A 57,362-nucleotide genomic window follows, 5' to 3' on the forward strand; every position below is an offset into this window, starting at 1 on the left:
CGATCACCTGGGCGACGTTGCGCAACGCCTCATCGCCGCCGTGATGACCGTGGCGGTCGTTGAATGCCTTGAAGTGGTCGACGTCGATCATCAATAGCGTCAGCGGTTCGGCGGAGCGCTGCGCACGGTCCCATTCCAGACGCAGGCGCTGGTCCAGAATGCGCCGGTTGGCCAGGCCGGTGAGCGCGTCGGTGGCTGCCAGTTCTGACAGCACCTTCTCTGCGCGATAACGGCGCCGCAGTTCCCGGCGCAGCATCCAGGCCAGCCATAGAAGGCCCAGGCACAGGATGCCCGTGGCGCCGCCTGCCAGCATCGCCGCGCGATTCCACGGCGCGAACACATCGTCGCTGGACAGCGCCACTACCACAATCAGGGGCAGCTCGCCGACGTTGGTGAAGGTGTACAGGCGCTCCTTGTCGGTGATGGCCGAGATGGCCCGAAAGCTGCCGCTCCCATCGCGCAGCATGCGCTTGAAGTTGGGGCGATCACTCAGGTCCTTGTCAATCATGTCGCGCTCCAGCAGCGGTTGCTGGGCCAGGAGAATGCCGCGGTTGTTCAACAGGTTGACCGAGCTGCTATGGCCGATGGTCAGGCCTTTGAACAACTGATCGAAGTACGCCAGGCGCATGGTGGCCACGGCGACCCCGGCAAACTCGCCGTTGGCGCCGGTGACGCGGCGGCTGAATGCGATGCGCCAGACCTGCTCGCAATTGCACTCAACCCTGAACGGCCGGCTGATGAACAGGTCGGTCTGGCCAGCGTTCTTATGCGCGAGGAAGTAGTCGCGGTCAGCGAAATTACGCGGGGTTGGCTTGAGCGTCGAAGAGTCGGCGACGACGGCGCCATTGGCGTCCAGCAACAGCACTTCGCCTTTGAACGGCGCCGCCGCTGACCGCTCAAATTGCACCAGGTGTCGGATGTCCGCTGATACCTGGGACAAATCCTTGCGCTGTGTGGCCGCGATCAGCCCTTGCAGTGCGAGGTCATAGAGTTCGACGTTACGCAGCACATCGGCGTTGATCAGCTGCGCGATGTTGGTGGTTGAGCGTTTGGCCGCCTCCAGCGTACTGGCGTGTTCGCGGATCAACAGCACCGAGACCATGATCACGATCAGCGCGACGGTGAGGCCACTGCCCAGCATCAGCAACAGCTCTGGGCGTTCAGGTGGTGTACGGACGGGGCGTTGACTCATCGGGCAGACTTCGACGATAAAGATGCTGGCAGTTTAGTTCTACCCGATGAAAATTGATTGATGGGTTAAAAAGAAAGATCTACGCCTTAGAACACATTGATCGGATAGTCGACGATCACCCGGTATTCATCCACATCCCGATCCACCGCCGAGTAGCCATTGCTGCCCCGGTTGGTCGCCCATTGCAGGCGCAGGGACAGGTCCTTGGCCTTGCCGCCCTGCACCACGTATTTCATATCGATGTCGCGTTCCCAGTGCTTGGCGTCCTGGCCGTCGGCGCTGTACCAGGCGCTGTAGCCCCGGCTGTTGGGGTCGACTTTGCTCAGGTCGGTCTTGCCGCTGCTATAGGACACGGCAGTGGTCAGGCCGGGCAGGCCGAGGCCGACAAAGTCATAGGCGTACTTGAGCTTCCACGAACGCTCGTTGGGGCCGTTGAAGTCCGAGTATTGCTGGGAGTTGTCCAGGTACACGCTGTCGCCCTGGGTGATGTAGTCGAACGGTGTGTTGCCGTTGACCCGCTGGTACGCGGCCGTGACGCTGTGGTTGCCCACGCCTACGGTGAAATGCAGGCTGTAGGTGTTGTTGTCGATGTTACCCAGCAGCGACTGGCCGCTGTCCTGGGTGTGGTAGTAGTGCAGGCCGGGGTTGAGGCTGACCAGATCGTTCAGCGCGTAGGTGTAGTCCAGGTCGTAGTAGTACTGGTGCCACACATCCTTGAGTTCGGAGGCGTACAGGTTGCTGGTCAGGCCCGGGATGCCGCTGAACGACACACCGGCCCAGTCCAGGTGCTGGCTGTCGGCGTGCTCCGGCAGTACGCCGTAGCTGGTGCCGATACGCCCGTGGCCGCTCTGGTTATAGAGTTTGGTGAAACTGGCTTGGCCGCCTTCGATCATCCAGCCGTCAACGCTGTGGTTGGTCAGGCTCACGCCGCGAAAGGTCTGGGGCAGCATACGGGTCATGCCGCCGGCGATCACCGGGTTGTTGAGGAACAGGTCACCGGCTTTCAGTTCCGTGTCGAACGCGCGCATCTTCAGCGTGCCGCCAGCGGTAGAAAACGACCCCGGCGCCTTGCCGCTGCCTTCACTGTTGCCATACGGCAGGATGCTGGAACCGTCGGTGCCGCCACCGCCGTCGAGCTTAAGGCCGAGCATGGCGTGGGCATCCAGGCCGAAGCCGACGGTGCCCTGGGTATAGCCGGATTCGAAGATGCCGAGAAAGCCCTGGCCCCATTCTTTGCTGTCATCGGTGTGGATGTCGCGACGGTCGTGGTTCATGTAGTAGTTGCGGGCGTTGAGCTTGAGGCTTGCGCCTTCGACGAAACCGTCGGTGGGGGTTGCGTCTGCCGCGTGGGCGAGGGGGGCGATCGTTGCTGCAATCGCGAGGAATAACGGGGTGAACGTCAGCGAGTTCTTCACCGGTGGAGCTCCTTTGGTCTAACGAAAACGGCCAATGTCGTTGGGGTGTGCCTGGCCTTTTTTACCGCAAAAAAAAAGCCGCTGAAGTCAGCGGCTTTAAGACAGTTTCCCAGTGCAGAGCCCTGGAAAAAAGTCGAGGGAAATTCGGGTAAGCGGGTCAGCTGTCTTGGCCGTCGCGCTCATCGATGCGTCAAATTAACGCAGGCGAGCGCTGCGATACAGAGTGTAACAAGATAATGACTGTTGCCAAAATCGCAACAGTCATAGATTTGGCGCAAGCCAATGTGGGAGGGAGCTTGCTCCCGATAGCGGTGTATCAGTCACTGAAGTACTGACTTCACTGCCGCTATCGGGGGCAAGCCCCCTCCCACATTTGTCTGAAGTGTTCTCAAGCGTTAGACGGGCAGGGTAATACCGAAGGTGTTGCCGCCCGCGTCACTGCGCACGAACACATCGCCGCCATGCATCAGCGCAATCGCCTTGACGATGGCCAGCCCCAGCCCGTGGTTGGCGCCGCTGTTGCTGCGTGATGCATCCACCCGATAGAAGCGCTCGAACAGCCGAGGCAGGTGCTCGCTGGCAATCGCGGCGCCGGGGTTGGTTACGGCGATCGCCACCTGATGCTCCTGCACGTCGATGTTCACCGCGATGATCTGCCCTGGCGCGGTGTGCTGCACGGCGTTGCTCAGCAGGTTGATCAGCGCGCGGCGCAGGTGCGCTCTTTCGATCTGTACCTGGGCGTCGCCGTGGACTTGCACCCGGACCTGGGCGTCTTCGAGGATGAAGTCCAGGTAGTCGAGGGTGGTCGCCACTTCGTCGGCCAGGGAGCTTTCGATCAGCTTGGTGGCCTTGCTGCCTTGGTCGGCGCTGGCGAGGAACAGCATGTCGTTGATGATCGAACGCAGGCGCTCCAATTCTTCCAGGTTGGACTGCAGCACCTCGAAATAATGCTCGGCCGAGCGCCCGCGCGTCAGGGCGACCTGGGTCTGGCCGATCAGGTTGGTCAGGGGCGAGCGCAGTTCGTGGGCGACGTCGGCGTTGAATGACTCCAGGCGCGAGTAGGCCTGTTCGACCCGGTCCAGGGTGGCGTTGAACGAGTTGACGAACTGACGCAACTCCGGCGGCAGTGGCGACAGTTGCAGGCGCCCGGAGAGTTTCGGCGGCGCGAGTTTCTGCGCTTCGTCCGAGAGTTTGCCCAGCGGCTTGAGGCCGATGCGCGAGACCCAGAACCCCAGCAGCGCCGCCAGGACCACGCCGATAAACGCCAGGCTGATCAGCGCCACCAGCAAGTGGTGCTGGGTGGCGCGAAAGTTTTCGGTGTCGATGGCGATCATGAAGCGCAATGGCGGGCGCTGGTCCTGGGCGGGGAACTGGCTCACCAGCACTTTGAACGGGTCGTTATGGCCGGCCAGGCGCAAGTCGCGTTTGCCGGTCGGGCCGGCGGCGAAGGCGCGGATCTGCGCGTCCGGGCTGCCGTATTCGTAGTTCGGGTCGCTGCTCACCACCCAGAAACGGATGCGCTTGTCTTCCTCAGCCAACAACTTGAGTTTGGCCTTGATCTTGGTCCAATGCTCCGGCGTGCCGAAACGCGTCACCGACGACTCCAACACGCTATAGCGCGCATCCAGTTCGGCCTCCGGTAACAGGCCCAGACCACGGTCCACCTGCTGATAGAGCACGCCGCCGATCAACAGGAAGATCAGCAGCGCCACCAGGGTGAACATGCCGCTCAAGCGCAGCGCGATGGAATTAGCTGACACTGCGGCTCTCCAGCACATAACCCATGCCACGGATGGTGTGCAGCAGCTTCTGTTCGAACGGCCCATCGAGCTTGGCGCGCAGGCGTTTGATCGCGACTTCGACCACGTTGGCGTCGCTGTCGAAATTGATGTCCCAGACCATTTCCGCGATGGCGGTCTTGGACAGGATCTCACCCTGGCGCCGCGCCAATACGCTGAGCAGCGAAAACTCCTTGGCGGTCAGGTCCAGGCGTACGCCGTTGCGGCTGGCCTTGCGGCTGATCAGGTCGATCCACAGGTCGGCGACGGTCACCTGCACCGGTTCGTGCCCGCCACTGCGGCGGGTCAGGGCTTGCAGGCGCGCCACCAGTTCGAGGAAGGAAAACGGCTTGCCCAGGTAGTCGTCGGCGCCTTCACGCAGGCCGCGAATGCGGTCTTCCACGCGTTCGCGGGCGGTGAGCATGATCACCGGCGTTTGCTTGCGCGCACGCAAGGCGCGCAGCACGCCGAAGCCGTCGAGACCGGGCAGCATCACGTCGAGCACGATCACCGCGTAATCGTTTTCCAGCGCCAGGTGCAAACCCTCGACGCCTTCACGCGCCACGTCGACGGTGTAGCCTTGCTCCGTCAGGCCGCGATGCAGGTAGTCTGCGGTTTTTTCTTCATCTTCAACGATCAGGACGCGCATGACCCCGCCTTAACTTAATGTGTGGTCGCCAACGCGGGCGTTGGTGTGGGCCTGTGGAAAAACTTCTCAAGGTACAAGTATATGACCGGCGTGGTGAACAACGTCAGCGCCTGGCTCACCAGCAAGCCGCCGACCACCGCGATCCCCAACGGTTGGCGCAGTTCCGCGCCGGGGCCTGCGCCGAGCATCAGCGGCACGGCGCCGAGCAGGGCGGCGAGGGTGGTCATGATGATCGGCCGGAACCGCGTGACGCAGGCTTCGTAGATCGCTTCCTGCGGCGGCAGGCCTCGGACCCGCTGGGCTTCGAGGGCGAAGTCGATCATCAGGATGCCGTTCTTCTTCACGATGCCGATCAGCAACACCAGGCCGATCAGGGCCATGATCGAAAAGTCCTGGCCCAGCAGCCACAACATGATCAACGCGCCCAAGCCAGCCGAGGGCAGGGTGGAAATGATCGTCAGCGGGTGGACGAAACTTTCGTACAGCACGCCGAGAATGATGTACACCGCCACCAGCGCCGCGAGGATCAGCCACGGCTGGCTGGCCAGTGAACTCTGGAACGCCTGGGCCGCGCCCTGGAAGTTGCCGAGGATGCTGGCCGGCATGCCGATTTCGTTCTTGGCCTGGTCGAGCATGATCACCGCATCCCCCAACGCCACGCCGGGCGCCAGGTTGAACGACAGGTTGGCGGCCGGGAACATGCCGTCATGGCTGATGGACAACGGGCCTACGCTGGGCGGGTCGACCTTGGCCAGGGCCGACAACGGCACCATCTCGTTGGTCAGCGGCGAGCGCAGGTAGAAATAATTCAGGCTTTCGGCTTTACCGCGTTGCTGGCTGTCGAGTTCCAGCACCACTTGGTACTGGTTGATCTCGGTCTGGAACTCGTTGATCTGGCGCTGGCCGAACGCGTCATACAACGCCTGGTCGACATCGGTGGCGGTCAGGCCGAAGCGCGCGGCGGCCTGACGGTCGATGCTGATGTGGGTAATGCTGCCGCCCAGTTGCAGGTCGTTGGACAGGTCGCGAAACGCCGGGTTGGCGCGCAGTTTTTCGGTGAGGCGCTGGGTCCAGGTATTCAGTGTCGGGCCGTCGTTGCTCTTGAGCACGTACTGGTACTGGGCGCGGCTGGGGCCGGAACTGAGGTTGATGTCCTGGCCGGCGCGCAGGTACAGCACGATGCCCGGCACCTTCGCCAGTTTCGGGCGGATGCGGTCGATGAACTGGCTGGCGGACACATCGCGATCACCGCGGTCTTTCAGGGCGATCCAGAAGCGGCCGTTGGCGATGGTCTGGTTGCTGCCGGTGACGCCCACCGAATGGGAAAAATCCGCCACCGCCGGGTCATCCTTGACGATCTCGGCCAGGGCTTTGTGCTTGGCGACCATGTCCGGGTACGACACATCGGCCGCCGCTTCGCTGGTGCCGAGCACGAAGCCGGTGTCCTGCACCGGGAAGAAACCCTTGGGGATGAACACGTAGCCGAGCACCGCCAGCGCCAGCGTGACCACGAAGATCGCCAGCATGCTGCGTTGATGGGCCAGGGCGCGGCGCAGGTTGCGTGCGTAACCGGCCAGCAGACGTTCGCTGAAACCAGGTTTGGCGTTGGCAGGATGGCTCGGGGCGCGCATGAACAGCGCCGCCAGGGTCGGCGCCAGGGTCAGCGAGACCACCACCGAAATCAGGATGGTCGAGGTCGCCGTCAGCGCGAACTCCTTGAACAAGCGCCCGACCACGCCGCCCATGAACAGCAGCGGAATGAACGCCGCCACCAGCGAAAAGCTGATGGACACCACGGTAAAGCCAATCTCGCCGGCGCCTTTGATCGCCGCTTCGCGCTTGCCCAGTCCGGCTTCGAGATGGCGGTGAATGTTCTCCACCACCACGATCGCATCGTCCACCACAAAACCCACGGAGATGACGATCGCCACCAGGGTCAGGTTGTTCAGGCTGAAGCCCATCAGGTACATCAAGGCGAAACTGGCGATCAGCGACACCCCGAGCACACTCGACACAATCAACGTCGCCGACAACTGCCGCAGGAACAACGCCATCACCGCCACCACCAGCAACACGGCGATCAGCAGGGTCACTTCCACTTCATGCAGGGAGGCGCGGATGGTCTTGGTGCGGTCGCTCAACACACTGACCTGCACCGACGCCGGCAGCATGGCCTGCAGGCGCGGCAGTTGCGCTTGAATGCGGTCGACGGTTTCGACGATGTTCGCGCCGGGCTGGCGCGAGATCACCAGGTTGACCCCCGGCGTATCGCCGGACCACGCCTGTACGTAGGCGTTTTCCGAACCGTTGATGACTTTGGCGATGTCGCGCAGTTGAACTGGCGCGCCATTCTTGTAGGACACGATCAGTTGGGCGTAGTCCTCAGGCTGAAACAACTGGTCGTTGGTCGACAGGGTCGACACGCTGTTCTCCCCGTAGATCGCGCCTTTGGCCAGGTTCAGGCTCGACTGCTGGATCGCCAGGCGGATGTCGGCCAGGGTCAGGCCGATGGCCGCGAGTTTGTCGGGCGAAGCCTGCACGCGAATCGCCGGGCGTTGCTGGCCGGTGATGTTGATCTGGCCGACGCCGTCGATCTGGCTGATTTGCCGTGCCAGCAGGGTTTCCACGTAATCGCTCAGCTCGGTGCTGGGCATGCTGGCGGAACTGACGCTGAGGATCAGCACCGGGCTGTCCGCCGGGTTGACCTTTTTCCAGGTCGGCAGGTTCGGCATATCGCTGGGCAGCTTGCCGGAGGCGGTGTTGATCGCCGCCTGGACTTCCTGGGCGGCGGTGTCGATGCTCTTGTTCAGGGTGAATTGCAGGGTCAAGAGGCTGGAGCCCAAGGCGCTGCTGGAGGTCATCTGGGTCATGCCGGGGATGGCGCTGAATTGCACCTCCAGGGGCGTGGCCACCGACGAAGCCATGGTGTCCGGGCTGGCGCCGGGCAGTTGCGCGCTGACCTGGATCGTCGGAAATTCCGCTTCCGGCAGTGGGGCGATGGCCAGTTGCGGGAAGGCAATCAGCCCGAGCAACACCAGGGCGAAGGTCAGCAGCAGCGTCGCGACCGGGTGGTCGACGCACCAGGCCGACGGCGAGCGGCTGGCGTTCATGGTTGCACCTTGGCGTCGACGGTCTGGATCACTTGCGGTGGCTCTTTGAGCACCTCGACCTGAGCGCCGGCCTTGAGCCGCGACTGGCCGTCGCTGACCAGCACATCACCGGCCTGTACGCCCTTGATGAGCGTCACATCGCTGTTCTGGTAGGTGACCTGCACCGGCACCACCTCCACCTTGTCGCCGTTGACCCGGTACACAAAGTGCGCGTCCAGCCCGCGTTGCACCACGGTCGGCGGCACCACCAGGGCGTTCTTGTCGAGGCCGGTCTGGATCTTGATGCTCACCAGTTGCCCCGGCCACAGGCGCTGCGTGGCGTTGTTGAACTCGGCCTTGGCGCGCAGGGTGCCGGTGGTGGAACTGATCTGGTTGTCGATCAGGCTCAAGTGGCCTTCGCCGAGCAGGTCGCCGGTCTGGCCGTCGGTGTCGGCGCCCAGGTAGGCGTCGACGCTGGCTGGGACGGGGGCCGCGATCAGGCCTTGCAAGGTGGGCAACATCTGTTGCGGCAAGGAAAACTCGACAGCAATCGGGTCGATCTGCGTGACCGAGAACAGGCCCTGGGTATCGCTCGTGCGCAGGAAGTTGCCTTCATCCACCGTGCGAATCCCCACGCGGCCGCTGACCGGTGAGCGAATCTGAGTGTAGGAAAGCTGCACCTTTTCCGCATCAATCGCGGCCTGATTGCCCTGGACGGTGGCCTTGAGCTGGTTGACCAGGGCTTGCTGCTGGTCATAGGTCTGCTTGGACACGCCGTCGTCGACACTCAATGCCTTGTAGCGCTTGAGGTTGATCAGCGCTACTTGCAGTTGCGCCTGGTTTTCTCCCAACTGCGCCTTGGCCTGGTCGAGGCTGGCGCGGATCGAGCGGTCATCGATGGTCGCCAACAGATCCCCGGCCTTGACCCGCTGGCCTTCCTTGACCAGCAATTGGGTGAGGATGCCGTCGACCTGCGGGCGGATCACCACGTTGTGCAACGACAGCACCGTGCCAATGCCGCTGACGAAACGCGGGATGTCCTGTTGCGCCACGCTCACCACCCGTACTGGGATTGCCGTCGGCGCCGCCAGCCTGGTTTTGGCCGGTCGCGTCAGCGCCCAGGCTGCAATCGCCAGCACCAGCAGGACACCCACGATCAGGGCAGTTTTTCGTTTAATTTGCATGGGGGTGAGGCGCCAGGGCAAAGGAACGGAAGAGTGAGGTGTCTTTATAGCCCGTCAACCCGGTCAGCAAGGTGACTGCTAACTGACAGCGCTGTCAGTAAACGCCGACCATTCGTACAGGCAGTGGTTAAAGATCTGAAGGGCGCAGGTATACTGCGCGCCAGTGTGGGCCACAAGCTGGCCCCGCATCATTTTTTGCATGCTCCGGAGCTTCCATGACTTCCCCGACACAACCCCCTGTTGAAGCGGCCGACCTCGTCGATCCGGCCAGCGCCGAAGGCGTTGAAAAAACCGAGATCCCGGCGTTTAAGTTTCCGTTCAAACTGGGTGAACTGGCCGGGGCCAAGAATGCCGCCCAGCCTTGGTACAAGAATGGCGCGAAGAACGGGCACACCAAGTCCCCAGGCATGGCGCCGCCGGGCACTCGTCGTTCGATGGGTAAACGCTGAGAGTAATACGTCGCACGCTGTGTCGGCTATGCCCTACAACGTCCGCTGATATTTCTGATTGTAGAGCCACAACCGTTTCTTGAAAGCTTGCACGGCCTCCGCTGCGCTCCGGCTTTTTCCGCCGGGGCGGGATGGTTGAGGCTGGACTTTCCGGAAAAGGACGTTTCCTGTGGCTCTGATACACATTTGTGCCGTGCTCGCGTTATTGCTGGCGGCCGATAGCGTTGCCGCCGGTGAGCCGCCACGGCGCGAAATCCGTTTTGCCGTCGCTGCGCAATTCTCCCCCTTCCAGAGCCGCGACCCGCAAGGCCAACTGGTCGGCCTGAACATCGACCTGGGTAACGCCCTGTGCGTGCAGTTGAATGTGCGCTGCACCTGGGTCGATCAGGTGCTGGTGGAAAATTTCCCGGCCCTTGATGCCCGGCAATTCGACGCAATCATGGGCATGGCGCCTACATCGCTACGTCGGCGCTCGGTGAGTTTTACCGATGAACTCTATCCGTTCACCACGCGCCTGGTCGCCCGCAGAACATCCGGCCTGCTGCCGACCGTGCGCTCGCTCAAGGGCAAGCGTGTCGGGGTGTTGCTGGGCAGTAATCGCGAAGCTTTCGCCCTTGCGCAGTGGGCGCCCAAGGGCGTTATCGTCAAGAGCTTCTGGCTCAATGACGAACTGGCTCGCAGCCTGGTGGCGGGGGATATCGATGCGACCCTGCAAGGCACCGTGGAAATCCGTGAGGCGCTGCTCGATACCGTCGATGGCCAGGACTTTGACTTCCTCGGCCCCGCCATTTCGGCCGAGCTATTGGGCAGCGGCGTGGCAATCGCGGTGCGCAAGCCCGATACGGCCCTGCGCAATGCCCTCAACTGCGCCCTTGAACAACTGATGCAAAGCGGCGAATACCAGCGGATCATTCAGCCCTACCGCCTGGATGCAATCCCCGTCGCGCCATGATCGCAAAGTAATTGCTCGTTTCGCTGCGCGGGGTGATCGCCGTGTTGCCTGGGCAACTCTCGGCGGTATACGTGCGCTGGGGCACCGTGCCCGTCAGTCCTCGGTAACCGCATCGCGCAGCACAAACACCATGCCAGCACTTTCGTAGAGCTGCCGAGCACGTTGGTTGCTTTCCAGGACCTTGAGGTCCACATAGGGTTCGCCGCGCTGCTTGAACACCTGGAAGGCGTGCAGCAACAAGGCGCGGCCCAGCCCCTGGCCCTGGGCGCAGGGATGGACGGCGAGGTTCTTGATGAAGGCGCTGGTCCAGCACTGGGCCACGCCGAGAATACCTTCGGCATTGCTCGCCACCAGGCACAACGTGGGGTCGAACTCGGCATCGGTCACGAACTGCTGCCGCCAGGTTTGCAGGTTGGCGACGCGGCCGCCGCCTTGTGCCTGGGTCATGCACAACACCGCATGAATCGCCGGGGCGCATTCGTCGCGGTAGTGATCCAGCTGTGTCCCGGCCGGCCACTGCGGCGCGGGCAGGTCACGGGTGAGGTCGCGGCGTAGCAGTTGGAAATACTCGGTCACCGGTTACAGGCCCTTTTGCGCCACGGTCTGGGCGGCCACCACCAGGCATTTGGTCAACTCGGGTGAGGAGAATTTGGTCAGCACGGCGTCGGCCCCGGCCACGCGCGCTTTTTCGCTGTTCATCGCACTGTCCAGGGAGGTGTGCAGCAGCACGTAGAGGTCCTGGAAATCGGGGGTTTCGCGCAGGGTGCGGGTGAGGGCGTAACCGTCCATTTCGGACATTTCGATGTCCGACACCACCACGTTGATTTGCCCGGCCGTGCCCTGCAACTCCAGCAGCACGTCGATGGCTTCCTTGGCGCTGCGCGCGGTGTGGCAGGTCAGGCCCAGGTTGCGCAGGGTGTGTACCGACTGTTGCAAGGCGACCTGGCTGTCATCCACTACCAGGATGCGCGCATTGCCCAGCACTTCGGCCTCTTCCATGGTCAAGTCGGTCGGCGCCATTTCAATCGGCACCGGGGCGATGGCGTGGATGACTTTTTCGATATCCAGCACCTGCACCAGGCCGCCGTCTACCTGGGTGACCCCGGTGATGAACGAGCGGTTACCGCCGGAGCCGAAGGGCGGCGGGCGGATATCGGTGGTCAGGCAATGCACGATCTTGCTCACCGCCTGCACATGCAGGCCCTGTTTGGAGCGGCTGACATCGGTGACGATCAGGCAACCGCCGTCCGGGTCCACCAACGGCATTTCGCCGAGGGCGCGACTCAGGTCGATCACCGACAGCGAGGTGCCGCGCAGCATGGCGATGCCTTTGACGTGGGGATGGGACTCCGGCAGCTTGGTCAGCGGCGGGCAGGGGATAATTTCGCTGACTTTCAGCAGGTTAATGGCCATCAACTTGCCGCTGCGCAAGGTAAAGAGCAGAAGCGAGAGTGAGTCTGCGCGGGCTTTAGAAGTGGACATAAAAACCTTCTGTGGATCAGGGGGGGCCATCTATGGAAGGTTATCGACTTCATCGGCCCAGGCTTTAGGGGCATGCGCCGATGAAGTCGGCTTATCTCAGCCCTTCCACACCTGCGGGTTGACCAAGTCCTGCGGGCGCTGGCCGAGCAGGGCGCTGCGCAGGTTGTCCAGGGCACGGTTGGCCATGGCTGCGCGGGTTTCATGGGTCGCCGAGCCGATGTGCGGCAGGGTCAGCGCATTGCTCAGTTGGAACAGCGGCGACTCGGCCAGCGGTTCCTTTTCATACACGTCCAGCCCCGCCCCGCGAATACGCTGGGTTTGCAGGGCTTCGATCAGCGCCGGTTCGTCGACTACCGGGCCGCGGGAAATATTGATCAGGATCGCGCTGGATTTCATCAGCCCCAGCTCGCGATGGCTGATCAGGTGCCGGGTCTTTTCGCTCAACGGCACCACCAGGCAGACGAAATCCGCTTCAGCCAGTAACTGATCCAGGCTGCGCATCTGCGCGCCCAGTTCCTGTTCCAGTGCAATCTTGCGGCTGTTACCGCTGTACAGAATCGGCATGTTGAAGCCCAGGCGCCCGCGACGGGCGACGGCGGCGCCGATATTGCCCATGCCGACGATGCCCAGTGTCTTGCCATGTACGTCGCAGCCGAACAACGACGCGCCGACGCTGGCTTTCCACTGGCCGGCCTTGGTCCATGCGTCCAGCTCGGCGACCCGGCGTGCGCTGCTCATCAGCAGGGCGAAGGCCAGGTCGGCGGTGCTTTCGGTGAGGACGTCGGGGGTGTTGGTGAGCATGATCCCGCGTTCGTTGAGGTACGCCACGTCATAGTTGTCGTAGCCCACCGACACGCTGGACACCACTTCCAGTTGGCTCGCGCCTTCGAGCTGCGCACGGCCCAGCTTGCGACCCACGCCGATCAGGCCGTGGGCGTGGGGCAGGGCTTCGTTGAACTGTGCGTTGATATCGCCCAGCTTGGGGTTGGGCGCGATCACCTCGAAATCCTGTTGCAGGCGTTCGATCATTTCCGGGGTGACGCGGCTGAAGGCGAGGACAGTCTTTTTCATTGCAGGCGGGCTCATCGACTACGGAAGAATGCCAAGCAAGCTAACATTCCTGCCGGCAATTGTCAGGACACCGTTGAACCCATGTGGGAGGGGGCAAACCCCCTCCCACATTTTTGACCGAGTCCAGCTTCCAGGCTCAGGTTGGTTATAAGGCCGCTCCTAAGAGCAAGAGCCAAATGAGTTCTATCTGATCCATGGAGATCCAAATGTGGGAGGGGGCTTGCTATCGTCTGGCAGACATCAGTTCGCCAACCGCACGCCGCCCAGGCTGCCGCTCAACTCATACGCGACCAACTCAGCCTGATGCGCCGCGAGAATTTCCGGCAGCGAACCGCGCAGGTATTCCACCCAGGTCTTGATCTTCGCATCCAGGTACTGACGCGACGGGTAAATGGCGTACAGGTTCAGTTCCTGGGAGCGGTAGTTGGGCATCACCCGCACCAGCGTGCCGTTGCGCAGGCCTTCGATGGCGGCGTACACCGGCAACAGGCCGACGCCCATGCCGCTGGTGATGGCGGTTTTCATCGCATCGGCCGAGTTCACCAGGAACGGTGATGTGTTGATCGCGACACTTTCCTGGCCGTCGGGGCCGTTGAAGCTCCATTTGTCCAGCAGGACCACCGGGCTGACCAGGCGCAGGCAGGCGTGGTTGAGCAAATCGTGGGGCCGTTGCGCGCAGCCTTTGGTCTTGACGTAGTCCGGCGACGCGCAGGCGATGCTGTAGGTGATGCCCAGGCGCTGGGACACGAATCCCGAGTCCGGCAGTTCACTGGCCAGCACGATGGACACGTCGTAGCCCTCATCGAGCAAGTCCGGCACGCGGTTGGCCAGGGTCAGGTCGAAGGTCACGTCCGGGTGAGTGCGGCGGTAGCGCGCAATGGCGTCGATGACGAAATGCTGGCCGATACCGGTCATGGTATGCACTTTCAACTGACCGGAGGGGCGCGCGTGGGCGTCACTGGCTTCGGCCTCGGCTTCTTCGACATAGGCCAGGATTTGCTCGCAGCGCAATAAATAGCGTTTACCAGCTTCCGTGAGCGCAATGCGACGGGTGGTGCGGTTGAGCAAGCGGGTTTGCAGATGGGCCTCAAGGTTGGAGACCGCGCGCGAAATGTTGGCGGTGGTAGTGTCCAGTTGTGCGGCGGCGGCGGTGAAGCTGCCGGCCTCGGCCACACAACTGAAAGCGCGCATGTTTTGCAAAGTGTCCATGGGGTGTTCTCAAGGGAGATGACAAATTGTGACAGAAAGTTACGTAGACCAGTGATCCCTACGAAGGGATTATCGCCTGAACGGTAATAAAGATTCACAGGAATACCAGCTTATCGCCATTCCCCTTGCGTCCTAGAATTGTGTCACCTACCCCGCATCACCCACCTCAGGAATTCGCAGCAGTGCCGCGTCGCATCAGCAGAGAGCTGAAGACTCTCAGTGTTTGGGCCTTATCGTTAGCAATCAGCGGCTGCATCGGAACCGGAGGAATTGCCCCCCAAGACCAGGCCCTCAACGCCAATACCCTGGCTACCGACGAGGCGATTCAGAGCGCCGCCCGGGACGCCCACTGGCCCACCGCGCAATGGTGGCAGGCCTACGGCGACCCCCAACTCAACCGTTGGGTCGAACTCGCGACCCACGACAGCCCGAGCATGGCCATGGCCGCCGCACGTGTGCGTGAAGCGCGGGCTATGGCCGGGATTGTCGAGTCGGCCGAGTCGTTGCAGATCAACAGCGACACCACCCTCAAACGCCACAACTGGCCGAACGATCAGTTCTACGGTCCGGGTGCATTGAGCGGTTCCAACACCTGGGACAACAACACCTCCCTGGGTTTCAGCTACGCCCTCGACCTATGGGGCCGCGAAAGCAACGCCAGCGAGCGTGCCGTCGACCTGGCGCACATGAGCGCGGCCGAAGCACGCCAGGCCCAGCTCGAACTGCAGAACAACGTGGTGCGCACCTACATCCAGCTGTCGCTGCATTACGCCAACCGCGATATCGTCGCGGCCACGCTGGCCCAGCAACAGCAGATTCTCGATTTGGCGAATACACGCCTGAACGCGGGCATCGGTACGCATTTCGATGTAAGCCAGGCCGAAACCCCGTTGCCCGAGACCCATCGCCAGCTCGATGCCCTGGACGAAGAGATCGCCCTGAGCCGTAACCAGTTGGCGGCATTGGCGGGCAAAGGCCCGGGCGAGGGCGCGCAGTTGCAACGTCCGACCTTATCCCTCGGCGCGCCGCTTAAATTGCCGTCCAGCTTGCCCGCGCAATTGCTCGGCCAGCGCCCGGACGTGGTCGCCAGCCGTTGGCAGGTGGCAGCGCAGGCGCGTGGCATCGATGTCGTGCACGCCGGCTTCTACCCCAACGTCGATCTGGTCGGCAGCCTCGGCTACGTGGCCACCGGCGGCGGCATGCTGGGGTTTCTGGCGGGCAAGAAATTCAACTACAGCGTCGGCCCGGCCATTACCCTGCCGGTCTTCGACGGTGGCCGCCTGCGTTCGGAACTGGGTGAAGCCAGCGCCGGCTATGACGTCGCCGTGGCGCATTACAACCAGACCCTGGTCAACGCACTCAAGGGCATCAGCGACCAGTTGATCCGTCGCGAATCCATGGACAAGCAACGGGGCTTCGCCGCAGAGTCGGTGGCCTCGGCGCAGAAAACCTACGACATCGCGATGATCGCCTACCAGCGCGGCCTCACGGACTACCTCAATGTGCTGAACGCCCAGACCCTGCTGTTCCGCCAGCAGCAAGTCGAGCAGCAGGTGCAGGCCGCGCGTCTGACGGCCCACGCCGACCTGGTGACCGCCCTGGGCGGCGGGCTTGGCGCCGGCAACGATGTTCCGCAAGATACCAAGACTGTCCCGAGCAAGACCCCGGCGGCGCTCGCCGTGTTCGATCACTGAGTAGGATTTGATGACTCCCTTGCCTGCACCGCTGCGCTGGCTGCATTCCCTTGAGTGGCGCCGTGGCTTTTTCGACTGGGCACGCAGTGACGGCGTGACCTGGGTGTACATCTTCAAGGTGCTGATCGCCGCGTTCGCCACGCTGTGGCTGGCCATGCGCCTGGAACTGCCGCAACCGCGCACCGCGATGATCACCGTGTTTATCGTGATGCAACCGCAGAGCGGCCAAGTGTTCGCCAAGAGCTTTTATCGCTTCCTCGGCACCTTGGCGGGGTCGGCGGCGATGGTGTTTCTAATCGCCTTGTTTGCGCAGAACACCGAGCTGTTCCTCGCCTCGCTGGCGATCTGGGTAGGTCTCTGCACCGCCGGCGCCACGCGCAACCGCAACTTTCGCGCGTATGGCTTCGTGCTCGCCGGTTACACCGCTGCGATGGTCGGCCTGCCGTCCCTGGCCCACCCGGACGGGGCGTTCATGGCGGCCGTGTGGCGGGTGCTGGAAATTTCCCTGGGGATTCTCGTCTCCACGCTGGTCAGCGCGGCGATCCTGCCGCAGACCTCCAGTGCGGCGATGCGCAACGCGCTGTACCAGCGGTTTGGCGTGTTCGCCATGTTCGTCACCGATGGCCTGCGTGGGCGCAGCCAGCGCGAGAACTTCGAAAGCACCAACGTGCGCTTTATCGCCGAAGCCGTGGGCCTGGAAGGCCTGCGCAGCCTCACCGTGTTCGAAGACCCGCACATGCGTCGGCGCAACGGCCGGCTCAGTCGCCTCAACAGCGAGTTCATGAGCATCACCACGCGCTTCAACGCCTTGCACCAGTTGCTCGAACGCCTGCGTGCCGATGCCGCAGACCACGTCGTCGCTGAAATCAAACCGGGCTTGCAGGACTTGGCCGAAGTGCTCGACGGGTTCTCCGGCCGCGCCCTCACCAGCCCCGACGCGGCGCGGTTGGTCACCCAGTTGAGCGTCTACAAGGACGGCTTGCCCGCCAAGGTCCGCAGCCTGCGAGCGACCTTCCAGCAGGGCAACCCGAGCGAAGCCGAGCAGTTGGACTTTCATACCGCCTACGAATTGCTCTACCGCTTCGTCGATGACCTGCACAACTACGCGCAGACCCACGCCTCCCTGGCCGATCACAGCCATGCGCGGGAACAGTGGGACGAAACCTTCATCCCCAAAACCAACTGGCTGGCCTGCGTGGCCTCGGGGGTGCGGGCGTCGTTCATCCTGATCGTGCTCGGCAGTTACTGGGTGGCGACCGCCTGGCCCAGCGGCGCGACCATGACCATGATCGCCGCCGCCACCGTCGGCCTGTCTGCCGCGACGCCGAACCCCAAACGCATGGCGTTCCAGATGGCCTGCGGCACCTTGATCGGGGCCTTGGTGGGCTTCGTCGAAATGTTCTTCGTGTTTCCCTGGATCGACGGCTTCCCGCTGCTGTGCGTGATGCTTGCGCCGGTGATCATCCTCGGTGCCTTCCTCGCCTCACGCCCGCAATACGCCGGGGTCGGCGTGGGCCTGCTGATCTTTTTCAGCACCGGTTCGGTGCCGGACAACCTCACGGTCTACAACCCCTACAACTTCATCAACGACTACATCGCGATGATCATCGGCATGCTGGTGTGCGCGGCGGCGGGCGCGATCATCCTGCCGCCCAACAGTCGCTGGCTGTGGCGCCGCCTGGAACAGGACCTGCGCGAGCAAGTGGTGTACGCGATCAGCGGCAAGCTCAAGGGTCTGGCGTCGAGTTTCGAAAGCCGCACCCGCGACCTGCTGCACCAGGCCTACGGCCTTGCCGTCGGCCAGCCGCAAGTGCAACGCAACCTGCTGCGCTGGATGTTCGTGGTGCTGGAAGTCGGCCACGCGATCATCGAGCTGCGCAAGGAGCAGGCGATCCTGCCGGTCCACCCGGCCTACGCCGAATCCCAGCCCTGGCGCCAGGCGATCCGCGTGATGGGCCGCTCACTGGTGCGCCTGTTCCTGCAACCCAGCGCCAGCAACCTGGAGCGCGGGCTGATTGCCGTCGACCACGCGATCAGCCGCGTGCAGGCGACCGACGAACCCTTCGCGCCGCACTTCGATACCTCGGCCCTGCGCCGGGTGAAAAGCTACCTGCACTTTATCCGCACTTCGCTGCTGGACCCGCAATCGCCGCTGGCGGCCTACAAGCCCCAAGGCGCGCTTATGTTGAAAGGAGCTGGGCATGCCTCGTGAAATCGCGTTCCACGGCATTTACATGCCGACCATGACCCTGATGTTTTTGATCGCGGCGGGGTTGGCCTGGGCGCTGGACCGCTTCCTGGCCGGGTTCGATCTGTACCGTTTTTTCTGGCACCCGGCGTTGCTGCGCCTGAGCCTGTTCGTTTGCCTGTTCGGCGCCCTGGCGCTGACCGTCTACCGTTGAGAATGCCCCGATGAAAAAGTTTTTCAGCCTGCTCGCGACCTTGCTGGTTCTGGCTCTGGCGATCTGGATTGGCCGCACGCTGTGGGTGCATTACATGGAAACGCCCTGGACCCGCGACGGCCGCGTGCGCGCCGACATCATCAACGTCGCCGCCGACGTCACCGGCGAAGTGGTCGATGTGCCGGTGCGTGACAACCAGTTGGTGAAAAAGGGCGACCTGCTGATGCAAATCGACCCCGAGCACTACCGCCTCGCCGTCAAACAGGCACAAGCCCTTGTCGCATCGCGCAAAGCCACCTGGGAAATGCGCAAGGACAACGCCCACCGCCGCGCCGACCTCGATGCGCTGGTGATCTCCAAGGAAAACCGCGACGACGCCGGCAACATCGCCGACTCGGCCCTGGCCGACTACCAGCACGCCCAGGCACAACTGGAAGCCGCCGAACTGAACTTGAAACGCACGCAAGTGCTGGCGGCCGTCGACGGCTACGTCACCAACCTCAATGTGCATCGCGGTGACTACGCGCGCATCGGCGAAGCCAAGATGGCCGTGGTCGATATGAACTCGTTCTGGGTCTACGGCTTCTTCGAAGAAACCAAACTGCCCCACGTCAAAGTCGGTGATAAGGCCGATATGCAGTTGATGAGCGGCGAAACCCTCAAGGGCCATGTGGAAAGCATCTCCCGCGGCATCTACGACCGCGACAACCCGGAGAGCCGCGAGCTGATCGCGGATGTGAACCCGACCTTCAACTGGGTGCGCCTGGCGCAACGGGTGCCGGTACGGATTCATATCGATGAAGTGCCGGAAGGCGTGTTGTTGGCGGCCGGCATCACCTGCACGGTGATCGTCAACCAAACGCCAAACTAAAAGGTGGGAGGGGGCAAGTCGAATCGTCGCACCGCCCCTCCCACAGTTGACCGCGTCAAGCGTTGACAAATGTCTCATGCAGATGGCGCCACAGCAGTGCGCCGCTGGCCTGCTTCTCGAACACCACGGTGGCACGGCGATCAGTCCGCTTGCCGCTGTCATCGATCTGGTGTTCGCGGTACGTCACCGTGGCGCCCCGCGCATGGCGGTCAATCCCGGTCATTTCACTCAAGGTGATTTTCAACCCCGGGCGCATGCCGCCCAGGCGAGTGAACAGGGCATTGACCCCGGCCGCATTGACCCGGGTGCCGGTGGCGGGGGCGATCATGCTGAACTCGGGTGAGAAGCGCGCCAGTAAATTGTGCAAGGTGCCCTCGGGCGCAACCCCGGCAAACCATTGTTCGATCTCGACGTGGGTCTGGATCACTTCTTCGAAAAAGTCGCTGTAGTCGATCATTTACAAACTCCTATTCAAACCAAAGCGTCGCTTCAACACTTTTTCCAATAATCCTTTGGGCAGTAACGCCGCCATCAACGGCAGCGCTCGACTGCCATTGCCCGCGCGTAATAACCGCGGCGGTGTTGCTTGTTGCACGGCTTTGAGGACGTGGTTGGCAAATTGGCTGGCCGGTGTCGGGTTGTCCTGGGAGGCCTGGGCGCGCGCGCGAATACCATCGCGCAACGGCCACCACGGCGATTGTTCGTTGATCAACAGCTCAGCCTGGGCCCCGGCGTTTTTTGCAAAGCTGGTATCGATAGCGCCCGGTTGCACTTCCATCACCCGCACGCCAAACGGCGCCAGCTCCATGCGCAGGGCATCGCTCAAGGCATGCACGGCGGCTTTGGAGGCGCAGTAGGCGCCGGCGAACGGCGTGACCAGCACCCCGGAAACGCTGCCGATATTCACCACCAGGCCTTTACCGCGACGCAGTGCGGGGAACAGCGCCTGGGTCACGCCGACGATGGAAAATACGTTGGTCTCGAACTGGCGCTGTATCGCCTCGGTGCCGCCGTCGAGCAACGGGCCCATGGCGCCGTAGCCGGCGTTGTTGATCAGCACATCCAGTTCGCCCCACTGCTCGGCCAGGTGTTGCAAGGCGGCGCTGTCGTTGACGTCCAGTTGCACCGCGTTGAAGCCGGCGGCGGACAAGTGGGCGACGTCTTCCGCTTGGCGGGCGCTGGCCCACACGTCGAAGCCGGCGGATTTGAAGGCCTCGGCCAAGGCGCGGCCGATGCCGCTGGAGCAACCGGTGATGAGTACGTTGGGCATGGATCGGTCCTTTGTCAGTCCGAGAAGCTGCCTTGCACATGCTCGGCGCGAAATTCCAGGGTTTGCGGGCGGTAGCCAGGGCGCAGCGGTGGGGTGGGCAGGCAGTCGTCCCAGGTGGCGCCGGCCTGCAACTCGCCGGGGCCGCGATAGCGTGGGGCAGCATAGACGTTGTCGGCCAGGTTGACCGTATCGCCCGGCGCATAGGCGGCGACGCGCCAGCGCAGTTCGGTCAGCGGTACGTCGTTGCCGTTGTTCAGGGTCAGTTTCAGTGGGCGGTCGGCGGGGCAGTCCTGCGGGGCGTAGACGATGCGCAATTCCAGGCGCGCCAACTGGGAGGCTTCGCGATTGTCCAGCCACACCACCCACACCGCGACCAGGCCCAGGCCGACTGCAGCGGCCAGCGACACCGGCAGCGCCTTGGCTGGGTAGCGCAGCAACAGGACCAGCCAGGTGATGATCAGTAGAACGCCGAAAAACATGGAGACCACCTCGAGTAGGGAACGAGCATCCTAACTTAAGCGTAGGTGGGATTGGCTACCTTGAGGTGTGGGGTGGCTGGGCTGACGCTATCGGGGGCAAGCCCCCTCCCACATTCGACCGCATTCCAAATGATGTACTCGGTCCAAATGTGGGAGGGGGCTTGCCCCCGATGAGGCCCTCAGCATCACCGCAAATCCCAAACAAAAAGCCCCCACCCAAGCCACTGCGGATAGGGGACGCAATGACCTGGGCGAGGGCTTCTTTTACGACTGTTTTACTGCGCGATCGTTTTCACCGACACACCACGCTCAATCGGGGTCGAACGACCGTAGATATCTTCAAACCGCTCGATATCGTCCTCACCCAAATAGCTGCCCGATTGCACTTCAATGATCTCCAGCGGGATCTTGCCCGGGTTGCGCAGGCGGTGTACCGAGGCGATCGGGATGTAGGTGGACTGGTTCTCGCAGAGCAGGAACACGTTCTCGTCACAGGTGACTTCGGCGGTGCCGCTGACCACGATCCAGTGTTCGGCGCGGTGGTGGTGCATTTGCAGCGACAGGCACGCGCCCGGCTTGACCGAGATGTGCTTGACCTGGAAACGCCCGCCCATGTCGACCGAGTCGTAGGAGCCCCACGGACGGTAGACTTCGCAGTGGTTCTGGGTTTCGCTGCGGCCCTGTTCGTTGAGGGTGGCGACCATCTGCTTGACGCCCTGGACCTTGTCCTTGTGGGCAATCATCATCGCGTCCTTGGTTTCCACCACCACGATGTTTTCCAGGCCGATCACCGACACCAGCTTGCCGTTGCCGTGGATCATGCAGTTCTTGCTGTCCTGGATCACCACGTCGCCCTTGGTGACGTTGCCGTTGATGTCTTTATCGTTGACCGCCCACAGCGACGCCCAGCAACCCACGTCGCTCCAGCCCGCGCTCAGCGGCACCACGCAGGCGCGTTGGGTTTTTTCCATCACGGCGTAGTCGATGGAATTGTCCGGGCAGCAGGCGAAGGTGGCTTCGTCGAAGGTCACGGTGTCGGCGTCTTGCTTGCTGCGTTCGAGGGTCAGTACGCAGGTGTCGTAGATGTCCGGATCGTGCTTTTTCAGCTCTTCAAGGAAGCGGCTGGCGCGGAACAGGAACATGCCGCTGTTCCAGAAGTAACCGCCGCTTTTGACGAACTCGACGGCGCGTTTTTCATCGGGTTTTTCCACGAACTGTTGCACGCGGCTCACGCCTTCGGGCAACAGCGAGTCGTTGGTGGATTTGATATAGCCATAACCGGTTTCCGGACGGGTCGCCGGTACGCCGAACAGCACCATCTCGCCGCGCTCGGCGGCCACGGTGGCCAGGGCCAGGGCGCGTTGCAGGGCTTTCTGGTCGTCGATCACGTGGTCGGCGGGTAGCACCAGCATCAGCTCGTCGCGGCCTTCATTGACCAGCATCATCGCGGTCAGCGCCACGGCCGGCGCGGTGTTGCGGCCGAAGGGCTCCATCAGGATGCGCTGGGTTTCCAGCTTGCGCACGCTCAGTTGCTCGTTGACGATGAAACGATGGTCTTTGTTGCAGACCACGATGGGGGTTTCCATGCCATCGAATACCAGGCGCTCCAGGGTTTGCTGGAACAGCGTGTGTTCGCCGGTCAGGGCCAGGAACTGTTTAGGAAACTGTTTACGGGAAAGCGGCCAAAGACGTGAGCCGCTACCACCGGAAAGGATTACTGGGATCATGCTGTTTCTCCTTGAATCGATTTGGGTCAGAGCTACGAAGGTTTGTCGTTTCACTCTTGTTTTTGTCTCGGGCCGGACTGACGCCTCTGTCCTCTGTAGGAGCGAGCTTGCTCGCGAAAATCGCCAATGATGACGCGGGCATTCTGGATGTACGCGGTGTCTGGGCGTTCTTCGCGAGCAAGCTCGCTCCTACAGTGGGTTGCTGTCAGTCCGAGAAATGTTTAGCGGGTCGACACGGGGCGCTTGACCCACACTGGCGACAGGCTGCTGCCGGAACCGGTGACGTACAGCACCGCTGCTTCACCGCGCTCCAGGGCTACCGGCTTCACGTCGCCGACTTTCTTGTCGCCGTCGTACAGCGCCAGGCTGACTTTCACCGGGTTGATTTCACGTTCGCCACGGCTTTTGGCGGCCACGGCCTTGACCACGTCGGTCTTGCCGTCGGCGGTTTTCAGGGTCAGGGCCCTGTCGCTGAGGTTCTGCACGCGCACCAGGGATTTCTGTTTGTTCTTGAACGGCGGCTCTTCGATCAGTTGGGGCTGACCGCTGCTGTTGTTGACCAGGGTGTAGTAGTGGTCGGCGGCAAGTTTCACTGACACGGACTGGCTGCCGACCTTGGCGCTGTAGTCGCCGCCGGGCATAAAGCTGAAGTCGCTGCTGGCCAGCGGGGCCACTTCGCTCAGGTTGGTGCTGCCGACGGTGGCGCTGACTTCCTGGTTGGAAGCGTTGTAGACCCGCACGAAGCTGGAGCCTTTCGGTGCGACTGGGCCGTACAAGGCCGCGTCGCCGGCGAAGGCAGACATCGATACCAGGCTCATGCCGGCAGCCAGGGCCAGAGTCTTGGCGAGACGACGCGGAGTAGTAGTGAAAGTCATGTGAGTTACCTCTCTTTCAGTTTTGCGCCCGGTCGGGCGTCTCGGATTTTGGGTGTTTAGCTGGGGTGTTCAGTGCCATGTTCTGTTGGCGCGTACCGGCTTGTTTAAGTTGCGCAACCCACTGTGGGTCGGCATCGCCGATTTCGTTGTTCACGGGCAGATAACGTTCAGGAAACTCCCAGATCAGCACCTGCGGCGGGCTGTTCTTGAAGTCTTCGCTTTTGAGGTAGCTGAGCATCGGCAGGATCGGGCCGTGGCCGTCTTCGGAATAGTTGATGACATCGCTGCCCAGGGCTTGCTTGAGCGCGCCGACGAAGTTCCAGTTGGGGTTGGCGCTGTAGCTGGTGCCGACCAGTGCCACCGGGGTTTCGCTGTCGCTGAACAGTGCGTCGTCGCCTTTGGTGTCGGCCAGGCGTGTGACGCGTTTTTCCAGCGGCTCCTTGGGCGGCATCAGGTTTTCGAACAGCGGGTCCAGGGGCAGGAACAGACGCAGGTCGCCACTGTGCGGGGCGGTTGTCTCGGCCTCGGTGACAAAGCGCTGCGGCTCGCCGCTCAGCGGGGTCTTGGCGGCAATCGCCTTGGCCAGTTGCTTGGCGGCGATTTCGGCACCGTCCGGGGTCCAGTGGGTGTCGGTGCGCAGGAACACTTGCTGGCCGCCGAGCTTGGCCTGTTGCAGCGGGCCAAGCAGGTCGGGGGCGAGGATCTTGTCGGCGGCGACACGGGTGTGGAAGTCCTGGTACAGGTTGGCGTGGATGCTCGCCGGTTTCACCTCACCGAGGTGTTCCGGGTACAGGCGTACCTTGGCCGGAATGATCGCCATCACCAGTTGAATGCCTTGGGCCTTGAGCTGCTGGCGCACGCCTTCGACCAGGGCGTAGTTGCCCTCCAGGTTCTGGTCTTCGTTGACGGCGGGGTTGAACTCCTCGTCGCTGTACAACCAGTGATCGCGACCCAGCACCACGCCAGGGCGGCCTTCATTGAATAGCTTGTAGTCCAGCGCCGCCCAGAGGTTGGTGCCGATGCGCTTGATCGGGAATTGGTCGTCGTAGTGGGTCTCGACGGCTTTGCTCCAGCGACCATTGAGCACGGTGGCGTCGGCATTGGTGCTGAAGCCGAAGAAACTGCGCATCGACCAGGCGCCCAGGGCGAGCAGCACCACCAGGAACAGGCCGATATAGAGGACGCGAAATGAACGGGTCATGGTCGGCTCCCTCAGAATTGGAAGTAAAGGAACGGCGAAAAACTCTGCGCCGACAGTTTGAGAATCGACGCCACGAACAGCAGCAGCACCGCCGCGCGCATGGCGTAGCGTGGCCAGTCAGCGGTCCAGTAGGCCGGTTGTACGGCGGCGTCTTTACCGACGGTGAAACCTGGCTGGTGGATGCTGCCGGGGTCGTCGCCAGGCACTGCCTTGATCAGGCTTGGGTCGGCCGGCTTGGTTTTCTCGGCAGGGCGGTTGCGGTAGAAGTCGCGCAGGCCAAAGAACGCCAGGGTTGCGTAGGCCACCACCAGGGTTGCCACTTGCAGGCCGGTGAGGTTGGCGCGGTTGAGTTCCGACAGCGACCACTCGCCAAAGCTGAACATCGCGCCGTACATACGGCCGGCGACGTGCAGGTTTTCGGAGCGGAAGATCACCCAGCCCATCACCACCAGCAGGAAGGTGAAGGCCCAGCGCACCGGGTTGAAGCTGCGCGGCGAGGTGTTGAGGCCGATGGCTTTCTCGATCGCCAGCCACATGCCGTGCCAGGCGCCCCACACGATGTAAGTGATGTTCGCACCGTGCCACAGGCCACCGAGCAGCATGGTCAGGAACAGGTTGCGGTAGGTGGTCAGCGTGCCTTTACGGTTGCCGCCCAGGGTGATGTAGAGGTAGTCACGCAGCCAGGTCGACAGGCTGATGTGCCAGCGCCGCCAGAACTCGGTGATCGACTGGCTGATGTACGGCTGCTTGAAGTTTTCCATGAAGCGGAAACCCATCATCAAGCCCAGGCCGATGGCCATGTCGCTGTAGCCGGAGAAGTCGAAGTACAACTGCGCGGTGTAAGCCAGCGCACCGAGCCAGGCATCGCCGGTGGTGGGGTTTTGCAGGGCGAAACAATGGTCAGCCACCACCGCCAGGGTGTCGGCGATGAAGACCTTTTTGATGAAGCCCTGCATGAACCGCGTACAGCCCTCGGAGAACTTGTCGAGGGTGTGGGTGCGGTTGTTGAACTGGTCGGCCAGGTCGCGAAAACGCAGGACGGGGCCGGCGATCAAGTGCGGGAAGATCGCCACGAACGCCGCAAAGTCGATGAGGTTGCGCGTGGCCGGGGTGTCGCCGCGATACACGTCGATGATGTAGCTGATGGACTCGAAGATGTAGAACGAGATCCCGATCGGCAACAGCACGTGGGTGAGGATGAACGGCTCCAGGCCCGCTGACTTCATCATCACGTTGATGCTGTCGACGCCGAAGTTGGCGTACTTGAAGTAGCCGAGGATGCACAGGTCGAGCACCACGCCCAGCAGCAGCCAGCGTTGGGCCGGCTTGGTGCGCACGCCGGCCGCGCCGACCTTGAGGCCGATCCAGTAGTTCCACAGCGTGACGGCGGCGAACAGCGCCAGGAAGTCCACTCGCCACCAGGCGTAGAACACGTAGCTGGCCAGCAGCAGCAGCAGGTTGCGATAGCGTTGCCCGCTCAAGTAGTACAAGCCGAGAAAGATCGGCAAGAACAGAAACAGGAACACATTGGACGAGAAAACCATCCCGATCTCTCCACGTTTAACCAACAGTCAAGGGCCGCAGCCCCCCCAAACCCCCCCACGAATCCGGGGGGAGGTTGTATTGCTCAAATGTGGGAGGGGGCTTGCCCCCGATAGCGGTGTGTCATTCAACACAGATGGCGACTGGTACACCGCCATCGGGGGCAAGCCCCCTCCCACATTTATTTTTTGACCGCGTTTCGTCAGTTGCTTTTGTTGCCTTTTTCGTGCGTCGGGTCGTAGACCTTGGTCAGGTCACCCCCGAGGCGGAAGGTCTTGAACGGCTGCATCCCATGTTTGCGCTCGAGCACATCCGGCGCGCAGGTGTAGAGGCTGCAGAACGGCTCAAGCCAGGCAAATTTCATGTCTTCCTTGAGGTCCTTCATGTCCTGCTCTTTGCCGTTCTTCTGCTCGAAGATCTGCGGGTCTTTGACCCCGGCCAGCACCTTGTCGCCCAGGCGTTTGAGCGCGCCGTTGTTTTCCTGGCGCAGGTCCACCCCGTTGACCAGGGCAAAACTGGCGATCATCGACAGCGGTGGCAGGGCGTAGTTGTGGTACGACAGCGCGCGCTGCTGACGCTTCAATTCGTTCGGCAGGAAACCTTGGTCGTCGATCTGGTTGACGCCGACCTTGTATTCCTTCACCGACCAATCAAACAGGTCGCGACGGTTGGTGGCGATGGATGTCGCCATCACCGACCAGGCAGCCCAGTAGGAGTGGTTGTTGGTTTTTTCCAGCGGCAGGTTGTCCCAGTCGCTTACCACCTGATCGGCCATTCTGCTGAACCAGGCTTCGATCAGCTGCGACTCCTGCTGGTGGTTGGCCAGCGGGTGCGAGTCGGAAAACTTCAGGCGTACATAGGCCGAGGCCATGCTGCCCAGCGCCCATTTGCGCATGGACTTGCCGGTGTGGTTGAAGTCCTTGGACATCAACGCATCCGCCTTGGCCCAGCTGGTCAGCCAATTGAGCGTGCATTCCAACTGTTCCGGGCGCCCGTCGCGCATGAACTGCATCACGCGCTTGCTGGTGTCTTTTTCCAGCGTGGTGATGTCGGCGGTGCTGTCGCGGAAGGCTTTTTCCGACTGCACGTTCAGCGTCGAGCGCGCCTTGTCCGAACCTTCGTACTTGCTGCGAAACTGCAGCGAGCCGGTGTAGGGCGTCGGCATGGCGTCGCAGCCGTCCTTGAAGTCGCCGGTCTTGAACGCCTCGATCGGCGCGAAGTAGCCCTGGGGCGGACGCAACGGCGCGGCGGCATTCACGGAGCCGGCAAACATCGCCAGGCCCAGTAAGGTAGGGATCAATAACTTCTGCATAGGTAACCTCATTGCCCGGCAGAGGCAGTCTGTTGACCACCTGCGGGGAATACGTTGCGTGTGCAAATTTTCGCTTCGACTTTTTGCGCGGCAGCACCCGCTTCGGGGCCCTGCACTTCCACGGCCAGCAAGTTCTGCGAGGCCCAGTCTTCATCGGTGCGCAGTTCAAAGGCGAAACGCCCGTCTGTATCGGATGTTTCGGGTTTCTCGATCTTGATGTCCTCGTGGCGCCCGTTCATGTACCAGAGGGTGGCTTGCAAGGTTTTCACCGAGGGATCGGCGAAGCGGATATCGACCTGATGGTTGACGTTGCGCAGGTCTTTGTTCGCACTGTTGACCAGCAATTCGTTCTTGCCGGGTTTCAAGGTGGCGCTGGCGCTCATCTGCGCGGTCTTGCCTTCGCAGCCGTTGTCCAGCAGCGACATCATCTGGCGGTAGATGGTTTCCTGGTCGAGGCGGTACAGCGGCGAGAATTCCCAGATCAGGATCTTCGGCGGACTCTTCTGGAATTCGTCGCTGCCCAGGTACTGGATCATCGAGCCTTCCAGGCCACCGCCGGGGAAGGCGACGTTGAGGATGTCGGCACCGATTTCCTGTTCAAGGAAGCCGGCGAAGTTGTAGTTCTTGCCGCTGTGGCTGGTGCCGACCAGGGTGATCTGCGGGTTGCCCGAATCGCCGAACAGGTCGCCGTCGCCCGCTTCGCCCTTGGGCTCGGTGGTGAACTGGTCCATGTACTGGATCGCGTAGCTGGTGCCGCAGAGTTGCCCGGCCATGTTGTGCAGGGTGCCGGTCTTGCCCATGCGCCCGGAGCGCTTGGTTTCGAATTCGCGCTTGGGAATCTCGGCGAACTCGGGCATCGCACGCACTTTGGCGCCGACGATTTTCGCGGTGCGCTGGGCGCCGTAAGGGGTCCAGTGCTGGTCGCCGCGGAAGTAGAAGTCGTGGGCCGGCAATTCATCCGGGAGCTGCTCGTTGGTCAACGGCGACAGGTCCGGCACCACGTAGCCCATCTTGGCGAAACGGCCGAGCATGGTTTTGTAGTTGCCCAGGGCCTTGTCGAAATCGAACTTGGCTTTTTCCTCGGGGTTGAGCTTGTTGCGGTTCACCAGGCCACGGGTCGGCTGGTAGACCACCACCAGTTCCACGCCCTTGGCCTTGAACGCATCGTGCAGTTGTTGCATGCGTTTGTAGCCGGCGGGGCTGGTGTCGAATTCGGTGCGCAGGTCTTCCTGGGTACGGAACAGCCAGTCGCCCTGGGCTTGTACCAGGGTGGTGAAGTTCTGCTGATAGCGCGTGGTGTAGTTCTTCGCGTCATGCGCCGCCGGGCACAGGCTGCAGCACGGTTCGGCGCTGAAGGTCGGCGCCTTGATTTCGTCGGCGCGCACGCCCTGGCTGGCCGCAAGCAGGCCGAGGGTCAGACCCGAGAGGCTCAGCAGTTTGATCATGTGTGGGTGCATAAGGGTCATCCTCAGTCCTGCATTTCGGTCTGGCGTTCGACAGGGTCGATCAGCACGGCTTTCTGCTGGCGTACCAGCAGGTCGAGAATTTCTTCCTGGCGCTCGCCAAGAATGCCGTTGAAGCTGATGCCGCTGGATTTGGTCGGCGCCAGCATCGACACGCGGTACAACTCGATACTCAACGGCGAATCGATCGACAGCGGCCCGCTGCCGTTACCGGCCAGTTCACCGCCGACCACGATCAGCGAGACCTTGGCGTCGAACGGGTCAAGGGCGATGTCGCGGTCGGTGTCGGTCAGGTCCTTGATGTGGCCGTAGACACCGGTCAGACCGTTGGCCATCGAGGTGTTTTCGTACAGCTTGATGTTGACGCTGTTACGAATCCGGATGCCGTGGCGACGGTTGGCGATCACTTTGTTGCCCCACAACAGGTTGTCGCCGCTCTCATAGAGGGTGATGCCGTCGGTGTGGTTGCGGTAGATCTCGTTGTCGGCGATCAGGTTGTTCACGCTGTTACGGTCGATCACCAGGCCCGAGAGCTTGTTGTCGTAGCTGCGGTTGTTGAAGATGAAGCTGTCGTTCACTTCCCGGGAAATGATGATGCCGTGCTTCTTCTTGGTGCCGTAGACCGTGTTGTCCGCGATGATCAGGCCGTGGGAACGGTCGTGGGGGTCAATGCCGTAGACAATGTTGTCTTTGTAGGTATTGCCCTTGATCACGAAGCCTTCGGTCTCGTAGCAGTAGAAGCCGTACCACATGTCCGAGAACTCGGAATCGATGATCCAGCCGGTCGGTTCAGTGCGCTTGAGCACCTTGGCCATGTTCGGCGTGTATTGGGAAATACTCACCCCATACGACTTACTGTTGGCGTAGCCGAAACTGGCCATCTTGGTGTTGGCGATGTAGGTCTCGGTGCCGCCCCAGGCCAGCAGGAATGGGCGGAATTCGTTGGGCGACTGGAAGGTCGCCGGGCCGTTGGCCTTTTCTTTCCAGCCGGTGATCTTGGTATCGCGCACAAACAGTTGGCCGTCGTTGATCAGGAACGAACCGGCTTCCTGGGACAGGCGCAGTTCTTTGGTCTGCTTGTCGATGTCCAGGATGCCCTTGCGCCCGACCACGATCGGCAACTTGGCGAGGAACACGCCCGGCGAGGTTTCGCTGAGGTACTGCTTGGGCACTTTGCCCAGCAGGTCCTTGAGGTTCATGTAGCCGTCGTCGATAAAGATCGCCTGGGGAATGCCGTGCTGGCGCACCACCCACTCGGCCATCTTGTTGTCGCCGCCGATGAAGTCCTTGAGCGCATCTTCCTGCATCATGCGGCGGATGCTGATTTTGCCGGGCTTCTTGCGCACGATCTTTTTTTCCATCGCCGCAGCGGTGTAGCCCGACAGGTCCGGCAGGGCCGGCTTGGGCATTTCCAGCGGCGCGGTCGGCGGGCTGGAAATGGTGTAGGTCTTGGCCTGTTGCAGTTCTTTGGCGATGGTCGGCGCCTTGACCGGCTGCGCGGTATCGGCGACGGCTGTGGCGCTGGCCATCAGCATCGCGGTCACCAGCAAGCATCTGCCTGTGAAGGGGTGAGCAATCATTGCGCGGGCTCCCATCAGAACTTCCAGATCACGTCGACAAAGGCGCGATGCATGTACGAGTCGACCTGGCTGCCATAGGCGTCGCCCGGTTTGAACACGCCGGCACGAAAGCGCACCAGCGCCGACGGTTCGTCGATCGACTGGCTGAGCGCGGCCGGCAGCAGGCCTTTCTTGAAGTACTTGGTGACGACCAGGTCCATCTCTTGGCCCAGGTCTTTCTTGCCGTCTTCAAGGGGCAGGGAAGTGCTGGACAGGATCGCGCCGGTTACGTCATCGGTGTTGTTCTGCACGGCATCGATGCCGTTGCTGCCCACCGGCTTGTTGCCGTCGACGCGCCAGAACTTGTGGTACACCAGGCTGGCGTCATAGTCCTCGCGCAGTTGCCAGGAAGCGAACAGGCTCATGGACTGCATGTTGTTCATCTCGCCGCGAAACGCTTCGCCGAAACGGTGGACGCGGGACTGGGTGCCGGTCCAGTTCGAGCGGTTGCTCTGCAGGCCGTTCTGTTCGTACTCGGCGCTGGCGCGCGAATAGGCCGCACCCACTTGCCACTGCGGGTCGAGGCGCAGGCGCACACCCAGGTCGGTGGCCCAACCGCTCACGTCGTCGCTGCGCTTGGCGGCGGTGGGGCGGGTGCCGTCGGCGTTCAACGCGTTGACGGTGTCGCGGTCGCCCTGCATGCCGGTGACGCTGGCCCAGTAGTTGACGGTGTTGGTGTTGCGCCAGTTGTAGGCGTCGCTGTTGGCTTCGATGCCGAGCCAGGTCAGGTCGCCGTTCTCGCGCTTGTCCAACGGGTCAGTGGCCACGCCTGGTTCGGCGTAGTCGAGCTTGCCGTCGTCATGGGTGTGGTGACCGCGCAGGCCGATCCACTGGCCCGGCGTCCACTGGTAGGCGGCGTCGGCGTAGAAGTGCTGGCGGTCCTTGTCCTTGGGCGACAGTTCCTTGAGGTCGGTGCGGTATTCGCTGAAACGTTCGGCGGCACCGACATTGGCCTTGAGCAGGGTGGTGTCGAAGGTCCAGTTCAGCGCTTCGATATTGGTGTCGCGCCATTGGCCGTCGTCATTGTGCAGGCGTTGGCGACCGAGCTTGAGGAGCTCGCCGGGGTAGGGCGTGAAGCCGCTGTAGCCAACCCAGAACTCGCGCATGGCCAGGTAGTTCTTCTTGGTCTTGCGGTCGTCGTTGCTCGATTGCTCAGTGGCGTCACTCGACGACTGTTGCAGGGTGTCGGTCTCGATGATGTCGCTCGACGCAACGGCCTGGCCCATGGCGTAGGCGCTCCAGTTGCCGCTTTCGCCGTAGATCCACGGGCGCAGGTCGAGGCCGATGCCGTTGACGTCGCCATCCGGTTTGGTGCCCAGGTCGCGGTCGTCTTCGGACTGGCCGGTGATTTTAACGTCCATGCCAAAATTCTTGGTTTCAGTCAGCGCGGCCAGGGTCGGGCACGACCACAGCAGGGCGAAGGTCAGGCCGATACCGGCCTGCACAAATGGATTGAGCTTCATAGGGCTTCCTCGCCGTCTTCTTCTTGCAGGGCGTGCAGTTGCAGCGTGCTCTGGGCCAGGGTGCCGCGCGCGGCCAGTTCCTGTTGCACCAGGCGTTGGCCTTCGGCGCGTTGTTCCGGCGTCAGCGGGGCTTCGAGCTGCGTGGCCAGGTCATTGGCCTCTGGCGTGTCCTGGGCTTTAGCCAATTGGCTGAAGACATAGGCGTTCAATGGGTCGGGCTTGGTGCCCTTGCCTTGGGAAAACAATTGGGCGATGGCGAAGTCGGCGCTGTTCTGGCCGTTGCGCGCAGCGGTCAGCAGGTGGTCCAGGGCCTTTTGCGAGTAGACCTTGCCCAGGTAGCCACGGCGGTAGATCTGGCCGAGGTAGTAATCGGCGGCCACTTCCCGGCCCACGGCTTTTTGGAAGTGGGCTTCGGCGGCCTTGGCGTCTGCCGGTACCCACTTGCCATCGTAGTAGAGCTTGCCCAGCAACAGCTCGGCGCGCGGTTGGTCGGCGGCGCGACCGTTGTCCAGGTACTTCATCATCTGGTCGACGTCACCCAGTTCGGGAAAGTCGTAGAGCAATTGCGCCAGGCTGACCCAGGACGCGGGGTAGCCGGGGGCGATTTTTTCCAGCAGGGCCTGGGCGGTTTTCTCGTCGGTCGTGCCCAGCGTAGCGTCGCCCAATACGCGGGCCACGCTGTCGACACGCTGCGCGGTGACGGTGCCACGGCTGTAGCCGGCTTCCATCTGCTTGAGCAGTTCGGCTTGTTTTTCCGGCTGGGCTTTTTTCTGGTAGACCGTGGCCAGCTCGACGTAGCAGATATCGGTGGTGTTCAGCGCGGCCTTGCAGATGCGCTCAACGTCATCCAGGTGCTGGTCGTAGGTGTCCTGGGTGCGATAGAGCAGCACTTGGGCCAGACCGGCTTCCGGGTAACCCGCCGCCTGCCATTGGTTGATCTGCTGCTGGGCGTTCACGTTGGGGAAGCTGTGCGGGTATTGCAGGTACAGCATCGCCAGCGGGATCAGGGTGTTGCCTTCGCCATTGGCGAAGGCTTTTTTCAGCAGGCCTTCGGCTTCATGGTGTTCGGCTTCGGTGGCGCCGGGCTTGGCCACCAGCAGGCGACCCAGGCGGGCCTGGGCGCGCGGCGAAATATCCGCCGCGGCACGGTAAGTGGCCTCGGCCTGTTTGATTTGCGCCGGATCGCGGGTGCCTACCTGGATGTCGGCCAGGCCCACTTGGGCCTCGCTGTAACCCAGGTCTGCCAGTTGCTGGTAATTCTGCTGCGCGGTGACGGTATCGCCACGCTTGAGCGCTTCATTGGCCAGGCGTTGGTCGGGCAGGCCGGCGCAACCGGCGAGGGCGATGGCCAGCGCCAGGGGCACCGGTAGGGTTCGAAGGGCGCTCATGATTAAAGACCCGCAGCCATGGCTTTATCGATCAGCCAGTTCAGCGATGGGCCACGGTCGCTGGTCACTTCCACCGGGCGGCCGGCGTAGGCGCTGTCCAGCGGCGCATCCGGCTTGATCTGCACGCGGATGTCGGAGGACAGGTCGGCGCTGTTCAGGCTGGTGCTGCTGACGATGGTGCCGGTGCGGGTCTGTTCTTCGTCGGCGACCTGGAAGTTCACCGGCGTACCTGGGCGAACGTCAGCGAACTGGCGATAGGAGAAGCGTGCTTCCACGTTGGCCAGGCTGCCGCGTGGCACCAGTTGGAAGATCACGTCGCCTTTGCTCGCGTACTGACCGTCGGCCACCATTTGCTGGGCCACGACGCAGTCGCAAGGCGAGGTCAGGGTGCCGGTCATTTGCTTGCCGAACAGTTCTTCGACCTTGGCCGGTTGCAGTTGGTCTTCGTCCAGGTGGCCCTTGAGCACGTCGAGCATGCTGGTGCTGAAGGTCGCCAGTGGCGCGCCTTTGGCCGCCACCGCATCACCTTTGAGCAGGCTTTGCACGGTGCCGTCGCGGGGCATGGTCACGTTCATGCCGGGCACGCTGACCAGGCCGGCCTGGGCGTGGCTGACAAAGTACATGCCATACAGCGATTTGAAGACGAAACCGAATGCCGCGAGGCCCACCAGGAAGATCGCCAGGCTGAACGTCACGGCGCGCAAGCGGCCGAAGGCGCTCATGTTGCTGCCGCCGTCCTTGACCTTGCGCGCCTTGGTGAAGTTGTCGCGTTGCAGGGTGGCGAGTACGTCGCCCATGGTCACGATGTCGCCCGACAGGTGCGAGGTGATCAGGTGGCGCAGCGTGGAAATATCCTGCGCGTCGAGGTTCTGGAACTGGCAACCGGTGCGCCCGCTCTGGCGGTCGTAGGAGCGGATCTGCAGCTCCACATCCATGGCCAGGCCGAGGTTATCGATGACGAACTGCAGGCGACCCTTGTGCACTTCGCCGACGGTCAACGGCTGCGTGGCGGTGAACGCCAGGCCGCCGGCGGACAGGTCGATGACCCGCGCTTCGGTCTGCGTGCGGTCAGTGTTGAAGAAGCGCAGCTTGGCCGGGATTTTGACTCGGGCGTGCTGGCGCTGGGCTTCGGATTCGTGGACAACGTTGGCGTTTACTTGGCTGTTCATCAGGGCAATTTCCTAGAGTTAATTCAGGCTTGGCAGGGTCAGACCATCATCAGCAACACGGCGACGAAAATGCTGCCGGCGGAGAAGGTCATGGTCCGAGACGACCAGGTGTTGAACCAACGTTGAAAGCTGGCCAAATCGCGGGTCAGTTTGGTGTCCTGGCGGGTCCAGGACTGTTGATCAAGGCGGAAGAACACGTAGATCTTCACCAGCGCGCCCATGATCTGGTTGTAATAGAGAATCACCGGGTACGCCGGGCCGATCCTGTGGCCGGAGCACGACAGCAGCAGGGTCAGGATCAGGCGGGTGATGCCGATCCACAGCAGGTAAGCGAGGATGAACGCGCCGCCGTACTTGAAGGTGGCGATGATTGCCACGGTCAGGCCGAGCAGGGAGGTCCACATCGACACGCGCTGGTCGAACAGCACCACGCTGGTGAACAGACCCAGGCGGCGTACACCCAGGCCCAGGGCGCGGGAGTTCTGGCGCAGGTTGTTGCCGTACCAGCGGAACATCAGCTTGCGGCTGGCCTTGATAAAGCTCTTTTCCGGCGGGTGCTCCACGGTGTTGATCGCGGCGTCCGGCACGTAGAAGGTGTCGTAACCCAGACGCATCAGGCTGAACCAGCTGGACTTGTCGTCGCCGGTCAAAAACTTGAAGCGGCCCAGGCGCCAGTGTTGCAGCGAGTCGCTTTCCACGTCGGCGATAAAGCCCGGGTCGGTGACGACGCTGGCACGGAACACCGACATGCGCCCGGTCATGGTCAGCACGCGCTTGGACAGGGCCATCGAGCACATGTTGATGTGGCGTTGGGCGAAGCGCAGTTTGTGCCACTCGCTCATGATGTAGCCGCCGCGCACTTCGCAGAACTCGTTGGTGGTCAGGCCGCCGACATTGCCGAACAACTGGAACCACGGCACGGTCTTGCGCACGACGCCTTCGGCGAGCACGGTGTCGCCATCGATCACTGCAACCACGGCGCGGTCATCCGGCAAGTGGCGGGAGATGGCGCGGAAACCGAAGGCCAGGCCGTCGCGTTTACCGGTGCCGGCGATGCGCACGAAGTCGAGCTTCACGTGGTCCGGCGGGTTCATGCGTTCCCACAGGCTCTTCACCAACAGCTCATCGGACATTTCTACCAGCGAGCAGACCACGGTGGTGGGGAAGCCACATTCGATCGCTTCACGAATCACCGAGCTGTAGACCTGCGCGGTGGTCAGCGCATCGATCCGAAAACTGGTGACCATCAGGAACACATGGGACGGGTCCGCTGATTTGCCCAGCTTGCGCACTTTGCGCCGCAGGTGTGGGTAGACCACGTACAGGAACAGCATGCCGCGAAAGAAATGCGTCGCACCCATCGAGTAGCGCCAGATACCGACGGCGCCAATCAGGAAAATAAAATTCTTCGACTCAGAGTCGAACGTACTCGCCGGCAACAGCAGGGCGAGTCCCATCAGCAGGCTCAAGAAGAACAGCCAGCCGGCGGATTGGAGCAGTACGTGTTTTAACTTGGACATAGGCGTCATCCGCAGGTGAAGGAGGTTTCGAGCTGCAAGCGCTGGGGATCAGGACGCTTGCAGCTCGAAACTTGCCGTTGCTGTTACCAGCAAATACCTTCGGTGCGGCCCGTCACGCAGGTGGCCTTGGACATGAAGCCCACCAGGTCGACCACTTGCTTGCCGTGTGGCGCGTTCTGCGCCAGGGCACGGAACTTCTCATCACGGTTGCCGAGGATGATCACGTCGGAGTTGTTGATCACATCATCGAAGTCCGAGTTGAGCAGGGACGACACGTGGGGGATTTTCCCCTCGATGTACTCCTTGTTCGCACCGTGGACGCGGGCGTACTCGACGTTGCTGTCGTAGATGCTCAGGTCGTAACCCTTGCCGATCAGCATTTCCGCCAGTTCCACCAGTGGGCTTTCGCGCAGGTCGTCGGTGCCGGCCTTGAAGCTCAAGCCCAGCAGCGCGACTTTGCGTTTGTCGTGGCCGGCGACGATGTCGAAGGCGTTCTGCACCTGGGATTCGTTGCTGCGCATCAGCGAGTTGAGCAGCGGCGCTTCCACGTCCAGAGAGCCGGCGCGATAAGTCAGCGCGCGCACGTCTTTGGGCAGGCACGAGCCGCCGAATGCGAAGCCTGGGCGCATGTAGTACTGGGACAGGTTGAGGGTCTTGTCCTGGCAGACCACTTCCATCACTTCGCGACCATCGACGCCGACGGCCTTGGCGATGTTGCCGATCTCGTTGGCGAAGGTCACCTTGGTGGCGTGCCACACGTTGCAGGTGTACTTGATCATTTCGGCCACGGCGATGTCCTTGCGGATGATCGGCGCGTCGAGTTCTTCGTACAGCGATTGCAGGACATCGCCGGAGGCTTTGTCGAACTCGCCGATGACGGTCATCGGTGGCAGGTCGTAGTCGGCGATGGCCGTGGATTCGCGCAGGAATTCCGGGTTGACCGCGACGCCGAAGTCGACGCCGGCTTTTTTGCCGGAGCAGTCTTCGAGGATCGGGATCACCACGTTGGCCACGGTGCCCGGCAACACGGTGCTACGCACGACGATGGTGTGGCGGGTGGTCTTGTCACGCAGGACAAAACCGATCTCGCGGCATACCGATTCGATGTAGTTGAGTTCCAGGTCGCCGTTTTTCTTGCTCGGCGTGCCGACGCAAATCATCGACAGGTCGGTATCGCGGATGGCGTCTGCGAAGTTGGTCGTGCCGCGCAGTCGACCGGTCTCGATACCCTGGCTCAGCAGCTCGCCCAGACCCGGCTCAACGATCGGTGATTTACCGGCGTTGATCAGGTCGATCTTTTCCTTGGAGATGTCTACGCCGACCACTTCATGGCCACGGGCAGACAGGCAACCGGCACAGACTGCGCCAACGTAACCCAAACCAAATATGCTGATGCGCATCGCATTTACCTCTTTGTCATTGAAGACGGTATTAAATCTGCCAATAAATGGCCGGAGTTCATGTTTGCAAGCGTCACTGATGCCGCGAAAGTTAGGCGAACAGACGCCGACTTACCGCATACAGGCATGTTGAATAACGAGTGACTAACGATTGCACTCAAGTTGTGCGCAACTTGGCCTTTTTATTGGGGCTTGCCCTCAAATGCAGCCGGCCTTCCTGGGAGAAGGGCCTGGCGCCAGTGCAACAGGGCCTTGATAAAGGCAATAAACCTTTAAATATCAATGCCTTGGGTTTCATCACTGACCCATTGGGGTAAGCACAGCCTTGGCCTTATAGTGTGTGGCAATTCATCCTTGTCGCCGCTCTTAACTAATCGGTTGGTAATATCAGCCCTGAGTCAAAGTTAAATGTGACAACTTCGCTACTTCCGTTGGTCGCCATGTAAGTCATCTCTTACAGAAACAGAGAATTACGTTACCGGTGGTATGAGCGGTGCTTTAGGGCGAAGTTCCTGGCCGCTCATCCTGTTTCCGGAAATTTCTTGAAATATAGGCAAAGATGGCACTGGTACTATATTGATAGCACTTGCTATTTGGGCCAGTAGTTGCGGGGAGTTGGTGCGCGGGGATAGTTTTGTGCCACTAGTCTTTTAAAAAAGTGGTGCCACTACGAAAAAAAATCTGAAATGTCGAGTGAAATAAATGTTAGAGATGCGTCAAGATATTTTTTGACGCCAAACAATTGACGACTTCTGATGCGAAATGCAGGAGAAAATGTGGGAGGGGGCTTGCCCCCGATGGCAGTGTGTCAGTCGATCCATGTATGACTGACCCACCGCCATCGGGGGCAAGCCCCCTCCCACATTTGATCTTTAGCGTCTATGAGAGCGGAGCAGGGCCTTATTCCGGTGCATGATCGCGCAGGAACACCAGGTTGTCGGGCTTGGACTGCTCCGCATTGAAGCGATAACCCTGCACATCGAACTGCTTGAGCTGGGCCGGGTCGTTGATGCGTTCTTCGATCACGAAGCGGCTCATCATGCCTCGGGCCTTTTTCGCGTAGAAGCTGATGATCTTGTACTGACCGTTCTTCAGGTCCTTGAACTCGGTGTTGACGATCCTTGCGTTCAGGGCCGTGCGCTTGACCGCGGAGAAGTATTCGTTGGACGCCAGGTTGAGCAGTACCTCATCGCCTTGTTCGGCCAGGGCTTGGTTGAGCCACTCGCTGATCCGGGTGCCCCAGAAGGCGTACAGGTCCTTGCCACGGGCGTTGGCCAGTTTGGTGCCCATCTCCAGGCGATACGGCATCATCAGGTCCAGGGGGCGCAGCAGACCGTACAGGCCCGAGAGCATGCGCAGGTGATCCTGGGCGTAGCTGAAGTCGGCGTCGCTGAAGGTGTCGGCGTTCAGGCCCGTGTACACGTCGCCCTTGAATGCCAGCAACGCCTGCTTGGCATTGGCCGGCGTGAACGCCGGGGTCCAACTGCCGAAACGCGCGGCGTTGAGGCCGCCGATCTTGTCGGATACATGCATCAATTCGCTGATTTGCGCCGGGCTCAGGTGGCGCAGTTGCTCGATCAGTTCCTGGGAGTGGTCCAGATACTGCGGCTGGGTAAAGCGCTGGGTCGCAGGCCTGGACTCGAAGTCGAGGGTCTTGGCGGGGGAAATCACCATCAGCATGAAGTTGGCTCCTGTAATCGTGCGGGGGATTCTAGGGGGTTGGGCACTTTGACTCCACCTATGATGGTGATAGGCGCGATCCGTTATGATGGCCGGTGACTCTGGAGAGGGAGACCCTGTGTGCGAATAGCGTTTTTTTTGTCGGCGTGCCTGTTATGCCTCAATGCCCACGCGGCGCCGGTGGATGTGGCCAGCCTGGATCGTGGCGTCTGGCCGGAAAAACTCAGCAGCCCTGCGCTGTTCGACGTGGCCTCGCGCGCCGAGATCCTGATGTTCGCCCACAGCCTGATCGCCAGCGAAGCCCTGGATGAAGCGGCGCTCAAACAGCGCCTGGGCCTGAAGATCATCAACCTGGCGGCCATCGACGATCTGCGTCGCCAGCTCTGGCAGCGCCTGCTGGAGGGCTACACCTTCGCCCAGGAGAGTTGCGAGGAAGACGCGTCGTTCTGCTACCTGGTGGAAAACATGGACGACCTGCGCGAGCAGGCCGGCAAGTTCGAGATCAGCGAAAACTCCTTCTATATAGGTTGGGCCGGCCCGAGCCACAATTTCCACGAGCGTTACCTGGACGAACTGCTGCGCAAAGCCGCGCTGTTCCCGCAGATCAGCAGCGAGATCGCGCGTTTCGGCGACCATGAGCGCAATGGCGATGAATTCAACGACCGCTTGTTCCTGCTGACCTTCGACGGCGGCCCGGCCCCGGTCAGCGGCAATACCGACTGGCTCACTGACTACCTGCGCAAGCAGAAGATGAACGCCACGTTCTTCGCCCTTGGCAGCAGCCTGCAAAACCGCGTGGAGCGCAGTTCCGCTGCCGATGTGCAGGCGCTGTACCAAGGCCAGTGCGTGGGCACCCAGGGCTGGCAGTACCGTTCCCACAGCCATTGGGTCGACTGGCAAAGTTCCATCACCCGCAGTGCCTCACTGGCGCAGAACCTGATGCCGGAGAACTACGTGCCGCTGTTCCGTCCACCCTACGGTCAGCGTCGTGCGGACAGCCAGGGTTTCTTCCAGTCCCAGGGTTTGCAGGTGGCGTTGTGGGATATCGACTCCCAGGACGAACCGGGCAAGCTCAAGGCCGATGAGTCGGCGCAGCGGGTGCTGACCTTGATGTTGTTGTGGCGCAAAGGGGTGATTGTGTTTCACGACACCCAGGACAAGGCGCGGGTGGCATTGCCGATTTTGTTGCAGGCGACGGCGCAAAGCGGGCTGGGTTGGCAGGACTGCCGGGAGGCGTTTCGCTGAAAAGGCTGAAGTGCCTATTCCCGTTGGGGATGCGGCATTTCTGGGGTGATTTTGTAGAATATTTCGATGCAGGCGGACTTCCGACTTTAACGGCGTGGCTGGCACTCGGCTAGTGCTATTCGTCATCCTGAAAAATAAACTTCAAAAAAACGTCAAAGTGCTTTTTCCTGTCATGGGTTTTGCGGTATTACGAAGTCAGATCGCCGAAACCTGCAACACAGGTGGCGTCTTCCAAGACTCCTCATGTGGGCAATGCACTTGACGTCCCTCAGGTGCATTCGGTGGTCGAATCGAGGCGCAGCACTGTTGTGGTATTGCGTCGACTGGCTCCCACAAAGGTGACCGAGTATGGATGATCATGGACGTAACCCTTCTTCCGACCAGCCAATCCTTTATGTGCTTGATACCAACGTACTGATCCACGATCCGAACGCGCTGCTTAACTTCGAAGAACACCACGTCGCCATCCCGATGATCGTGTTGGAGGAACTCGACAAACTCAAAAGCGGGCATCACAGCGTGGCCGCAGAATGCCGCCAGGCGATCCGCCTGATCGACAAAACCCTGGGCGAAGCGTCACCCGAGGACGTCGAAGTCGGCGTGCCGATCCAGCGCGGCAAGAGCGGGCCCAAGGGCTTGCTGTCGATTCTGATGAGCAAGCGCAGCGAGCCCAACAGCCTGCTGCCGGAAAACCTCAACGACAACAAAATCATCAACCAATTGATCGACCTGCACGCACGTGACAAGGACCTGCGCGTCGTGCTGGTGACCAAAGACATCAATATGCGCCTCAAGGCACGAGCGTGTGGGATCGCTGCCGAGGACTACAGTACCGACCAACTGGTCGACGACGTGTCGATGCTGTCCCGTGGTTATCACACCATGACCGGCTCGTTCTGGGATCGCGTCAGCAAGGTCGAAACCCGTCAGGACCACGGTCGCACCTGGCACCAGGTGCAACTGATCGACAACCTGCCGGCGGTACACGTCAACGAGTTCATCATCGACGAACAGGGTTTTGTGGGCTGGATCAAAGAGATCCAGGTCGACAAGCTGCTGATCCTCGACCTGCATCAGGAACCCCTGTTGCACCAGGAAGCCTGGGGCCTGAAACCGCGTGATATCTACCAGAGCCTGGCGCTGTATGCGCTGCTCGACCCGGACATCCACCTGGTCAACCTGACCGGCGCCGCCGGCTCGGGCAAAACCATTCTTGCCCTGGCTGCCGCCATTGAGCAGACCATGGTGACCAAGCGTTATCGCCGCATCATCGCCACCCGCAGTGTGCAGGGCCTGGACCAGGAAATCGGTTTCCTGCCCGGCACCGAAGCGGAAAAAATGGAGCCGTGGCTGGGGGCGATCACCGACAACCTCGAAGCCTTGCACATGGATGACGAAAACACCCATGGCAGCGTCGACTACATCCTCAGCAAAGTGCCGTTGCAGTTCAAATCCCTCAACTACATCCGAGGTCGCAGCTTCCAGCAGAGCCTGATTTTGATCGATGAATGCCAGAACCTCACGCCGCACCAGATGAAAACCATCATCACCCGTGCCGGCGCCGGTTCCAAAGTGGTGTGCCTGGGCAACCTGGCGCAGATCGACACCCCTTACCTGTCCGCGACCAGCTCCGGGCTGACGTACCTGACGGAACGCTTCAAAGACTTCCCGAACGGCGTGCATATCGCGCTGCAAGGGGTCCCACGTTCGATCTTGGCCGAATACGCCGAATCTCACTTGTAAACGCGGTCGGTGTGGGAGGGGCTTGCTCCCTCCCACATTTCTTTTGCATTGGGTTTACAATCGACGCTCCTGATCAGGAGTATCCCTGTGCTGACTCATCTCGATTCCCAAGGTCGCGCCCATATGGTCGACGTCACCGACAAGTCCGTGACGTTCCGTGAGGCGGTGGCCGAAGCGCGCGTGCGCATGCTGCCCGAGACCCTGAAAATGATTGTCGACGGCGCCCATCCCAAGGGCGACGTGTTTGCCGTGGCCCGCATTGCCGGAATCCAGGCGGCGAAAAAAACCAGCGACCTGATCCCCCTGTGCCACCCGCTGATGCTCACTGGCGTCAAGGTCGAACTCAGCGCCGAGGGTGTGGACGCGGTGCATATCGTCGCGCGCTGCAAACTCTCCGGCCAGACCGGTGTAGAGATGGAGGCGCTGACGGCCGCCAGTGTTGCCGCATTGACGATCTACGACATGTGCAAGGCCGTGGACCGTGGCATGACCATCGAAAGCATTCGCCTGCTGGAAAAGCTCGGCGGTAAAAGTGGGCATTTCAAGGCGGATCAAGCATGAGCATCAACGTATTGTTTTTTGCCCGCTACAGCGAAGCGGTGGGCCTGGATTCGCTGGAGGTGGAAGGCGACTTCGCGACCGTCGACGCTGTGCGCCAGGCATTGGCCGGCGACCCGGGCTTTGACGTGCTCAACGAAGCCAGCTTGATGTGTGCGCGTAATCAGGAGCTGTGCAGCCTCGACGAGCCGCTGCAGGCCGGTGATGAAGTCGCGTTTTTCCCGCCTGTGACCGGGGGCTGAACGTGGCCATTCGTGTACAGCCCGAGCCCTTTGACCCCGGTGCCGAAGTCAACGCGATGCACGCCGCCAATGTCGGCGTCGGCGCGGTGGTGAGTTTTGTCGGCTATGTGCGCGACTTCAACGACGGTCACGACGTGGCGGGGATGTTCCTGGAGCATTACCCCGGCATGACCGAAAAAGCCCTGGCCAAGATCGCCGTGGAAGCCGAACAGCGCTGGCCGCTGCTCAAGCTGGAAGTGCTGCACCGCATCGGCGCGCTGGAACCGGGCGAGCCGATTGTGTTCGTCGCGGCGGCCAGCGCGCATCGTCAGGCTGCGTTTGAGGCCTGTGCGTTTGTGATGGACTACCTGAAGACCCGTGCGCCGTTCTGGAAGAAGGAAAATACCCCTGAGGGCGCGCACTGGGTCGAAGGGCGCGACAGCGATCACGCAGCAGCGGATCGCTGGAAATAGCCAGCCGAACATAGATGCAAATGTGGGAGGGGGCTTGCCCCCGATAGCTGTGGCACATTCAACATCTCTGTTGACTGACCCACTGCTATCGGGGGCAAGCCCCCTCCCACATTGTTGACCGCATTTCAGCTTACGGACGTTTGCGTTCTACAGCCCGGAGCAAGTGCGTCGACGGCGTCTCGCAACTGATCTTGCGGCCCAGCAACGTCTCGATCGACGGCAACTGATACGAGTCATCTTCCCCGGCAAAACTGATCGACACCCCCGCCGCCCCGGCACGGCCGGTACGGCCAATGCGGTGTACGTAGTCGTCCGGCACTTCCGGCAGGGTGAAGTTGATCACGTGGCTGATGCCGTCGATGTGAATCCCGCGACCGGCCACGTCGGTGGCCACCAACACGCGGATCTTGCCTTCGCGAAAGCCTTCGAGGGTCTTGATGCGCTTGTGTTGCGGCACATCGCCCGACAGTTGCGCAGCGTTGACGCCATCGCGCACCAGGCGTTCTTCGATACGGCGCACTTCGTCCTTGCGGTTGGCAAACACCATCACGCGCTCCCAACCGTTGTCGTTGATCAGGTTGTAGAGCAGCTTGTACTTGTCGGCGCCGGCCACGGCAAAGATGTGTTGCTCGACGTTTTCGCTGGCGACGTTCAGCGCCTCGATCTCGACGATGGACGGCTCGGTGGTCCACTGCTTGGCGAGGTTCATCACGTCTTCGGTGAAGGTCGCGGAGAACAGCAGGGTCTGGCGTTCGTTTTTCGGCGGGGTCTGGCGAATGATCTGGCGTACTTGCGGGATAAAGCCCATGTCGAGCATGCGGTCGGCTTCGTCCAGCACCATCACTTCGACCATGTCCAGGTGGACGTCGCCGCGCTGGTTGAAATCGAGCAGGCGGCCCGGGGTGGCAACCAGGATGTCGCAATGACGGGCTTCGAGGTGCTTGAGCTGCTTGTCGAAGTCCATGCCACCGACAAACGTCATGACGTTGAGGCCGGTGTACTTGGTCAGGTCGGCGGCGTCCTTGGCGATCTGCACCACCAGTTCGCGGGTCGGGGCGATGATCAGCGCGCGTGGCTCACCCATGTAGCGCTCTTTCGGCGGCGGCGTTTGCAGTAGCTGGGTGATGATCGAGATCAGGAACGCGGCGGTCTTGCCGGTGCCGGTCTGGGCGCGGCCGATGGCGTCTTTGCCGGCCAGGGTGAACCCGAGCACCTGCGCCTGGATCGGTGTGCAGTAAGGGAAGCCCAGGTCCTGGATGGCGTGCATCAGTTCCGGTGCGAGCTTGAAATCGTGGAAGCGGGTTTTGCCTTCCTGGGGTTCAACGACGAAATCTTCGAGCTTCCACGGTGTGACGGGCGGCTTGGGCGCGCGTTCACGCCGTGCGGCTTTTGGCGCAGGTGCCGCAGCGACTTCGGCCGGTTTCGGCGGTTCGGCGGGTGTCACCTCGAGCGGTTTCGGCGCGGCCACAGCGGTGGCCTGGCCCGGCTGTTTGCCTTCGTGGCGGCTGCCGGTTGTCGGGACAGGAGCACTGGGAACTGGCGCGAGCGGCTCAGCCTCGCTTTTGCCGAACATCTTCTTAAGTGCTTTGAGCACGGTGATCTCATTAATTGGTTAAGGAATATACGCCGGCCAGTGTAATGCAAGAATCGGGCGCGGCGTAGTGCGTCTGTCATGTGGCTAAATAAACCGGGGTGTTCAGCGCAGACGTTCGGCCAGCCACGTACCGATATCGCTGATCTCCTCAGGTAACACTTCGTGACCCATTGGGTATTCCTGCCATGTCACGGTGACACCACGGGTCTTCAAGTGCTCATAAGCGCTGCGCCCCATGGCGTTCTGTACCACCTCGTCGTACTGGCCATGCAGGCACAGCACCGGAATACGCTGTTGACTGGCGGATAATTCCAGCTCGTCGTCGAAGGTCGGCGCGTAAGTGGAGAGGGCAATCACGCCACCCAAGGCGCCTTGCCATTTATGGAACGCGGTGTGGAACACCACGGCGCCGCCCTGGGAAAAGCCCGCCAGGAAAATCCGCGAGGCGTCTATTCCGCTGCTTTTTTGCTTCCTGATCAAATCCGTGACCATTTTGGCCGAGTCTTTCAACTGTTCCAGGCTGATGGAGCGGGCCGGGCTCATGGCCTTGATGTCGTACCAACTGGGCATCTCGTAGCCGCCGTTGATAGTCACCGGGCGGGTGGGCGCCTGAGGCAAGACGAAGCGCGTGGTCAGCAAGTTTTCCTGCAGCGCTTCGGCCACCGATTTGAAGTCGTAGCGATCGGCCCCCAGGCCATGCAGCCAGATGACGCAGGCGTCTGCGGTGTTGCGGGGCTGAAGAATCAAGGCTTCGGTCATGTCTGCTCCATAGATGTGCGTGCGCTCCGATTAAGTGCGACGGAACGGTGCGCAATAGTTTGATCTGTTACGAGAATGTCGCAAGGTTGAATCTTTTCCCATTGACCTTGGGCTGAATCGACTCAGCAGCCACTCTGGTACGCGCTTTGCTATGTGTAGGTCGATGTCAGATCTTTCCTGGGACGGTAACACTATCAGTGACTGCCGTTTGTGGGATAGCAACTGGAATTACTGCGACTGCCTCATGCTGCTTGACCCTAATAAAAGCCAACACGGGTCGATATCGCCTCATAAGGGTGCGCTGAGGTTCTAGCTCCGACACAACAAGAGCAACTGGAGGTTTGAATGAAGGTATTGAAATCCACCCTGGCCATCGTTTCCGCGGCTGCTGTACTGGGTGTCAGTGGTTTCGCCCACGCCGGCGCCACCCTGGACGCCGTGCAGAAGAAAGGCTTTGTGCAATGTGGCGTGAGTGACGGCCTGCCGGGTTTCTCGGTACCGGATGCCAGCGGCAAGATCCTCGGGATCGACGCTGATTATTGCCGCGCGGTAGCCGCTGCCGTGTTCGGCGACGCGACCAAAGTCAAATTCAGCCAGTTGAACGCCAAGGAGCGTTTCACCGCGCTGCAGTCCGGTGAAGTCGACATCCTGTCGCGTAACACCACCATGACCAGCTCCCGCGATGCCGGCATGGGCCTGAAATTCCCTGGCTTTATCACTTACTACGACGGCATCGGCTTTCTGGTAAACAACAAGCTGGGCGTTAAAAGTGCCAAGGAACTGGACGGTGCAACCATCTGCATCCAGGCCGGTACCACCACTGAACTGAACGTTTCCGACTACTTCCGTGGCAACGGTCTGAAATACACCCCGATCACCTTCGACACCTCCGACGAAAGCGCCAAGTCGCTGGAATCCGGGCGTTGCGACGTGCTGACCTCCGACAAGTCCCAACTGTTCGCCCAGCGCAGCAAGTTGGCCTCGCCGAAAGACTACGTGGTTCTGCCGGAAACCATTTCCAAGGAACCGCTGGGCCCGGTCGTGCGTAATGGCGACGACGAGTGGCTGGCCATCGTGCGCTGGGTGGGCTACGCCATGCTCAACGCGGAAGAAGCCGGTATCACTTCCAAAAACGTCGAAGCTGAAGCCAAGTCCACCAAGAACCCGGACGTCGCACGTCTGCTCGGTGCTGACGGCGAATACGGCAAAGACCTGAAAGTGAAGAAAGACTGGGTCGTGCAGATCGTCAAGCAAGTCGGTAACTACGGCGAAGTGTTCGAGAAAAACCTCGGTAAAAGCACGCCGCTGGAAATCGACCGTGGCCTGAACGCGCTGTGGAACAACGGCGGCATTCAATACGCACCCCCTGTGCGCTGATCGCTGATGGTTCTATCACCCGGTGGGCCAACCGCCGGGTGATGTTCTGTTCCATTATTTTCGGGGCACTCCATGCAAAATCAAATCGGCGCACCAAAGCAGAAGCTCAGCTTCAGCGATCCCAAAGTGCGTGCGTGGCTCTTCCAGATCATCACGATTGTGGCGGTGGTCTCGCTGGGCTGGTACCTCTTCAACAATACCCAGACCAACCTTCAACACCGGGGCATTACCTCGGGTTTCGACTTTCTTGAGCGCAGTGCCGGCTTCGGCATCGCGCAGCACTTGATCGACTACACCGAATCGGACAGCTATGCCCGGGTGTTTGTAATCGGTCTGCTCAATACCTTGCTGGTGACCGTGATCGGCGTGGTCCTGGCGACCCTGCTCGGGTTCATCATCGGCGTGGCCCGCTTGTCGCCCAACTGGATGATCAACAAGCTGGCGACGGTGTACGTGGAAGTGTTCCGCAACATCCCGCCGTTGCTGCAAATCCTGTTCTGGTACTTCGCGGTGTTCCTGACCATGCCGGGGCCGCGCAACAGCCATAACTTCGGCGATACGTTCTTTGTCAGCAGCCGTGGCCTGAACATGCCGGCAGCACTGGCCGCCGACGGGTTCTGGCCGTTCGTTGCCAGCGTGGTCGTGGCCGTCGTGGCGATCGTGCTGATGACCCGCTGGGCCAACAAGCGCTTTGAAGCCACCGGCGTACCGTTCCACAAGTTCTGGGCGGGCCTGGCGCTGTTCATCGTGATCCCGGCATTGTGCGCCTTGGTCTTCGGCGCGCCGTTGCACTGGGAAATGCCCAAGCTGCAAGGCTTCAACTTCGTCGGCGGCTGGGTACTGATCCCTGAACTGTTGGCGCTGACCCTGGCGCTGACCGTGTACACCGCGGCGTTTATCGCCGAGATCGTGCGCTCGGGCATCAAGTCCGTCAGCCACGGCCAGACCGAAGCCGCGCGCTCCCTGGGCCTGCGCCCCGGGCCGACGCTGCGCAAGGTCATCATCCCGCAAGCCCTGCGGGTGATCATTCCGCCGCTGACCAGCCAATACCTGAACCTGGCGAAAAACTCGTCGTTGGCCGCCGGTATCGGTTACCCGGAAATGGTTTCGCTGTTTGCCGGCACGGTGCTCAACCAGACCGGCCAGGCCATCGAAGTCATTGCCATCACCATGAGCGTGTACCTGGCGATCAGCATCAGCATTTCCCTGCTGATGAACTGGTACAACAAGCGCATTGCGCTGATCGAGCGGTGAGGAAACGAGCATGAGTTCGCATACGTTCAAACCTGATATGCCACCGCCGAGCAAAGTCTTCGGGCCGATGGCATGGATGCGCGCCAACCTGTTTTCCAGCTGGCTCAACACCCTGCTGACCTTGTTGGCGTTTTACCTGATCTACCTGGTCGTGCCGCCCATCCTGCATTGGGCCATCCTCGACGCCAACTGGGTCGGGACCACTCGCGCCGACTGCACCAAAGAAGGCGCCTGCTGGGTGTTTATCCAACAGCGCTTCGGGCAGTTCATGTACGGCTACTACCCCAGCGACCTGCGCTGGCGCGTGGACCTGACCGTGTGGCTGGCGATCGTGGGCGTGGCGCCGTTGTTCATCTCGCGTTTTCCACGCAAGGCGATCTACGGCCTGGGCTTTCTGGTGTTGTACCCAATCATTGCCTTCTGCCTGTTGCACGGCGGCGTCTTCGGCCTGACCAACGTGGCCACCAGCCAATGGGGCGGCCTGATGCTGACCCTGGTCATCGCCACCGTCGGCATCGCCGGCGCCTTGCCGCTGGGGATTGTGCTGGCCTTGGGGCGGCGTTCGAACATGCCGGCGATTCGTGTGGTCTGCGTGACCTTCATCGAGTTCTGGCGCGGCGTGCCGTTGATCACGGTGCTGTTCATGTCCTCGGTGATGCTGCCGTTGTTCCTGCCCGAAGGCATGGGCATCGACAAGCTGCTGCGGGCACTGATTGGCGTGATCCTGTTCCAGTCGGCCTACGTGGCGGAAGTGGTGCGCGGTGGCTTGCAGGCGATTCCCAAAGGTCAGTACGAAGCGGCCGCGGCGATGGGCCTGGGTTACTGGCGCAGCATGGGCCTGGTGATTCTGCCGCAAGCCCTGAAGATGGTGATCCCCGGCATCGTCAACACGTTTATTGCGCTGTTCAAGGACACCAGCCTGGTGATCATCATCGGTTTGTTCGACCTGCTCAACAGCGTCAAGCAAGCCGCCGCCGACCCGAAATGGTTGGGCATGGCCACTGAAGGCTACGTGTTCGCCGCCTTGGTGTTCTGGATTTTCTGTTTTGGTATGTCGCGCTATTCCATTCATTTGGAACACAAGCTCGACACAGGCCACAAGCGTTAGGAGTTGTTGTTATGAGCGAAGCGATCAAACAGCCTGTGAGCCCTGAAGGCATTATCCAGATGCAGGGCGTGAACAAGTGGTACGGCCAGTTCCACGTACTGAAAGACATCAACCTCAACGTCAAGCAGGGCGAGCGTATCGTGCTGTGCGGCCCGTCGGGTTCGGGCAAGTCCACCACCATCCGCTGCCTCAACCGCCTGGAAGAACACCAGCAGGGCCGCATCGTGGTCGATGGCGTGGAGCTGACCAACGACCTCAAGCAGATCGAAGCGATCCGCCGCGAAGTCGGCATGGTGTTCCAGCACTTCAACCTGTTCCCGCACCTGACCATCCTGCAGAACTGCACGCTGGCACCGATGTGGGTGCGCAAGATGCCCAAGCGCAAGGCCGAAGAAATCGCCATGCATTACCTGGAGCGCGTGCGCATTCCGGAGCAGGCCCACAAGTTTCCGGGGCAACTCTCGGGCGGTCAGCAACAGCGCGTGGCCATCGCCCGGGCGCTGTGCATGAAACCGAAAATCATGCTGTTCGACGAACCGACCTCGGCCCTCGACCCGGAAATGGTCAAGGAAGTGCTCGACACCATGATTGGCCTGGCCGAAGACGGCATGACCATGTTGTGCGTGACCCACGAAATGGGTTTTGCCCGCACCGTGGCCAACCGTGTGATCTTCATGGACAAGGGCGAGATCGTCGAACAGGCGGCGCCGAATGACTTCTTCGACAACCCGCAGAATGACCGGACCAAGTTGTTCTTGAGCCAGATTCTGCATTGATCGATGGTTGATGCTTGACGCGATAAACCCGGCACCTGGCCGGGTTTATTTTTGCCTGCTGTTTTTACGCGGACGCTTGAGTTGCAAGCTGCGCATCTTTTGCGATCAGCAGATGGTTCAGGTCTTCGCCGACATTGAGCACCTCTATTTCAGCCAGTAGATGCGGATGTTTATCCAATAGACGCATCAATGTGAGCAGTGGTGCAGGCGGAAAGATCTCAGCTCTTTCATAGCGGGAAAATGCGTTATGGCCGCGGCCGGTCAATAGCCTTACTGCGTCTTTCTGCGTCAGATGCAATTTGCGGCGAATTCGTTTCATTTCGGCGGCGATGATTGTCCTGGCATCCATTAACAACTTATCGCTGGCATCGGAATAACGCTCTGCGCTATCGGTGTCCGAATCGAATTCGACCTCGTGACAGACCTGGCATTCCCAGCCTGCAATATCAGGGATATCCCGGATCATGCCGCGTGTGTTGATCGTGAAGTTGCGACCTTCGAAATGCTGCATTGCGTCATGGGTTCCGCAGCTCATGCATTGTTGGGTTTTCATAAGGTTTTCTCCTTGAAGGAGATTACGGGAGGACCACCGCCTGGGCGGTAAGTCACTTTGATGTAAATCTCCGTAGCGTAAATCTTGATCAGATAGACGTCCTGCCACACACGGTGGTCTGAATAGGTCGTCATTGACTTGTACAACATTCGATTCTCAAGGGCGCAGACCGCGAGTCGCATCTGGCCGATGTTCAACTCAAGTTGTCGAGCCCCCTCCCGCGCGCTTGCGGTGAATGCTCTGCTACCCAACCTGATGACATCCGCCTTGATCACCGCCAAATCGTAATGAGGTGTGTACTTTTCCATAAGACACCTAAGGCTGAAATTACCCTTTAAGGGTAATTTTAACAATCGAAAATACTGCTCCTTTTTCCTGCCTAAGAACCCTAGTGCGTTGCCTTTGTAGGCCAGTCCGAATAGGCTGTAGGTAAATTCATCCTATGACTGGACGAAAGCGCAAACCCTATGACAGACATCGCCCCGCTGATCAAACGCTCCCTGGTCGACCAAGCCCTCGAGCAGCTGCGCCAGCGCATCACCCAAGGCGTATGGGCCATCGGTGAGCGCCTGCCCACCGAGCCTGAGCTGGCGGCGGAACTGGGCATCAGCCGCAATACCGTGCGCGAGGCCATGCGCGTGCTGGCGTTTTCCGGGTTGATCGAGATCCGCCAGGGCGACGGCAGTTACCTGCGGTCGATGACGGACCCGCTGGGCGCCATGCGCGCGTTGTCCCATTGCGGCCTGGAACAGGCGCAGGAGACGCGGCAGATCCTGGAAGTGGAGGCCATCGGCCTGGCCGCCCTGCGTCGCACCGAGCAAGACCTGCACCGGCTGCGCGCGGCGCTCGATGCCAGCGCCGCGCTGTATCACGGTGAACTGGAGGCCTACATCAGCGCCGATCTGGTATTCCACCAACGGCTGGTGGACGCGGCGCACAACCCGGCGTTGAGCGAGTTGTACCGGTACTTTTCCAGCATCATCGGCGCGCAACTGCGCCAGACCCTGAACCTCTCGCCGCGTCGCCAGGCGGTGTTCGACCTGCACACCGCCCTGCTTGATGCCGTCGCGCAGCAAGACCCGGAGCGCGCCAAATCCCTTTGCCGGCAGTTGATCAATGAACCCTGAAGCCAAACGCACGCCCGAGTTGGAACAACTGCTGATCGATGCGGAGGCCGACGACGATGAGCTCCAGCGCAGCCACCCGCTGGTGAGCCGGCCGTGGCTGTTGCTGCTGGGCCTGGTGCTGGTGGCGCTGAACCTGCGTCCGGCGCTGTCGAGCCTGTCGCCGCTGCTCAGTGAGGTCTCCAGCAGCCTGGGGTTGTCGGCGGCCGGGGCCGGTTTGCTGACCACGTTGCCGGTGTTGTGCCTGGGCCTGTTCGCACCGCTGGCGCCGCTCCTCGCCCGGCGTTTCGGCGCCGAGCGGGTGGTGCTGGGGATTTTGCTGACGTTGGCCGCCGGTATTCTGCTGCGCAGTGCGTTCGGTGAAGTCGGGCTGTTTGCCGGCAGCCTGATCGCCGGTGCCAGCATCGGCATCATTGGCGTGTTGTTGCCCGGTATCGTCAAGCGCGACTTCGCCAAACAGGCGGGCGCCATGACCGGGGTCTACACCATGGCGCTGTGCCTGGGCGCGGCGTTGGCGGCGGGGGCCTCGGTGCCCTTGAGTGACTACTTCGGCAACCGCTGGAGCATCGGGCTGGGCTTCTGGATGCTGCCGGCGTTGCTGGCCGCGCTGTGCTGGTTGCCGCAAGTCGGGCACAAGCACGGCGCGCATCGCGTCGCCTACCGGGTGAAGGGCTTGCTGCGTGATCCGCTGGCCTGGCAAGTGACCTTGTACATGGGCCTGCAATCGTCCCTGGCCTACATCGTGTTTGGCTGGGTGCCATCGATCCTCATCGACCGCGGCCTGAGTGCCACCGACGCCGGGCTGGCGCTGTCCGGTTCGATCATCGTGCAACTGCTCAGCGCCCTCACCGCGCCGTGGCTGGCCACACGCGGCAAGGACCAGCGCCTGGCCATTGTGGTGGTGATGCTGCTGACCCTCGGTGGGCTGATGGGCTGCCTGTATGCGCCGCTCGACGGGCTGTGGGGCTGGGCGATCCTGCTGGGCCTGGGGCAGGGCGGCACGTTCAGCCTGGCGCTGACGTTGATCGTGCTGCGCTCGCGGGATGCCCACGTGGCCGCCAACCTGTCGAGCATGGCCCAGGGCTTCGGTTACACCCTGGCGTCCCTCGGCCCGCTCGCGGTGGGCCTGATTCACGATTGGACCGGCGGCTGGGCCGCCACGGGCTGGGTCTTCGCGGTGATCGGCCTGGGCGCCATCGTCGCCGGCCTCGGTGCGGGACGGGCGAAATACGTCGATGTGCGCAGCGAGAAAGTCTAGAGGTACAGCACTTCCAGGGTCGCCGAACCGTCTATGACGATATCGGTGCTCAGGTCCAGGTTCTGTTTGGCGTTGATCACCGTCTCCAGGGTCAGCGTGCTGGTCAGGTTCTGGATCGCCATGGGGCCGGCGGTGCTGCCCGCGGTGTCGGTGAAGCCCAGCAGGCTTTTGGCGCCGACGTCGATCGGGTTGCGGTTGGCCGTGCGCCAGGCCAGGCCACCGGTGGTGGATTCGGTGCCATAGATCTCGGTCACGGCGTCCACCACGGTCTGCGTTGGATCGAACGTCAGCGAGTACACGCCGATCTTGTTCGCGCTGTTATCCAGGCCTAATCCATAGTAAATCTCGCTGTTGACGTGGGCCGAGCCGTCGCGGTTGTCGCGCATGCGCAATGCGTAACGCACCGGGCCGTTGCAGATCACTGTCAGGCCCAGGGACTTGAGCGGCAGCCGCGTGCCTGTCGTGAGGTTGAGGTCTTGCTGGGCGATCTTGCCGAAGTCCACCAGCCCGTTGGCCGACAGGCTCGGCACGCAGGACGCCGGGGTGATTCTGCCGTTGACGTTCAGGTCGACGGCGGCGGCCTGCGCCGGTTGGCTGAACAGCAGGGGCATGAGGATCAGGTAGCGAGCAATCATGGGAGCCTCCGAGGGGCTTAGAAGTAGGTGATTTCCAGGGTCGCCGAACCGTCGAGCCGCACTTCACTGCTCAGGTCCAGGCTGTCGAGCGGCGCGACAAAGGCTTTCAGGCTGAGTAACGCGCTGAGGTTTTGCAGGGCATTCGGGCCTTCGGTGCTGCCGGTCGTGGCGGTAAACCCGAGGAGGCTGCGTGCGCCCAGGGGAATCACGCTGGCGCTGGCGCTGCTCCAGGCGGCGCCGCCGGTGGTCGAGTCGGTGCGATACAGTTGGGGCAGGTTGTCGGCGCTGGCCTGGGCGGGGTCGACCAGCAGGTAATAGCGGCCGATTTTCTGCCCGCGTGCGTCCAGGCCCAGGCCGTAGGCGGTTTCATCGATGCCGCCGGTGGCCGAGCCGGCGCGGTTGTCGTGCATGACCAGGGCAAACGGGGTCGGGCCGTCACAGCTGACCGTGAGACCCAACGCGCGGGCGGGCAGGGCAGTGTCTTTGTCGCGGCGCAAATCGCTGACCGACAACTTGCCGAAGTCCACCGTGCCGTTGTTGGCCAGGGTCGGCGTGCAGGCCGCTGGCGCGAAGCGCGCTTGCAGATGCAGCTCGCGCGAGCGCCCGGAAGCGGGGGCATCGACCAGCGCCGAGGCGTCCCAGGTTTCGGCATCGCGTACCCGAATCGCGTCGTCCCGCGCCCAGGCATTGACCTGCAGTTGCGCGGAAAAACTGCGCCCGGTGGCAGGCTGGCCGTCGTGCAGCGGGACGATGCCATGGTCGGCGCGCCAGGTCAGGCTCGCGCCGACCTGGGCGGGCGCCTGGCCGGGGCCGGCGAGCAGGCCCAGTTGCACCGCGCGGCCATCGAGCACCGCGTCATGCACCTGCACGCGGTAACTGCCGCCGTCGGTGAAGCGCAAACGCTCGGTGCCGGCGGCGAGGGCGCGGTAGAACAGACTCATGTCGCCGGTTTCCGGGCAGTTGAGGGTCAAGGACAGGCGCCGTTCGCCGAGCAGTCGCTCGGCGGTCGGTGTTGACGCGATGGCGCGGTTCATCTGGCCGAAATCCAGGCGTGATTCGCTCAGGTCCAGGCGACAGTCGTCCTGGGCCAGGGCGGTGCCGGTACACAGCAGCAGGGCTGCCAGGCAGTGTTGACGTTTCATAGGGCGTTCCTCAAGGTCGCTGGCAGCGGGCCGGGGCGGTTTCGAAATACACGTGGGGGTCGGCCTTGGCCGGCAGTTCAAAGCGCAAGTGGCAGCGCGGCTGGTCAGCGGCCTTGATCCATAGCGAACGGGTGTCGAGCACGTCGGGCAAGAACACTTGGTTGCCTTCCTGGACCAGAGTGATGAACTCGCCGTCCTCGGTGGTCACGGTCGAGCCGCGTGGCATCGGGGTGTCCAGGGTCAGCAGCGCACGGCGGGTGAGCGACACGCCGAACTCGATACGGTCCACCGCGCCACGCCCTGCCGAGACCACCGCGAGCCCGTTGTGGATGTCGGCATTGCGCGGCAGCGAGCGGGTTTGCACTTCCAGCGGGCTGCGCCCATAGGCGCTGAGCTGGGGCGCCACGGCCTGGCCTTGCCAGTCGGTCCACACCGGGCCGCTGGGGGTGTTGACCTTGATCCCGGCCATGTCGCCTACCGAGAGCACGGCAAAGGTGTCGCGCACCGGGTAGGGCGAGAACGTCAACCCGTCGCCGTGCAGCACCACCGCGCCGCGTGCGCCGCCCTGGTAGCTGGAGCGTTCGGCGTCGGAGCGGGTGTAGTTGAAGTCCAACTGGCTGTAGAACGGCAGGGCCGAAACGCCCAGGGACGACTCGACCTCGCGGTCGCGGGTGTCATGTTCGACGCCGACCCGATACGCCAAATGGTCGTTGATCTGTTCGTTGAGCCCCAGCCCGGTGCGGTGCTCGCCACCGGAATTGCGCACCCACGCGCGGCCACGGCGGCTTTCGCCCAGGGGCAGGCTGACCGTCAGGTACAGGCTGTCGTCGTTATAGCGGCGCCCGCCCATATGCCATTCGGCGGTGGCGGACACCGACATCCCGGCGACTTGCGTGCCCCAGGACGCCAGGGCGCGGCTGCTGCTGTCGCCCTGGAACGAGGACGAACGCGAAAACCCCGCGCTGAAGGCGCCCAGCCACGGATGCGACCACGAGGTGGTGGCGCTCTGCTGGTCGCGGTAGCGCGTGCGTTGCTGCTCGCGGGTATCGACGATGTAGGTCGACTCGCTGAGGTCGCGGTAGCCCAAGGTGCGCCAGGAATTGGCCGCCGTGAAGGCCCAGCGCTCGCTCAGTTTCTGCGACCACGACAGGTCGGTCTGCACACCGCGCTCCTGGGTGCGCCGCGAGGCTTCGGAGGCGACCACGGCGACTTGCACCTGGCTGTCCTGCCAAGGCAACAGCCCCAGGCTCAGGCCCGCCGAGCGATAATCCTCGGCCGCCAACAGCCCGCTGCCGAAGCTGACCTGCGGATGCGGCACGGCGCTCCAGCCGGCACTCACTACCCAGGGTTCGGCACCCGGGCCGTCGCCGATATTGCGCACCCGCCCGGCCGCCACCGAGTAACCGGGCGCGGGCAGGCCCAGGCCGAGCATGGCGGCGGGCACGGTGAAACGGCGTTCTTCGCCGGTGGTTTCCTTGATCGTGACTTCGACGTCGGAGCGCCCATTCAGGCGCGGCACATTGCTCAAACTGAACGGGCCGGCGGGCACCACCGTGGAGTGAATCAATGTGCCGTTCTGGCGCACTTCCACCTGGGCCGGGCCATTGGCGATGCCATCGATGGTCGCGCCCTGGTTCTGGTCTTGCAGGGCCTGTTCGGTGAGCACTTGCACGCCGGTGATTTGTGCCCCGGCGAGCACCGGGTTGTAGAGGTTGATCTGCCCGGCCTGCAACACCGCCTGGTGGCTGGCGAAGGTGCGCTGGGCGTAGGCGTCCAGGTGGGTGGTGCTTGAGGTGCTGTCTTGCCAGGTCTGCACCTGGCGGCTGCGCACGATCCAGTCGCCGGCATTGAAGCCGACCTCGGTATTGGCCGAGCCGAAGCGGCTGGCGTCGTCGCCGTAGTGGTTGTACAGGCCGGTGACGTCGTAGTTGAGCAGTGCGGCAAACCCGCCGGTCTGATAGCCGGAAATGTCCTGGGTGACCGGGCGCAGCGCCTGG

Annotated in this window: 50 protein-coding genes (2 of these 50 cut by a window edge); 17 read left to right on the forward strand and 33 right to left on the reverse strand. The window is 61.9% G+C overall.

Annotated features, from left to right (window positions below; translation table 11 throughout):
- The 6 genes from J2Y83_RS04340 to J2Y83_RS04365 form a co-directional block, all read right to left on the reverse strand.
- On the reverse strand, positions 1-1,192 hold the 5' portion of the coding sequence (locus J2Y83_RS04340) for a sensor domain-containing diguanylate cyclase (protein ID WP_253393456.1). Its footprint begins 302 nt before the window's first position; 1,192 of the gene's 1,494 nt are visible here — the first part of the coding sequence; it begins with the start codon at positions 1,190-1,192; its stop codon lies beyond the left edge, outside the window.
- A gap of 86 nt (positions 1,193-1,278) precedes the next feature.
- Positions 1,279-2,607: an OprD family porin gene (locus tag J2Y83_RS04345; protein WP_253393457.1), complete on the reverse strand. Its 1,329-nt coding sequence runs from the start codon at positions 2,605-2,607 to the stop codon at positions 1,279-1,281.
- A gap of 395 nt (positions 2,608-3,002) precedes the next feature.
- Entirely contained in the window at positions 3,003-4,367 is a 1,365-nt protein-coding gene (locus J2Y83_RS04350; protein WP_253393458.1) for a heavy metal sensor histidine kinase, read from the reverse strand.
- Entirely contained in the window at positions 4,357-5,034 is a 678-nt protein-coding gene (locus J2Y83_RS04355; protein ID WP_253393459.1) for a heavy metal response regulator transcription factor, read from the reverse strand. Before J2Y83_RS04355 ends, J2Y83_RS04350 begins: the two co-directional genes overlap by 11 nt.
- A 14-nt stretch (positions 5,035-5,048) precedes the next feature.
- Positions 5,049-8,144, reverse strand: a complete 3,096-nt coding sequence (locus J2Y83_RS04360) for a multidrug efflux RND transporter permease subunit (protein WP_253393460.1) — start codon at positions 8,142-8,144, stop codon at positions 5,049-5,051.
- Positions 8,141-9,307, reverse strand: a complete 1,167-nt coding sequence (locus J2Y83_RS04365; RefSeq protein ID WP_253393461.1) for an efflux RND transporter periplasmic adaptor subunit — start codon at positions 9,305-9,307, stop codon at positions 8,141-8,143. Before J2Y83_RS04365 ends, J2Y83_RS04360 begins: the two co-directional genes overlap by 4 nt.
- A 215-nt stretch (positions 9,308-9,522) precedes the next feature.
- Here J2Y83_RS04365 and J2Y83_RS04370 point away from each other — a divergent pair, with 215 nt between their 5' ends.
- Complete coding sequence (locus J2Y83_RS04370; protein WP_253393462.1) at positions 9,523-9,756, forward strand: hypothetical protein; 234 nt, start codon at positions 9,523-9,525, stop codon at positions 9,754-9,756.
- Between the two features lie 169 nt (positions 9,757-9,925).
- Entirely contained in the window at positions 9,926-10,708 is a 783-nt protein-coding gene (locus J2Y83_RS04375; RefSeq protein WP_253393463.1) for a transporter substrate-binding domain-containing protein, read from the forward strand.
- Between the two features lie 93 nt (positions 10,709-10,801).
- On the opposite strand, the gene J2Y83_RS04380 is transcribed toward J2Y83_RS04375, so the two are convergent.
- From J2Y83_RS04380 to J2Y83_RS04395, 4 genes are all read right to left on the reverse strand, one after another.
- Entirely contained in the window at positions 10,802-11,284 is a 483-nt protein-coding gene (locus J2Y83_RS04380; RefSeq protein ID WP_253393464.1) for a GNAT family N-acetyltransferase, read from the reverse strand.
- 3 nt (positions 11,285-11,287) lie between these two features.
- Positions 11,288-12,190 carry a chemotaxis protein CheV gene (locus tag J2Y83_RS04385; RefSeq protein WP_253393465.1) on the reverse strand — a complete coding sequence of 301 codons (903 nt, stop codon included), beginning with the start codon at positions 12,188-12,190 and terminating at the stop codon, positions 11,288-11,290.
- A gap of 96 nt (positions 12,191-12,286) precedes the next feature.
- On the reverse strand, positions 12,287-13,261 hold the full coding sequence (locus J2Y83_RS04390) for a 2-hydroxyacid dehydrogenase (protein ID WP_253393466.1): 975 nt from the start codon (positions 13,259-13,261) through the stop codon (positions 12,287-12,289).
- A 240-nt stretch (positions 13,262-13,501) separates the two neighbouring features.
- A complete protein-coding gene (locus J2Y83_RS04395; protein ID WP_253393467.1) occupies positions 13,502-14,470 on the reverse strand; it encodes a LysR family transcriptional regulator in 969 nt (322 codons plus the stop codon).
- 182 nt (positions 14,471-14,652) lie between these two features.
- Between J2Y83_RS04395 and J2Y83_RS04400 the strand changes: the two genes are divergently transcribed.
- Genes J2Y83_RS04400 through J2Y83_RS04415 form a run of 4 tightly spaced genes read left to right on the forward strand, consistent with a single transcriptional unit; the run spans position 14,653 to position 19,437 of the window.
- Positions 14,653-16,164: an efflux transporter outer membrane subunit gene (locus tag J2Y83_RS04400; protein ID WP_253393468.1), complete on the forward strand. Its 1,512-nt coding sequence runs from the start codon at positions 14,653-14,655 to the stop codon at positions 16,162-16,164.
- Positions 16,165-16,174: 10 nt separating this feature from the next.
- Entirely contained in the window at positions 16,175-18,376 is a 2,202-nt protein-coding gene (locus J2Y83_RS04405) for an FUSC family protein (RefSeq protein ID WP_253393469.1), read from the forward strand.
- A complete protein-coding gene (locus J2Y83_RS04410; RefSeq protein WP_071486049.1) occupies positions 18,366-18,566 on the forward strand; it encodes a DUF1656 domain-containing protein in 201 nt (66 codons plus the stop codon). Before J2Y83_RS04405 ends, J2Y83_RS04410 begins: the two co-directional genes overlap by 11 nt.
- Positions 18,567-18,576: 10 nt before the next feature.
- The gene (locus J2Y83_RS04415; RefSeq protein ID WP_253393470.1) at positions 18,577-19,437 is read left to right on the forward strand and encodes an efflux RND transporter periplasmic adaptor subunit; all 861 of its coding nucleotides are present in this window, start codon (positions 18,577-18,579) and stop codon (positions 19,435-19,437) included.
- A gap of 55 nt (positions 19,438-19,492) precedes the next feature.
- Here the strand turns inward: J2Y83_RS04415 and J2Y83_RS04420 are convergent, their stop codons facing one another.
- The 16 genes from J2Y83_RS04420 to yaaA all read right to left on the reverse strand — a co-directional run bounded on the left by J2Y83_RS04420 (position 19,493) and on the right by yaaA (position 39,545).
- Positions 19,493-19,894: a DUF4440 domain-containing protein gene (locus J2Y83_RS04420; protein WP_253393471.1), complete on the reverse strand. Its 402-nt coding sequence runs from the start codon at positions 19,892-19,894 to the stop codon at positions 19,493-19,495.
- The gene (locus J2Y83_RS04425; protein WP_253393472.1) at positions 19,895-20,707 is read right to left on the reverse strand and encodes an SDR family oxidoreductase; all 813 of its coding nucleotides are present in this window, start codon (positions 20,705-20,707) and stop codon (positions 19,895-19,897) included.
- A 14-nt stretch (positions 20,708-20,721) separates the two neighbouring features.
- A complete protein-coding gene (locus tag J2Y83_RS04430; RefSeq protein ID WP_253393473.1) occupies positions 20,722-21,186 on the reverse strand; it encodes a multidrug transporter in 465 nt (154 codons plus the stop codon).
- Between the two features lie 275 nt (positions 21,187-21,461).
- Entirely contained in the window at positions 21,462-22,913 is a 1,452-nt protein-coding gene (locus J2Y83_RS04435; protein ID WP_253393474.1) for a mannose-1-phosphate guanylyltransferase/mannose-6-phosphate isomerase, read from the reverse strand.
- Positions 22,914-23,134: 221 nt separating this feature from the next.
- On the reverse strand, positions 23,135-23,788 hold the full coding sequence (locus J2Y83_RS04445; protein WP_253393475.1) for an alginate O-acetyltransferase AlgF: 654 nt from the start codon (positions 23,786-23,788) through the stop codon (positions 23,135-23,137).
- A 16-nt stretch (positions 23,789-23,804) separates the two neighbouring features.
- Positions 23,805-24,989, reverse strand: a complete 1,185-nt coding sequence (locus tag J2Y83_RS04450) for an alginate O-acetyltransferase (protein WP_253393476.1) — start codon at positions 24,987-24,989, stop codon at positions 23,805-23,807.
- Positions 24,990-25,000: 11 nt separating this feature from the next.
- Positions 25,001-26,533, reverse strand: coding sequence for an MBOAT family O-acyltransferase (locus J2Y83_RS04455; protein ID WP_247403364.1), 1,533 nt, complete (start codon positions 26,531-26,533; stop codon positions 25,001-25,003).
- 200 nt (positions 26,534-26,733) lie between these two features.
- Positions 26,734-27,843, reverse strand: coding sequence for a mannuronate-specific alginate lyase (locus J2Y83_RS04460; RefSeq protein WP_247403366.1), 1,110 nt, complete (start codon positions 27,841-27,843; stop codon positions 26,734-26,736).
- Positions 27,844-27,851: 8 nt separating this feature from the next.
- A complete protein-coding gene (locus J2Y83_RS04465) occupies positions 27,852-29,300 on the reverse strand; it encodes an alginate O-acetyltransferase (RefSeq protein WP_253400343.1) in 1,449 nt (482 codons plus the stop codon).
- 11 nt (positions 29,301-29,311) lie between these two features.
- Positions 29,312-30,901: a mannuronan 5-epimerase AlgG gene (gene algG / locus J2Y83_RS04470; protein WP_247403369.1), complete on the reverse strand. Its 1,590-nt coding sequence runs from the start codon at positions 30,899-30,901 to the stop codon at positions 29,312-29,314.
- Positions 30,901-32,388, reverse strand: coding sequence for an alginate export family protein (locus J2Y83_RS04475; protein WP_253393477.1), 1,488 nt, complete (start codon positions 32,386-32,388; stop codon positions 30,901-30,903). Before J2Y83_RS04475 ends, algG begins: the two co-directional genes overlap by 1 nt.
- Positions 32,385-33,776, reverse strand: coding sequence for an alginate biosynthesis TPR repeat lipoprotein AlgK (gene algK, locus J2Y83_RS04480; protein WP_247399042.1), 1,392 nt, complete (start codon positions 33,774-33,776; stop codon positions 32,385-32,387). Before algK ends, J2Y83_RS04475 begins: the two co-directional genes overlap by 4 nt.
- 2 nt (positions 33,777-33,778) lie before the next feature.
- Positions 33,779-34,945, reverse strand: coding sequence for an alginate biosynthesis protein Alg44 (locus J2Y83_RS04485; protein WP_247399045.1), 1,167 nt, complete (start codon positions 34,943-34,945; stop codon positions 33,779-33,781).
- Positions 34,946-34,983: 38 nt separating this feature from the next.
- Positions 34,984-36,465, reverse strand: coding sequence for a mannuronan synthase (gene alg8, locus J2Y83_RS04490; RefSeq protein ID WP_253393478.1), 1,482 nt, complete (start codon positions 36,463-36,465; stop codon positions 34,984-34,986).
- Positions 36,466-36,548: 83 nt separating this feature from the next.
- Positions 36,549-37,865, reverse strand: a complete 1,317-nt coding sequence (locus J2Y83_RS04495; protein ID WP_247399050.1) for a nucleotide sugar dehydrogenase — start codon at positions 37,863-37,865, stop codon at positions 36,549-36,551.
- Between the two features lie 900 nt (positions 37,866-38,765).
- Positions 38,766-39,545 (reverse strand): peroxide stress protein YaaA, encoded by a 780-nt coding sequence (yaaA, locus tag J2Y83_RS04500; RefSeq protein ID WP_253393479.1) that lies wholly within the window; start codon positions 39,543-39,545, stop codon positions 38,766-38,768.
- Between the two features lie 120 nt (positions 39,546-39,665).
- Here yaaA and J2Y83_RS04505 point away from each other — a divergent pair, with 120 nt between their 5' ends.
- The 5 genes from J2Y83_RS04505 (at position 39,666) to moaE (ending at position 43,785) form a co-directional block, all read left to right on the forward strand.
- Complete coding sequence (locus J2Y83_RS04505) at positions 39,666-40,790, forward strand: polysaccharide deacetylase family protein (protein ID WP_247399055.1); 1,125 nt, start codon at positions 39,666-39,668, stop codon at positions 40,788-40,790.
- Between the two features lie 348 nt (positions 40,791-41,138).
- On the forward strand, positions 41,139-42,533 hold the full coding sequence (locus J2Y83_RS04510; protein ID WP_247399072.1) for a PhoH family protein: 1,395 nt from the start codon (positions 41,139-41,141) through the stop codon (positions 42,531-42,533).
- 87 nt (positions 42,534-42,620) lie between these two features.
- Complete coding sequence (moaC, locus tag J2Y83_RS04515; protein ID WP_253393480.1) at positions 42,621-43,094, forward strand: cyclic pyranopterin monophosphate synthase MoaC; 474 nt, start codon at positions 42,621-42,623, stop codon at positions 43,092-43,094.
- Entirely contained in the window at positions 43,091-43,333 is a 243-nt protein-coding gene (gene moaD, locus J2Y83_RS04520; protein WP_253393481.1) for a molybdopterin converting factor subunit 1, read from the forward strand. The genes moaC and moaD overlap by 4 nt, the downstream gene beginning before the upstream one ends.
- Positions 43,334-43,335: 2 nt before the next feature.
- Positions 43,336-43,785: a molybdopterin synthase catalytic subunit MoaE gene (moaE, locus tag J2Y83_RS04525; RefSeq protein WP_253393482.1), complete on the forward strand. Its 450-nt coding sequence runs from the start codon at positions 43,336-43,338 to the stop codon at positions 43,783-43,785.
- A gap of 130 nt (positions 43,786-43,915) precedes the next feature.
- Here the strand turns inward: moaE and rhlB are convergent, their stop codons facing one another.
- Together rhlB and J2Y83_RS04535 are read right to left on the reverse strand one after the other, a co-directional pair.
- Positions 43,916-45,385: an ATP-dependent RNA helicase RhlB gene (gene rhlB, locus J2Y83_RS04530; RefSeq protein ID WP_253400344.1), complete on the reverse strand. Its 1,470-nt coding sequence runs from the start codon at positions 45,383-45,385 to the stop codon at positions 43,916-43,918.
- 96 nt (positions 45,386-45,481) lie between these two features.
- Positions 45,482-46,138: an alpha/beta hydrolase gene (locus J2Y83_RS04535; protein ID WP_253393483.1), complete on the reverse strand. Its 657-nt coding sequence runs from the start codon at positions 46,136-46,138 to the stop codon at positions 45,482-45,484.
- 345 nt (positions 46,139-46,483) lie between these two features.
- On the opposite strand from J2Y83_RS04535, the gene J2Y83_RS04540 reads away from it, so the two are divergent.
- From J2Y83_RS04540 to J2Y83_RS04555, 4 genes are all read left to right on the forward strand, one after another.
- Positions 46,484-47,515, forward strand: coding sequence for an amino acid ABC transporter substrate-binding protein (locus J2Y83_RS04540; protein ID WP_253393484.1), 1,032 nt, complete (start codon positions 46,484-46,486; stop codon positions 47,513-47,515).
- A gap of 72 nt (positions 47,516-47,587) precedes the next feature.
- The gene (locus J2Y83_RS04545) at positions 47,588-48,769 is read left to right on the forward strand and encodes an amino acid ABC transporter permease (protein WP_253393485.1); all 1,182 of its coding nucleotides are present in this window, start codon (positions 47,588-47,590) and stop codon (positions 48,767-48,769) included.
- Positions 48,770-48,779: 10 nt separating this feature from the next.
- On the forward strand, positions 48,780-49,877 hold the full coding sequence (locus J2Y83_RS04550; RefSeq protein ID WP_253393486.1) for an amino acid ABC transporter permease: 1,098 nt from the start codon (positions 48,780-48,782) through the stop codon (positions 49,875-49,877).
- 11 nt (positions 49,878-49,888) lie between these two features.
- The gene (locus tag J2Y83_RS04555) at positions 49,889-50,653 is read left to right on the forward strand and encodes an amino acid ABC transporter ATP-binding protein (protein ID WP_003171943.1); all 765 of its coding nucleotides are present in this window, start codon (positions 49,889-49,891) and stop codon (positions 50,651-50,653) included.
- 64 nt (positions 50,654-50,717) lie between these two features.
- On the opposite strand, the gene J2Y83_RS04560 is transcribed toward J2Y83_RS04555, so the two are convergent.
- Positions 50,718-51,206, reverse strand: coding sequence for a type II toxin-antitoxin system MqsA family antitoxin (locus J2Y83_RS04560; RefSeq protein WP_253393487.1), 489 nt, complete (start codon positions 51,204-51,206; stop codon positions 50,718-50,720).
- Positions 51,203-51,514 (reverse strand): type II toxin-antitoxin system MqsR family toxin, encoded by a 312-nt coding sequence (locus J2Y83_RS04565; RefSeq protein WP_046488644.1) that lies wholly within the window; start codon positions 51,512-51,514, stop codon positions 51,203-51,205. The genes J2Y83_RS04560 and J2Y83_RS04565 overlap by 4 nt, the downstream gene beginning before the upstream one ends.
- Before the next feature lie 159 nt (positions 51,515-51,673).
- On the opposite strand from J2Y83_RS04565, the gene J2Y83_RS04570 reads away from it, so the two are divergent.
- Positions 51,674-52,333, forward strand: a complete 660-nt coding sequence (locus tag J2Y83_RS04570) for a FadR/GntR family transcriptional regulator (protein ID WP_253393488.1) — start codon at positions 51,674-51,676, stop codon at positions 52,331-52,333.
- On the forward strand, positions 52,323-53,588 hold the full coding sequence (locus J2Y83_RS04575; RefSeq protein ID WP_253393489.1) for a CynX/NimT family MFS transporter: 1,266 nt from the start codon (positions 52,323-52,325) through the stop codon (positions 53,586-53,588). Before J2Y83_RS04570 ends, J2Y83_RS04575 begins: the two co-directional genes overlap by 11 nt.
- Here the strand turns inward: J2Y83_RS04575 and J2Y83_RS04580 are convergent.
- The 3 genes in view from J2Y83_RS04580 to J2Y83_RS04590 are tightly spaced (at most 17 nt apart) and all read right to left on the reverse strand, a layout consistent with a single transcriptional unit that may run on beyond the window.
- Positions 53,585-54,223, reverse strand: coding sequence for a DUF1120 domain-containing protein (locus tag J2Y83_RS04580; protein ID WP_253393490.1), 639 nt, complete (start codon positions 54,221-54,223; stop codon positions 53,585-53,587). The genes J2Y83_RS04575 and J2Y83_RS04580 overlap by 4 nt on opposite strands.
- A 17-nt stretch (positions 54,224-54,240) precedes the next feature.
- Positions 54,241-55,365, reverse strand: a complete 1,125-nt coding sequence (locus tag J2Y83_RS04585) for a DUF1120 domain-containing protein (protein ID WP_253393491.1) — start codon at positions 55,363-55,365, stop codon at positions 54,241-54,243.
- Positions 55,366-55,375: 10 nt separating this feature from the next.
- A protein-coding gene (locus J2Y83_RS04590; RefSeq protein WP_253393492.1) for a fimbria/pilus outer membrane usher protein crosses the window boundary here: on the reverse strand, positions 55,376-57,362 show its 3' portion. The gene runs 455 nt beyond the window's last position; the window shows 1,987 of its 2,442 coding nt (coding positions 456-2,442); the start codon falls outside the window, past its right edge; it ends in the stop codon at positions 55,376-55,378.

Origin of the sequence: Pseudomonas marginalis, from assembly GCF_024169655.1 — a bacterium.
GTDB lineage: Bacteria > Pseudomonadota > Gammaproteobacteria > Pseudomonadales > Pseudomonadaceae > Aquipseudomonas > Aquipseudomonas paraveronii.

What these genes read in the sequence shown, in the direction of transcription:
- J2Y83_RS04385 (WP_253393465.1), bottom strand. Translation starts at nt 12,190, where the DNA reads ATGTCCACTTCTAAAGCCCGCGCAGACTCACTCTCGCTTCTGCTCTTT.
- J2Y83_RS04355 (WP_253393459.1), bottom strand. Translation starts at nt 5,034, where the DNA reads ATGCGCGTCCTGATCGTTGAAGATGAAGAAAAAACCGCAGACTACCTG.
- J2Y83_RS04445 (WP_253393475.1), bottom strand. Translation starts at nt 23,788, where the DNA reads ATGACTTTCACTACTACTCCGCGTCGTCTCGCCAAGACTCTGGCCCTG.
- J2Y83_RS04560 (WP_253393487.1), bottom strand. Translation starts at nt 51,206, where the DNA reads ATGAAAACCCAACAATGCATGAGCTGCGGAACCCATGACGCAATGCAG.
- J2Y83_RS04585 (WP_253393491.1), bottom strand. Translation starts at nt 55,365, where the DNA reads ATGAAACGTCAACACTGCCTGGCAGCCCTGCTGCTGTGTACCGGCACC.
- J2Y83_RS04450 (WP_253393476.1), bottom strand. Translation starts at nt 24,989, where the DNA reads ATGACCCGTTCATTTCGCGTCCTCTATATCGGCCTGTTCCTGGTGGTG.
- J2Y83_RS04475 (WP_253393477.1), bottom strand. Translation starts at nt 32,388, where the DNA reads ATGAAGCTCAATCCATTTGTGCAGGCCGGTATCGGCCTGACCTTCGCC.
- J2Y83_RS04410 (WP_071486049.1), top strand. Translation starts at nt 18,366, where the DNA reads ATGCCTCGTGAAATCGCGTTCCACGGCATTTACATGCCGACCATGACC.
- J2Y83_RS04555 (WP_003171943.1), top strand. Translation starts at nt 49,889, where the DNA reads ATGAGCGAAGCGATCAAACAGCCTGTGAGCCCTGAAGGCATTATCCAG.
- J2Y83_RS04465 (WP_253400343.1), bottom strand. Translation starts at nt 29,300, where the DNA reads ATGCACCCACACATGATCAAACTGCTGAGCCTCTCGGGTCTGACCCTC.
- J2Y83_RS04430 (WP_253393473.1), bottom strand. Translation starts at nt 21,186, where the DNA reads ATGTTTTTCGGCGTTCTACTGATCATCACCTGGCTGGTCCTGTTGCTG.
- J2Y83_RS04570 (WP_253393488.1), top strand. Translation starts at nt 51,674, where the DNA reads ATGACAGACATCGCCCCGCTGATCAAACGCTCCCTGGTCGACCAAGCC.
- moaD (WP_253393481.1), top strand. Translation starts at nt 43,091, where the DNA reads ATGAGCATCAACGTATTGTTTTTTGCCCGCTACAGCGAAGCGGTGGGC.
- J2Y83_RS04395 (WP_253393467.1), bottom strand. Translation starts at nt 14,470, where the DNA reads ATGGACACTTTGCAAAACATGCGCGCTTTCAGTTGTGTGGCCGAGGCC.
- J2Y83_RS04460 (WP_247403366.1), bottom strand. Translation starts at nt 27,843, where the DNA reads ATGCAGAAGTTATTGATCCCTACCTTACTGGGCCTGGCGATGTTTGCC.
- J2Y83_RS04370 (WP_253393462.1), top strand. Translation starts at nt 9,523, where the DNA reads ATGACTTCCCCGACACAACCCCCTGTTGAAGCGGCCGACCTCGTCGAT.
- J2Y83_RS04365 (WP_253393461.1), bottom strand. Translation starts at nt 9,307, where the DNA reads ATGCAAATTAAACGAAAAACTGCCCTGATCGTGGGTGTCCTGCTGGTG.
- J2Y83_RS04415 (WP_253393470.1), top strand. Translation starts at nt 18,577, where the DNA reads ATGAAAAAGTTTTTCAGCCTGCTCGCGACCTTGCTGGTTCTGGCTCTG.
- J2Y83_RS04545 (WP_253393485.1), top strand. Translation starts at nt 47,588, where the DNA reads ATGCAAAATCAAATCGGCGCACCAAAGCAGAAGCTCAGCTTCAGCGAT.
- J2Y83_RS04575 (WP_253393489.1), top strand. Translation starts at nt 52,323, where the DNA reads ATGAACCCTGAAGCCAAACGCACGCCCGAGTTGGAACAACTGCTGATC.
- J2Y83_RS04390 (WP_253393466.1), bottom strand. Translation starts at nt 13,261, where the DNA reads ATGAAAAAGACTGTCCTCGCCTTCAGCCGCGTCACCCCGGAAATGATC.
- J2Y83_RS04540 (WP_253393484.1), top strand. Translation starts at nt 46,484, where the DNA reads ATGAAGGTATTGAAATCCACCCTGGCCATCGTTTCCGCGGCTGCTGTA.
- algG (WP_247403369.1), bottom strand. Translation starts at nt 30,901, where the DNA reads ATGGGAGCCCGCGCAATGATTGCTCACCCCTTCACAGGCAGATGCTTG.
- yaaA (WP_253393479.1), bottom strand. Translation starts at nt 39,545, where the DNA reads ATGCTGATGGTGATTTCCCCCGCCAAGACCCTCGACTTCGAGTCCAGG.
- J2Y83_RS04485 (WP_247399045.1), bottom strand. Translation starts at nt 34,945, where the DNA reads ATGAACAGCCAAGTAAACGCCAACGTTGTCCACGAATCCGAAGCCCAG.
- J2Y83_RS04495 (WP_247399050.1), bottom strand. Translation starts at nt 37,865, where the DNA reads ATGCGCATCAGCATATTTGGTTTGGGTTACGTTGGCGCAGTCTGTGCC.
- J2Y83_RS04420 (WP_253393471.1), bottom strand. Translation starts at nt 19,894, where the DNA reads ATGATCGACTACAGCGACTTTTTCGAAGAAGTGATCCAGACCCACGTC.
- J2Y83_RS04580 (WP_253393490.1), bottom strand. Translation starts at nt 54,223, where the DNA reads ATGATTGCTCGCTACCTGATCCTCATGCCCCTGCTGTTCAGCCAACCG.
- J2Y83_RS04425 (WP_253393472.1), bottom strand. Translation starts at nt 20,707, where the DNA reads ATGCCCAACGTACTCATCACCGGTTGCTCCAGCGGCATCGGCCGCGCC.
- J2Y83_RS04360 (WP_253393460.1), bottom strand. Translation starts at nt 8,144, where the DNA reads ATGAACGCCAGCCGCTCGCCGTCGGCCTGGTGCGTCGACCACCCGGTC.
- J2Y83_RS04405 (WP_253393469.1), top strand. Translation starts at nt 16,175, where the DNA reads ATGACTCCCTTGCCTGCACCGCTGCGCTGGCTGCATTCCCTTGAGTGG.
- algK (WP_247399042.1), bottom strand. Translation starts at nt 33,776, where the DNA reads ATGAGCGCCCTTCGAACCCTACCGGTGCCCCTGGCGCTGGCCATCGCC.
- J2Y83_RS04435 (WP_253393474.1), bottom strand. Translation starts at nt 22,913, where the DNA reads ATGATCCCAGTAATCCTTTCCGGTGGTAGCGGCTCACGTCTTTGGCCG.
- J2Y83_RS04510 (WP_247399072.1), top strand. Translation starts at nt 41,139, where the DNA reads ATGGATGATCATGGACGTAACCCTTCTTCCGACCAGCCAATCCTTTAT.
- J2Y83_RS04550 (WP_253393486.1), top strand. Translation starts at nt 48,780, where the DNA reads ATGAGTTCGCATACGTTCAAACCTGATATGCCACCGCCGAGCAAAGTC.
- alg8 (WP_253393478.1), bottom strand. Translation starts at nt 36,465, where the DNA reads ATGTCCAAGTTAAAACACGTACTGCTCCAATCCGCCGGCTGGCTGTTC.
- J2Y83_RS04535 (WP_253393483.1), bottom strand. Translation starts at nt 46,138, where the DNA reads ATGACCGAAGCCTTGATTCTTCAGCCCCGCAACACCGCAGACGCCTGC.
- J2Y83_RS04455 (WP_247403364.1), bottom strand. Translation starts at nt 26,533, where the DNA reads ATGGTTTTCTCGTCCAATGTGTTCCTGTTTCTGTTCTTGCCGATCTTT.
- J2Y83_RS04565 (WP_046488644.1), bottom strand. Translation starts at nt 51,514, where the DNA reads ATGGAAAAGTACACACCTCATTACGATTTGGCGGTGATCAAGGCGGAT.